A 54,858-nucleotide genomic window follows, 5' to 3' on the forward strand; every position below is an offset into this window, starting at 1 on the left:
CGTGGGCACGTTCTGGCCCCGGGCGGCCCACCCGCTGGCGCCGCCCTCCTACGCGGAGCGGGCCGTGCCCCAGCTGTGCGCCCGGGTGGCCCTGTTGTGCCGGGAGGACACGGACGTGGTGCTCTCGGGGCACTCCCAGGGCTCGGTGCTGGCGGCGGCCACCGTCTGGCAGCTGCCCACCGACTGCCTGGGCCGGATCGCGCTCATCACGCACGGCTCACCGCTGGACCGCCTGTACGCCCGCTACTTCCCGGCCTACTTCGGGCCGGGGCCGTTCGCGGACCTGCGGGAGCGGGTGACGGACTGGCGCAACCTGTGGCGGGTCACCGACGCGATCGCCGGACCGGTGCGCACGCTCGACTCCTCGGGCGGCCTCCAGACCGGACGCGTCGTGGAGCGGGCCGAGCCGCTGCCGGACCCGCGCTCCTACGACGCCCTGCCCGGCGAGGCCAGACGCCCGGAGATCCTGGGCCACTCCTACTACACGGGCGACCCCGCCTACTCCGCGGAGCTGCGGCGGGTGCTGGACGCCATGGAGGCGCAGGCGCGGCGTGAGGCCTCCGCCGGGAGCGCGGGGTGAGACTGAGGGAGGCCTACCAGGGGCCGTAGGGGCCGTTGTTGCTGTTGCCGCCCACGCCCTTGACGGCCGGACGCACGTCCAGCAGGAAGACGAGGGTGGCGACCAGGCCGAGGATGACGAACATCCCGCTGCCGGAGAACACGGCCAGCAGGGAGAGACCCGAGGCGACACCGGTGAGGATGACCCACAGCTTCTTGGTCTGCTTGTCCATCAGCTCGAAGGCCGCGGCCGGCGTGCGGATCGCCTCGATCAGCGCGTACAGACTCGCGACGAAGGTGACCAGGTAGATGACCTGCCAGATCAGTCCGAACAAAACGCACACTCCCGACGACGTTCCGAGCGGGGAGTCCGCCCGCTCTCCACCGTAAACGGATGGGACGCGTTGATCGTGCCCGCGGAGGCCCGTGTCACACACGCGCCGGGGCGGCGGTCGGCGGCGGCCCCGGACCGCGAGGACGCGCGACCGGCGGCCGCGCGGGTCACAGCGGGATGTGCCAGAGGCAGGTGACAGCGGCCAGCAGGAAGGCGGAACCGCCCATGATGAAGGCGCCCGCGTGGTAGGGCAGCTCGTTGTCGGGGTGCAGGAGGCGGTTGACCCGCCGCATCACGCCGGGCTCGGCGTCGGGCACGGCCGCCATCGCCCCGGCGGGCACCGGGGCCGGTCCGGCGGCGCCGAAGCGCAGCAGCGCCATGGCCAGCTCGCGCGAGGAGCTCTTGCGCCTGGCCTGGTCGTCGGCGCACATCTCGATGAGCAGCGCGACGCTCTCGTAGTAGGTGCGGACCAGGCGGAACCGCGGGAAGGCGCGCTTGAGCGAGGAGAACGGCAGCAGCACGAGGTCGTGGCGCTGGCGCAGGTGGGCGTGCTCGTGGGCCAGGACGGCGGCCAGCTCGCGGTTGTCGAGGACCGCCAGGGCTCCGGCGCTGATGACCACCTGCGAGCGCAGCACGCCCGGAAGGCAGTACGCGGCGGCCGCCGGGTGGTCGAGCACGCGCGCGCCGGGCACGTCGGGGTGCTCGCTGGCGATGAGTTCGAGGAGGTCGTGGTGGCGGCGGCGGACGCGGACCACGTGCACGAAGGAGGAGACCAGGCCGTAGAAGAGCACCAGGGTCAACACGACGGCCAGGACCACGGCCGCGATGTGACTGACGCCCTCAAGCCCCTGGGAGAGCTCGGCGAGCAGCAGTTCGCCGGTCACGATGTCCCTGGCCAGGGCCATGGAGCCCCCGGCCGCGCCGAGCTGGTAGGAGGAGAGCCCGAAGGCCAACAGCGCGCCGATGGTGGACACGCCCCAGGCGAGACCGAGCGCCTGCCACGTGATCACGGCCGTGTAGGGCCCCCGCGAGGGCCACTTGGCCCGGTGGAGGCCTTCCATCGCGATGAGACAGCAGACCGCGACGAGGGTGAGAAGTGCGGCACTGACCATACGGACTAGTTCCTTGGCTGCTCGGTTTCCGCGAGTGCGCGCCGAAGCGCTTCAGCCTGCTCGCCGTCCATGGACTGGACGAAGGCGGCCAGGGCGGCGTCGCGGTCCCCGGTCTGTCCGAGCGCGTCGAACATCAACTCGGAGACGTATGCCTCGCGGCTGGCTGCCGGGCGGTAACGCCACGCGCGACCCTCACGTGCCCGGGTGACGACCTTCTTCTTGGCGAGCCTGTCGAGCACGGTCATGACGGTCGTGTGCGCCAGGTCGCGCTCGGCCAGAGCCTTGCCGACCTCACGGACCGTCATTGGTTCGTTCCGTGACCACAGTACATCCATCACCGCGCGCTCAAGTTCGCCAAGCCGATTCATACCCGTGATTCTACTTGGGGTCGTACTACCCGTTGTCGTACCCCCAGGTTAAATCCTCATCACCTACGGGACAAGGGATAACGGCCCCGGGACGAGGTGGGATCGGCCTCCCCCCGCGCCCGGTCCGGGCCTCCTCCGGCGACGACCGCGGAGGGCGCTCCCCGGGCCCCGCCCTCGCTCTGCCCCGAACCGGGGAACCCGAGCACCCGTCCCACAACGCGACCCCCGTCACCGCGGTGCGGCGACCGCCGCACACCCACGGCACAGAAAGGGAAGGGCCATGGCCTCTCCGAACCACTCCCGGATCCACGTCGTCCGGGGCGACATCACCGAGCAGAGCGTGGACGCCGTCGTCAACGCCGCCAACAGCTCGCTCCTGGGCGGCGGCGGAGTGGACGGCGCCATCCACCGCAAGGGCGGGAAGTCCATCCTGGAGGAGTGCCGTCGGCTGCGCGCGGGCCACTACGGGGGCGGCCTGCCCGTCGGCGACGCGGTGGCCACCACGGCCGGACGGCTGCCCGCCCGGTGGGTGGTCCACACCGTCGGCCCGGTGTACAGCGCCGCCGAGGACCGCAGCGCCCTTCTGGCCTCCTGCTACGGCGAGTCCCTGCGGGTCGCGCACGAGCTGGGCGCGGAGTCGATCGCCTTTCCCGCGATCTCCACCGGCACCTACCGGTGGCCGGTCGAGGACGCGGCGCGCATCGCCGCCTGGGCCCTGCACTCCGCGCAGCTGCGCGTGCCGGAGATCCGCCTGGTGCTGTTCGACGACGTCGCGCACCAGGCCTTCCTCAGGGCCTTCGGCCCCAGCTGACCCGCGGCACACGGACGGTGGTGCGGCGGCGGGCGTGTCCGCGCGGGCACTCCAGAACCTCCGGGGAAAAGCCGGTGCTCAGGCCGCTGACCGGGTAGGAAGGGCGCATGACCACACGGCTTCCTCCTGTGCCCGACGCGCGGGTCCGACCCAGGATCGGGGTGTCCAGCTGTCTGCTCGGCGCTCCGGTCCGCTACAACGGCGGGCACTCCCGTTCGCGCTTCCTCACCGACGAGCTCGACCGCCACGTGGACTGGCTGCCGGTCTGCCCGGAGGCGGAGATCGGCCTGGGCGTCCCGCGCCCCACCCTGCGCCTGCAACGCCGGGAGGGGCTGGACCGGGTGGTCTCCAGTGCGGACGGCGCCGACCGCACCGAGGAACTGGCCGAGGTCGCCGACCACCACCTGGACCAGCTGCGCCGCCTGGACGGGTACGTGCTCAAGAACAAGTCGCCCAGCTGCGGCCTGTTCGCCCTGCCCGTGTTCGACCAGAGCGGCGGCCGGGTGGACGGCAGGGGCCGGGGCGCCTTCGCCCAGCGGCTCACCGATCTGCTCCCCTCCCTTCCCGTGGAGGAGCAGGGCCGCCTGATGGACCCCGTGCTGCGCGAGCTGTTCGCCCAGCGCGTCTTCGCGCACGCGCGGCTGCGTCACCTGTGGGAGTCCGACTGGTGTCCGCGCGACCTGGTGGCGTTCCACACCCGCCAGAAGCTCCAGCTGATGTCGCACTCGCCGGAGGGCTACCGGGAGACGGGCAGGATCGTGGCGCGCGCCGGCACCGACGCCCCCGAGGAGATCCGGGCGGTCTACACCGAGGCCTTCCACCGGGCGATGGCCGTGCGACCGAGCCGGGGCAAGCACGTCAACGCCCTCCAGCACGCCTTCGGGATGCTGAGCCCGCTGCTGGACGACGCCCGCAGGCACGACCTGCTGGGGGCGATCGAGGACTACCGGCACGAACAGGTGCCGCTGAGCGTCCCGGTGGCGCTGCTGCGCCACCACTGCGCGGCGGAGGAGGTCGGGTGGGCCCGCGACCAGACCTACCTGCGCCCCTACCCGGACGACCTGCGACTGCGGCACGCGGTCACGGTCTGACCACGAAGAGGGGAGATTTCCCCCTGTTCCGCGACCGAAGACACATGGTCCATTACACTCAGTGACGTTTCTCCGGTCCCCCGACAGGGTGCCGCTGACCCGACCCTGAGGTTTCGGTGTGTTCGCGTCCTTCTCCAGGCGGGCCTTCGTGCTCGCCTCCTCCTGCGTGGTCGCCGCGGCAGCCGCGACGCTGGCCACGGTCCCGCCCGAGGACCTGACGGAGCGGCTCGAATCCGGCCTGGGCCCCGAGCCCCGGCTGGCCGACAGCCAGACGCGCTTCTCCCCGCTCCAGGAGTCCTCCACCTCCGCGCTCCTGCCCCGCCCCGGACAGGTCGCGGCCTGCGCCGCACCCGGCAGGGACGAGGTCGTCACCCTTCCCGATACCGGCGCACCCGAGGGCGGTCGCCCCCTGTGGATCCGGCGCCCCTCGGGCCCCGACAGCGCGGACCTGCCCGTGCTCTACCTGCTGCACGGGTCGGCCTCCACCCACGAGACGCTCATGGACGAGGACATCGGTGCGCTCCTGGACCGGCAGATGTGCCGTTCGGGGGTCGAGTTCGTCATCGCCGCCCCCTACGGCCAGGAGAGCGGTGGCTCCACCACCGAGTGGGGCGACGCCGCCGACGGGGGGTTCGCGCTGGAGAGCTTCGTCACCGGCGCGGCCGTGGAGGCCGTCGAGGGCGAGCACACGCGCCCCCGCGAGCTGCGCGCCGTCGGCGGGTTCTCCATGGGCGGCTACGGGGCGGCGGCGCTGGCGCTGCGCAACCCCGACCTCTACACCCAGGTGGTGTCCTGGGCCGGGTACTTCCGGGTGGACGACCCGAACGGCGTCTTCGGCGGCGACACCGAGCCGCACTCCCCCGACCGGCTGCTCGGTTCCGAGGAGGTGCGCGACCTCAGGTTCATGCTGGTGGAGGGCACCGAGGACCACACCCCGCTCCAGGAGGGCAGCATCCACGGTGAGGCCGAGCGCTTCTGCGGCCTGCTCACCGAACGCGGTATGACGGTCGCCACGCTCCACCCGCACGGAGGCCACGACTTCACGACCTGGAAGCGCTCCTTCGCCGACGCCGTCGACTTCCTGGTCTCGGGGTGGTCCTCCGCACGGTAGGTCACGCGGTGCGCACACCCGGCCCCCTCGCACGGACCAGCGGGGAACAGTGTGTACCTTCGTCGCTGTTGACGACAGCGGCTGCGCACACGACCTGAAGGGACCTCCGGTGTCTGGAATCGTTCCCGCGGGAGAGCAGACGGCGGTCCCGTCCCGGGTCGCGACCGTCAGTCTGCACACCTCCCCGCTCGACCAGCCCGGCACCGGCGACGCCGGAGGCCTGAACGTGTACGTGGTCGAGGTGGCCCGGCGCATGGCCGAACGCGGCGTGGCCGTGGACGTGTTCACCCGCGCGACCCGAGCCGACCTTCCCCCGGTGGTGGAGCTCGCCCCGGGTGTGAACGTGCGACATGTGCCCGCCGGACCCTACGGCCGCCTGGACAAGAACGCCCTCGCCGAGCACCTGTGTCCGTTCATCTTCGGGATGCTGCGGGTCGAGGCGCAGAACGAACCCGACCACTACGACCTCGTGCACGGGCACTACTGGCTCTCCGGCCAGGCCGGTGTGGTGGCCGCCCGCCGCTGGGGCGTGCCCCTGGTGCAGTCCATGCACACCATGGCCCGGGTGAAGAACGCCTCCCTGGCCGACGGTGACGCCCCCGAGCCCGAGGCGCGGTTGCGCGGGGAGGACCAGCTGGTCCGCCAGGCCGACCGGCTCATCGCCAACACCGACGACGAGGCCCGCCAGCTCCGGGAGCACTACGGCGCCCGTGACGGCCAGATCAGCGTCATCCCCCCGGGCGTGGACCTGGAGGTGTTCAGCCCCGGTTCGCGCCGGGACGCGCTGGCGCGGATCGGGCTGCCCGCGGGCACCGAACTCCTGCTGTTCGTGGGGCGCGTGCAGCGGTTGAAGGCCCCCGACGTGCTCATCCGGGCCGCCGCCGCGCTGCTGGAGCGCGACCCCTCACTGCGTTCGCGCCTGGTGGTGGGCGTGGTCGGCGGCCTGTCGGGCGGTGGGATGCGCGAGCCCGGTCTGCTCACCGACCTGGCCCGCTCCCTGGGCGTGGCGGACGTGGTGCGGATCGAGCCGCCGCAGAGCCGCGAGCGGCTGGCCGACTACTACCGCGCGGCCGCGGTGACCGTGGTGCCGTCCTACTCGGAGTCGTTCGGCCTGGTGGCGGTGGAGTCGCAGGCGTGCGGCACCCCGGTCCTGGCCGCGCGCGTGGGCGGCCTGACCACGGCCGTGGCGGACGGGACCTCCGGGGTCCTGGTGCGGGGGCACAACCCGGACGACTACGCGGCCGAGCTGCACCGGATGATCGCCGAACCGGCGTGGCGTGCCAAGCTGGCGATCGCGGCACCCGCGCACGCCGCCACCCTGGGCTGGTCGCGGACCGTCGACGAACTGCTGGACGTGTACCGGGCGAGCACCGCCCCCCGCGAGCTGCCCCTGGCGGCGTGCCGGTGACCGAGGAGGAGGGGACGTACGAGGTGGACAGGAACGTGGGCAGGGAGGCCGCCCGCGACGCCGCGGCCAGGGCGATCTCCTCGGCCGTGGCGGAGGCCGAGCTGGAGGTGGAGCGCCCCCGCGAGGGGTCGTTCCTGGTCACGCTGCCGGGGAAGGCCAAGCTCAAGACCCTGGTGTGGCTGGAGGTGGGTCCGCACAGCCTCACCCTGACGTCGTTCTTCTGCCGTCAGCCCGACGAGAACCGCGCCGACTTCTACCTGTGGCTGATGCGCCGCAGCGCCGACATGTACGGGATGGCCTTCGTCGCGGACGAGGTCGGCGACGTCTACGTCCGCGGCCGCCTGCCGCTGGAGGGCGTCACCCCGGAGGAGGTCGACCGGCTGCTGGGGTGCGTGCTCACCTACTCGGACGAGAACTTCAACGGCGCGCTGGAGCGCGGGTTCGCCTCGGCCATCCGCAAGGAGTGGCGCTGGCGCGCCGAGCGCGGCCACGACATGCGCAACCTTCGGGCGTTCGCGCACCTGGTCGAGCCCGGGGACGAGGGGTAGGCCGCCACGGCCGCGTCCGCGCCCCCGCAAGAGGGCGGGCGGACGCCCGAGCGCGGCGCCCGGGTGGCTAGGCTTGCCCCCATGGGAACTCTGGTACTGCTGCGACACGGTGAGAGCGTCTGGAACGCGAAGGGCCTGTTCACCGGATGGGTGGACGTGGACCTCTCCGCGACGGGTGAGGAGGAGGCCCGCAGGGGCGGCGAGCTGCTCAAGGAGGCCGGCGTACGGCCGGACGTGGTCTACACCTCCCTGCTCAAGCGCGCGATCCGCACCGCGAACCTCGCCCTGGAGACCGCCGACCTGCACTGGCTGCCGGTCGAGCGCACCTGGCGCCTCAACGAGCGCCACTACGGCGCCCTACAGGGCAAGGACAAGGCGCAGACGCGCGAGGAGTACGGCGAAGAGCAGTTCATGATCTGGCGCCGCTCCTACGACACCCCGCCGCCGCCCATCGCGGACGGCGACACCTACTCGCAGGCCGGTGACGCCCGCTACGGCGAGCTGCCGCCGGAGCTGCTGCCGCGCACCGAGTGCCTCAAGGACGTGCTGGAGCGCGCCCTGCCGTACTGGTACGACTCGATCGTGCCGGACCTGGCCGCGGGCAAGACGGTGCTGGTCGCCGCGCACGGCAACTCGCTGCGCGCGCTGGTCAAGCACCTGGACGGCGTCAGCGACGCCGACATCGCCGGGCTGAACATCCCGACGGGCATCCCGCTGCGCTACGACCTGGACGACCAGTTCAAGCCGACCAACCCCGGGGGCACCTACCTCGACCCGGAGGCGGCCAAGTCCGCCATCGAGGCCGTCGCCAACCAGGGCAAGAAGTAGGACGCTGACGGTCCCCTTCCGCTCCCGTGCCCGCGCCACCGCCGGTGGCGCGGGCACACCGCTGTCCGGGGCCGGTCCTGCGCCGCGTCAGACGGTGTCCGCCCTGGCGGGACCGCGGGGAGGTGGAGCCCGTCGTGGTACGTTCGGCGCCGCCGAGTACCGCCGCGAACCGGGGAGGTGAGACCGATCAACGCTGTGACAGGTCGGGGCTCCCTCCCCTGCATCGGCTGGGGAGCGCCCCGCAATGCCTCCCGAAAGGCTGGGAACGCGGATGCGCCTCACCTCCCAGACGTCGTCTGACGGCGTCACCGAACACCTCTTCACCCTCTCCTTCTCCTCCGGTGAGATCCCCGGCGTGCTGTGGACTCCGGACGGCGCCACCGGGCCCCGCCCCCTGATCCTGATGGGGCATGGCGGCGGCCAGCACAAGAAGGCGCCCGGCATCGTGGCCCGTGCCCGCCGCTTCGCGGCCGAGCGCGGTTTCGCGGTGGCGGCCGTCGACGCGCCCGCCCACGGCGACCGGCCACGAACCGAGGAGCACGACCGAGTCATCACCGAGATGCGGACCCGCTCGCGGACCGGAGGGGACGTGGCTCCGGTGCTCGCCGAGTTCCACGCGCTCCTCATCGGCCAGAGCACCCCGGAGTGGCGGGCGGTCCTGGACGCGGTCCAGGAACTCGACCACGTCGGGGCCGGTCCGGTGGGCTACTGGGGGATGTCGTTGGGCTGCGGCCTCGGCGTTCCGTTCATCGCCGCCGAACCCCGCGTCCGCGCGGCGGTTCTGGGTCTGAACGGAGCGGAGTCCTCTGCCGGGGCCGCAGCGCGGATCACCGTCCCGCTGGAGTTCCTCGTGCAGTGGGACGACGAGAGGGTGCCGCGGGCGGCGAGTCTGGCACTGTTCGACCTCTTCGCCTCAACCGAGAAGACGCTGCACGCCAACCCCGGGAAACACGCTGAGGTCCCGCTGTTCGAGGTGGACAGCTCGCTGCGGTTCTTCGACCGGCACCTGAGCTGACGCCCCTGGCATCCGCGACGGGCTGACCGGGGGCGGCGCCAGAGCCGGCCGCGGCCTGTGGACAACTCCGGACGCCTCAGTAGACGAGGGCCTGCGCACCGTCCTGGACGGCCTCCTCGACGAAGGACGGCGCCCCGGCGATGCGTACGCCCCCGATCAGGTCGTCCCCGGTCAGGTCGCGTCGGGCGGCGCACTGGGTGCACACCGTCACCCGGCCCGCGGCGAGCACCGCGTCGAGCAGGTCCTTGAGGGGGGCGGCGTGCGGAAGGGAGAACCGCTCGGCACGGCCGGGGACCGCGAACCACGCCGACTCACCGGTCAGCCAGAGGGAGACCCCGACGCCGCTGGCCAGGGCGGCGGCGGCCACCGTGAACGCCTGGTTGCACCGCTCGGGATCGTCCTCCCCGGCGGTGACCTTGATCACCAAGGAACGAGACATGCCCGCCAGCCTACTCAGAGCGCGGCGGCGGTCAGCACGGCGCCCGCGATCGAGCAGACCGCGAGGGTGACGGTGAGCACCAGGGCCTCGGTGCGGCGCGGGGAGATCCGCACCGGCTGGTCGTCCACACCGTGCTCGATGCTGAGCGCCCCGTCCTCGGTGGCGGCCAGGACCACGCGCCCCTCGCGCACCTGGACCCGGCCCGTGACGCGGATGCGGGCGCCCGGCCGGATCACCCACTCGCGGTACTCGAACTCGATGGTCTCGCCCCGGAAGACGCCCGAGATGCGGCCGCGAACGCGGGGCAGCAGGTCGTCCGCGGGTGAGGCCACACCCGGCTGAGGGCGGCCCACCACGCGCTTGAGGCACAGCTCGGCGCCCCGCGGCTCGGTGTCGCCCGGGTCGACGAAGATGCGGTTGCCGTCGGCGGGGCGGCCCTCGGCGACGATGCCGAACAGGTCCTCGGAGCCGTAGTCGGCGATGGAGTCGCAGGCCCGCTCGCGGACCGCGCCCTCGGCCGGCTCGCGGTTGAGCGGCCAGTAGTGGCGCAGCACCTCGTGGCCGTGCCAGACGCACTCGGCACCGGCCAGGCCGGAGGAGATGGGACCGTCGGGACCGGGAGCGGCGACACCGGTGAGCGTGACGCGCTGCCCCTCGTTGGCCGCCAGCACACCAGGGCGCAGCTGGGCCAGCCCCCGCTGGCGCAACCAGCGCCGCAGGGCGATCACGGTCAGGGGGAGGAGGACCACCGCGGCCACGAGCAGCGCCGAACCGATCACCAGTAACACAGGCCGCCCCTTTGGAAAACGCGTCGGAGGTCTAGGCGCGGTCGGCAGAACACGCCCCGTGGCCGCACCGCGCTGCTGACAATCTTTACCAGTTCTCCGGGAAAGCGGGGCCAATTGGGCATGTCCAGACCGGGGCTGGGGAGTGGCGGTCGCCACGGCGCGCCGTCGGCGGTCACCGCCACCTCCAGCCGCCGCTACGCTCTGGGGATATGGACGCTGAGGTACACCCCGATCTGGCGAAACTGTCCTTCCTGCTCGGCCGTTGGGAGGGCGTGGGCGTCGCCGGCTACGCCGACGTGGAGGAGTTCCAGTTCGGCCAGGAGATCGAGTTCGCGCACAACGCGGGCCTGCCCTACCTGACCTTCACGAGCAGGGCCTGGCGGATGACTCCGGAGGGCACCCGCAGTGAGCTGGTCACCGAGGAGTCGGGGTACTGGCGTGTGCGGCCCGAGACGGGCGCGGAGCCCAAGGAGGGTGAGCCCGTCGTGCACCTGGAGGTGCTGATCGCGCACCCCGAGGGCTTCAACGAAGTGTACCTGGGCAACGTGTTCGCGAACCGGGTGGAGATGTCCACCGACGCGGTGGTGCACACCGAGACCGGGATCGACGCGACCGCCTCGCACCGGCTGTACGGCCTGTTCGGCGACAACCGGGAGACGCTGGGATACGCCTGGGACCTGGCCGCGCGCGGCCACGGTCTGCGCTCGTACATGTCGGCGCAGCTCAAGAGGGTCGGCACGAAGTAGTCGAGCCGGGGCCGGGCATGGGCAGACCCCGGGCTGCTCCCGCCGCTGGGGCGGGGCCGGTCGGACGAGTTCCGGCAGCCCGGGGTCCGGGTGTCCGTCTGGGATTCGCTGCGAACGACGTCGCGCGAACGCGAGCGTCGTCCTAGCGGACGGCCACCTCGCCAGTCCTAAGATCAACCATCTCTTGGACCACCTCCTTTCTTGCGTGCCCCCGACACTACGTCCCGCGCCGAAGGTGGGGCAAATGTTTTTTCTGTGCGCGAAACCGCAGGTGGGGGCGGCGTTTCCGTCCTCTTGGCAGGCCGACTAGTCTCGGCGGTATGACTTCGCCGCTGCTGAGCACACCGGGCGCCGTGAGCGCCGAGTCCCCCGACTCCGGAGTCGCCGCGCACTACGGCGACCCCGCGCACGAGGGACGCGCCGTCGAACGTTCGAGCGCGTGGGTCGACCGGAGCAACCGGGGTGTGGTGCGGGTGACCGGGCCCGACCGCCTGGGCTGGCTCAACGACCTCACCAGCCAGCTGACCCGGGGCCTGGCCCCGGGAACCGCCACCGAGGCGCTGGTCCTGGACACCAAGGGGCACCTGCGGCACCACCTGTCGCTGGTGGACGACGGCGAGGCCACCTGGATCCACACCGAGCCGGAGGGCGGCGCGGAGCTGGCGGGCTTCCTCGACTCGATGCGGTTCATGCTGCGTGTCGAGGTGGAGGACCTGAGCGGTTCCCACGCGGTGCTGAGCGTGCTCGGCCCAGGCCGCGCCGAGGCCGTGGAGGCCGCGTCGCTCGGTGACGTGCCCGTGCGCGCGACCGGGGACGAGACCGACCTGTTCCTGCCCGCCGAACGGCTCGTCGGGGCCGCGGAGGCGCTCACGGCGGCCGGTGCGCGCCCGGCGGGCATGTGGGCCTACGAGGCGAACCGGATCGCGGAGCACCGTGTGCGCGCGGGGCTGGACACCGACGAGCGCACCATCCCGCACGAGGTGGACTGGGTGGGCCGCGCGGTGCACCTGGAGAAGGGCTGCTACCCGGGCCAGGAGACGGTGGCGCGGGTGCACAACCTGGGCCGTCCGCCGCGCCGACTGGTCATGCTGCACCTGGACGGCACCGCCGAGCGCCTGCCGCAGGTGGGTGCCTCCGTCGAGCTGGACGGGCGCTCCGTGGGCAGGGTCGGCACGTCGGCCCGCCACCACGAACTGGGGCCGATCGCCCTGGGCGTGGTCAAGCGCGCGGCTCCCACCGACGCCGACCTGGTGGTGGACGGCATCGCCGCCGGTCAGGAGGTCGTGGTCGACCCCGACACGGGCGCCAACGCCAAGATCGAGCTGCGCCGCCGTCCGCGTTAGGCGGGTTCGAGGAGGCCGCGGCCGCCGATGTGGACCTCGGCGAACTCGGTCCCGGTCGGCGCCAGGAACAGGATGTGGGTGGTGACGCTCTCCCCGGGGTTGATCTCGTCCCAGAAGTAGTCCCACGCCACGACGATCTCGGCGTCGACGTCGTTGGCGTACTCCAGGCCCTCGGTGGTCACGCCGATGGTCCCGTAGCTGTCGAAGACCGCGGGTTCGGAGCCCTGGTTGGTGACGTCGAGCCGGTAGACGTGGTACTCGGAGTCCGGGGGCGCGACGGCGGACGCCCCCATCCCGTCGGTGACGGTGGTGTCGGTGTAGGCCGCCTCCACCTCCACCAGGAAGGTGTCGAAGACGGCGGAGGCCCCGTTGTAGGACTCCGGCGGTACCGGCTGCGGGTCGGGCTCCGCCTCACCCGCGGACGGTTCCTCCTGCTCGGGCCCGGGGTCCGGAGCTGTGGGGTCGGGTGCGGAAGGGTCCGGTGGGGCCGGGTCCGGCGCCGAAGGGGCCGGTGTGGCGGGCTCCTGGTCGCTGCCGGGCCCCGGTTCCGGATGCTCCACGACCAGCCGGGCCTCGGGGAGCGGGGCGCTCTCCAGCGAGACCACGGTGGCGACGCACCCGGCTCCGGCCAGGAGGACGGCGACGGGTACGGCCAGGGCCCGTACGACGGAGCCGGGCCCTCTGGGCGGTGGTGGATGACGGCCGCTGGTACTCATGCTGGTGTGACGCACGGCACGCGCGGTTCATTCCGCTCCGGGACGCCTCCTGCCTGGCGGGCCACTGAGAGTTCACACTCAGCCAGCGCTTCTTCCGTTCCGCTCCACAGGACACAAGAACATCGTTACGTTCTCCTGTAGGTGGGAGATCTTCATGCTGGAGCCCGTCGAGGGGTGGTTCTTCGAGGTCACCCAGGACGATCCGGTCACGGCAAGGCTCGTTCTGAACGCCTTGGAGCACCTACGGACCAGGGGTCCCGGAGGGCCGCCCTCTCGTGGACAGGATCAGGGGAAGCCGGATACACGACCCCAAGGAGCTCCGTCCTGGGTCCTCAGGAAAGAGTGAGATCCGCGTACCTTTCGTGCTTGGCCCAGAGCGGCAGGCAGTGCTCCCGGTGGCCGGTGACAGGTCCGGGCAGTGGAACGAGTGGTACCAGAAGAACATCCCGGTGGCAGAGCAGCGCTGTCCAGAACGTCTGAGGCGGCGGGAGGATGGGCAGGCATGAAGGCGCGTGGTCGGCGAGAGATCCGAGCGGAGTCCGAAAAGCAGGATCCTTGGTTCGTCTCTGAGGAAGCCCAGGCAGTCTTCGACGCGGAAACCGCCCGGGTGGAGGCCGAACGCCAGGATTACGCGCTCTCCTCCCTGCGCGAGGAGAGCGGGAGGACCCAGAAGGAGGTCGCCCGGGTCATGGGGGTGAGCCAGGCTCGGATCTCCCAGATCGAGCACGGGCGGATCGACAGCCTGGAACTCCTGCGGTCCTACATCAGCGCCATCGGCGGCGAACTGCACCTGAGGGTCGACCAGGGGCCGCTGAGCGTCACCCTCGACATCCCCGGAAGCGACGCCGCCGCGGCCGGGACCGCGGAGGAGGCCGCCGCCTCCACGGATGAGTGCGACGCCGCGTAAGGACGGCGGGCCCGGCCGGTCCGGCCGGGCCCGCCGAATGGGTCGGGGGCTGATCAGACGGTGAGGACGATCTTTCCCCGGGTGCGTCCGGCCTGGCTCAGGCGCCAGGCCTCGGCCGCCTCGGACAGCGGGAACTCGCGGTCCACGTGCACGGTGAGCCTGCCCGCGTCGGCCAGGCGGGCCAGCTCGGCGAGGCCCTCGGAGTCCGGGCGCACCCACAGCCAGTGCCCGCCCAGCTCCTGGACGTTCGGGTCGGCGATGGACACGATCCGCGCGGGGCCGCCCGCCAGCGGCAGCGACTCCTGGGCCACTCCCCCGCCGACGAAGTCGAGCACCGCGTCGACGCCCTCCGGGGCCAGAGCACGGACGCGGTCGACGAGACCGTCCCCGTAGACCACGGGCTCGGCGCCCAGGGAGCGCAGGAAGTCGTGGTTGCGCTCGCTGGCGGTACCGATGACGCGTGCGCCGCGGGCGACGGCGATCTGGACGCCGAACGCTCCGACACCGCCAGCCGCGGCGTGGACGAGCACCGTGTCACCGGAGCTGACCCCCGCCCGTTCGAGGGACTGGAGGGCGGTGAGGCCCGCCAGCGGGACGCCGGCGGTCTCCTGCCAGCTCAGCGACTCCGGCTTGGGCGCGAGCATGCGCACGCTGGCCGACACCAGCTCGGCGTAGGTGCCGTTCTTGGCCCAGTCCTTGCGGGCGTAGCCGTAGACCTCGTCACCGACCTCGTACTCGTGCGCGTCGGGTCCGACCGCCTCGACGACACCGGCGACGTCCCAGCCGGGGACGAGCGGGAAGTCCGCCTCGAAGAGGGCGTCCAGGCCGCCCGCCGCGAGCTTCCAGTCCACGGGGTTGACCCCCGCGGCCCGTACCCGGATGAGGACCTCGCTCGGGGCGACCTTCGGATCGGGAAGGTCCACCAGGGCGAGGTCGTCGGCCGATCCGTACTGCTGTAGTGCGATTGCCTTCATACACACAACAGCGGTCACGGCCTGGAGTTCATTCCATACGGGAGGACACGAGGGGTCCGGCGGGACGTACCCGTCGGGCCCTTCGGGACGCGGTGTCAGCGCATGGCGGCGGCGAGGCGCTCGTCGTGCAGGCGCTCGCCCCAGGAGGGGGCGAGCGGGGCCACCTGGCCCACGCGCCAGCGCAGCAGGAGGTCGGCCAGCTGCGGGTTGCGCGGCAGGGCGGGGCCGTGCAGGTAGGTGCCCAGCACCTGGCCCTGGTAGGCGCCCTCGGTGCGGTCGTCGTTGCCGATACCGCGCACCGTGGTGGACAGCGGCCGGGCCGAGGGGCCGATGGCCGTGCGGCCCTGGTGGTTCTCGAAGCCGGTGATCCGGCCCACGCCCAGGGCCGGGTCCACGTCCGCGACGATCTCGCCGACCGCGCGGGTCTGGCCGCGGCCGCTGCGGATGTCGATGATGCCCACGCCGGGGAGCGGGTTGGACTCGTCGTCGCCGTAGGTCTCGCCGATGATCTGGTACCCGGCGCACACCGCGAAGACGCAGGCGCCGCGGGCGGCGGCGCGGGCCAGGCCGCCGTCGGCGCGCAGGCGCTCGGCGGCCAGGATCTGCGGCCGGTCCTCGCCGCCGCCGAGCAGGTAGATGTCGCCCTGCTCGGGGACGGAGTCGCTGGAGTGGACGTGCACGATCTCGGTGGGGATGCCGCGCAGCTCGGCGCGGCGCTTGAGGATCAGGACGTTGCCCTGGTCCCCGTAGGTGCTCAGCAGGTCGGGGTAGATCCACACGATCCGCAGGGCGCTGGTGTTCGTCATGGGTGGTCTCCCTACTGGACGCGGCCGTACGCCGTGCGGATCTGCTGGAAGGCGGTGTAGTTGGCGATGAGGTCGACCTTGGTGATGTCGGGCTGGTCGGCCTTGATGCGGCCCAGGACCTCGTCGACCCGGTCGGCCACCTCGAACTGCACGCCGTCGGTCTCCAGGCGCAGTGCGAGGTCGGTGCGGCGCTCGCCCATGACGAACACGCGGCGGCCGCGCAGGACGGTGTAGTCCACGTCCCACAGCCAGGAGGTGTCCTTGCCGTCGGGGACCTGCGCGTTGACCGAGAGGATCACCGGTGTGCGGGGCGGGTCCAGGACGGCGAAGGACTCCAGCCATCCGGCGGGGTTCTTGGAGAGCAGCAGCCGCACCTCGACGCCCATGGTCACCACGGAGGTGTAGCGGCCCGCGACGGAGGTGATCTCGCGCAGCCGCTCCACGGTGCGCTCGGGGTGGATGCCGTACCCGGCGGCGGTGGCGGCGGCGATCGCGGCGTTGGAGCGGTTGGCGTCACCGGGCAGGTTCAGCCGCAGCTTGATGCTCTGTCCCTCCGGGGTGACGAGGGAGTCGGAGGCGTTGTCCACCGCCCAGGTGGTGGAGGGGCGGGCCAGTCCGCACTCGGGGCAGGCCCAGTACGGGTCCACGTCGCGCTTGAGGTGGCCGCCGCACTCGGGGCAGCACCAGGAGTCCTCCTTCCAGCGCTGTCCCGCGGACACCCAGGTGGCGTTGGGCGCGCCCAGGCCCGCCCAGGCCACGAGCGGGTCGTCGGCGTTGGCGATGACGTGGGCGTTGCTCTTGCCCAGAGCGAGGCGCCACTTCTTGGCGAGCAGGTTGATCTCGGAGGCGCGGTCCATCTGGTCACGGCTGAGGTTCATCAGCACCACGAACGCGGGCTGCGTGGCGAGCAGCACCTGCGGGAGGTACTTCTCGTCCACCTCCAGCACGCCGTTGACGGCGGACTGGTTGTCCGACAGCGCCGTGATGTGCCCGGTGGGCATGTTCGCGCCGTGCTCGTTGGTGGCCACGTCGCCGAACTCGCGCAGGGCGTGTGAGATGAGCCTGGTGGTGGTGGTCTTGCCGTTGGTGGCGCTGACCAGGGTGAGCCTGCGGCCCCGGGCGAGCTTGGCGAGCAGGTCGGGTTCGACCTTGAGCGCCACCCGGCCGCCGATGACGGAGCCGTCTCCGCGTCCGGTGGCACGGGACAGGCTGGCCGCGCTCCTTCCCAGAACCGATGCCAGTTGGGCGCGCAGGGGAAGCTCGCTCATCTACTCTCCAGTAAGTGCTGGACCGCCCGCGCCGTTCGCTCCTGGGAGGCGGCGGGCGGTGTGTCGGGCCAAGCCTAGTGTCCACCCGGGGTCAGACCCGCCAGTCCAACCTCTCGGGCGGCGGCCCCAGGTTGGGCGGCACCCCCTCGTCGACGGCCCCCGGCGGCGCGGGAGACCTGTCCGCGGCGGCGGTGCCGTCGGGTGTGTCGGTCAGGGCGGTGGGATCCGCGGTCGGGACGCGGGGGCGGCCGCCTGCGGTACCGCGTCCCCTCGCGGCTCCGGCCGCGGCGCCACCGTCTCCAACGCCCGGTGTGTTACCGGTGTTCCGGGAGTCGTCCACCGTGGCGAGTGTGGCTGTGGACAGGGTGAGGATACCCGGGTTGGTGTCGGCCAGCACGGGACCGTCGGCGGTCAGGACCACGGCGGCCGTGGCGGGGAGCCCGCGCAGCGACTCGGCGTCCAGACCGAGGGGGCGGCCGGGGGCCGTGCCGTCGTCCCCGGCGGCGGACCCACCGGTGCCGGCCTCCTGGACGGTGACCCGCCCCCAGGCGGTGGCGGATCTCACATGGCGGACGAGGTCGAGGGGCGCGATCGCCGCCGCGGCGTTGCGGATCACCGCGCCGGACTCGGTGTGCGGGGAGGGGAAGAACCGGTCGTCGGCCTCCACCTCGACGTCGGGGTCCTCCGGCTCACCCGTGGCCGCAGCGCCCACGGCCTCGCCGACCGCCTCGGTGAGGCGGTGCACCCACAGCCCGCCGGGACCGTGTCCGGCGACACCGGGCGCGGCGGCCACGGCGCGTCCGACGGCCTCCGCCGAATCCCCGTCCTGGCGCATCACCACCGGCAGGCAGGCGGGGTCGGAGAACCGGGCGAGCGCCGCGGGGGCGGCGGTGCGGAACATCAGGACGACCTCAACCCCTCCGTCGGCGGCCGCGGAGAGGACCTGGTCGATCTCCCCCTCGGGGAGGGACTCGGCGCCGCACACCACGACGGTGCGGGTCCGGTCCGGGCGCACGCGGGGACGCACGCCGTCCGCGTTCCTGGGCTCGGGCGCCTCCAGCAGCTCGCTGAGCGCGGACACGGCGTAGGTGCCGTAGACGCGCGCGGCGGTCCCGCCGGAGGCCCGGTCGGTGGAGATGATCTTGACCTGCGCGTAGTCGTTGTCGTCCGCCCGGGTGCCGACGGCCTCGAAGGGGCTGAGGCGGCGCTCCAGCTCCCAGGCCCGCTCCCCGACCTGCGGTCCGTAGGCGCAGCGCTCGCGCACCCGGGTCCGCTGCCCCGGCGTGAGCAGGGCGAGCGCGGGGTCGTCCTCGGCCGCGTCATCCTCGGGGGTGAGCAGGGCGCGCAGGCCGCCGATGAGTTCGGCGATCCCCGCGTGCGGCCCCAGGACCTCCAGGAGGCGCAGCAGGAGCGTCTCGTCGGCGTCGGCCTCCGCGGTGCCGCCGGAGGCGGACGCGACCGCGGAGAGGACGCGTGCGCGCTGGCCCGCGTCCAGGTTGGTGCCCAGGGTCATCCGGGGCAGGTCGGCGGGGAGCACCCACCGGCGCGGGGCGACGGCGCAGCGGCGGGCCAGCCGGACGAGTTCGCGGGCCACGGAGCGCCCGGTGAGGTCGACCACGGTGAGGTCGCCGCCCTCGCGCAGCCGGGAGGCGCCGACGGTGGCGAGCAGCGCCGACCATCCTGCGTCGTCCCCGCCGGCCACGACGACGGCGCTCCTGTCGGCGGGGACGGTCACCCCGTACCAGAGCGGCTGCGCCTCGTAGGCCCGGGAGGCCGCCTGCCACTCGGTGTACCTGCGGGCGTGCTCGTGCTGTTGCTCGCGCAGGACCCGCTCGCGTTCCTCGCGTTCGGCGGCCAGGCGTTCCCTGGCCCTTTCCAGCCGGTCGGCGACGACCTGTCGGCTCTGGACGAGGGCGAAGGCGATGGGCGCGGCGATGGCGGCGCAGGCGAACACGCCGCCGAGGGCGAAGCTGCCGGGAAGGATGCGCAGGGTCCACAGCAGCGGCAGCAGCAGGGTGAGGAGGGCGAGCCCGGCCAGGGCGAAGTAGAGGGGCCGGTTGGTCCGGGCCTCGCTGTCGCGCTGGGCGGCGATCCACTCCTCGCTGACGGTCTCGGCGTCGGCCGGGGTCGGCCGCCGCGGGGCCGGTCCGGGAGGCGGCAGGAGCACGGCGTGCCGCCAGCCGACGTAGGTACGTCCGGCCTCTCCTCGGGACGCTCCTCCCGAACGGGGGTTGTGCACCGTCCGAACACCTCCTGACCAGCCGTCGCGGGGGCGGCCGGGGACTCGTTCACGCGGGGCTCCGGCCCGGGCCGGAGCGTGGGCGAGATGCTGTCACCCGCCCGCCGCGCTGGTCACGGCCCCGCCGGAACCGGTCACGGGCACGGAGGGTACCGGTGAGCGCGGGCGGAGTGGCCGTCGATCTCAGTCAAGCAGCAGCGCGCACCGCTTTCCAGCCCCGCCCCGGACCTGTGGAAAACCCGTCGCGAAACCCACGGAGGCGGAGGGGGCCGCGCTCCGACCTCCGCTCCCAGGGGGCAACGCGCCCCGCGGTCCGCACGGGCAGCACGCGCCCGTTCCCGGCGCCGGTGGCGGGGGGCCGCCGTGTCAGCGCCTCCCCAGGGGGCAGGGGAAGGGGACAGAAGAAGAGAGGACGCCCCCTTCCGAGGAGTGACCCCCCATTCCTGAACCGCTGCTGTCCACCCTCCTACTCGTCGCAGTCCTGATCTTCCTGGTCTGCATGTGTACCTGTGTGTATCTGGGGACCAGATGGAACCGCCGCCGCGGTCGCCCCCGCTGGCCCGGACTCACCGTCGACGAGGAGGCCGAGCGGATGCGGTCGCTGCCTCGGGAGGTCCGCCGCGCTGCGGACCGCGCCATACGCCGGAGCGAGGCAGCGGACGATCCGGAGTTCGCCGCGATCGTGTGCCAGCGTGCCCGCGTCCGCCGTCGGGCGGAGGAGAACCCCTGGATTGCGGCGTCCCAGTTCTTCAACATCCTGGTGCTGGTCTGTGTCATGTGCGGACAGGTCGTGCTCGGAACGCTCTCCCACCGCTTCCTCTGGGTTCCCGCCGCGTTCCTGGCGATGGCCGTCCTGCTCCAGCTCTGCCGCTGGTGGATGCTGCGGCGCACCGCCATCGCCGTCGAGCTCAACCTTCCCCTGGCGAAGCGGGACGAGGAGGAGGCCCCGGGATGAGGCCGCCGCGCAGGAGGGCCCTGGTCACGGCGCCACGCGTGTCTTCGGTGCTCCGGTCCCGGACACCGTGCGGCAACGTCCTTCGCCGTTCCCCCGCCCCGGCCTTCCAGGCCCCTTCCCCCGGGTCGGGGTCCGAAGGCTGGATTCCGGGGACGGGCGGGGTCCGGGACGGCGCGGGGCGCCGGTGCCGGACGGTCTCCCGTCGGCACCGGCGCCCCGTACGCCTGAGGTCGCTCGGCCGTCTAGGCCTGCACCTGGAGGTCGATGACCTTGCCCACCTCGGCCTGCACCGTGTACTCGCCGGTGAAACCCTTCGAGGCGAGCACGCGCACCTTCCAGGAGCCGTCGGCGGCGAAGAAGCGGAACGTGCCCTCCTCGCCGGTGGCCACCTCTCCGACGAAGTCGTCGGAGTCGTTCAGCAGGCGGGCGTAGGCCCCGCTCAGCGGCTGTCCGTCACGGGTGACCGTGCCCTGGATGACCGCCTGGTTCCCGGCGTCGACGTCGGCGAGGGCGACCCCGCCGACCGGCGCTCCGCAGCTGTCGCTCACTTGGCCTCGGCCTCCCCCAGCTCGACCGGGACGCCCACGAGGGAGCCGTACTCGGTCCACGAGCCGTCGTAGTTCTTGACGTTCTCCAGGCCCAGGATCTCGTGCAGGGCGAACCAGGTGTGCGAGGAGCGCTCGCCGATCCGGCAGTAGGCGATGATGTCCTTGTCCAGGTCCACGCCCGCGTCGGTGTAGAGCTCGCGCAGCTCGTCGGCGGTCTTGAAGGTGCCGTCCTCGTTGGCCGTCTTGGCCCACGGGATGTTGCGCGCGGTCGGGATGTGGCCCGGGCGCTGCGAGGTCTCCTGCGGCAGGTGCGCGGGAGCGAGCAGCTTGCCGGTGAACTCGTCGGGCGAGCGCACGTCGACCAGGTCCTTGGCGCCGATGGCCTGCACGACCTCGTCGCGGAAGGCGCGGATGGAGGCGTCCTGCTCCTGGGCGGTGTACTGGGTGGCGGCCCGCTCGGGGACCTCCTTGACGAGCTCGCGGGAGTCGAGCTCCCACTTCTTGCGGCCGCCGTCCAGCAGGCGGACGTTGGTGTGGCCGTAGAGCTTGAAGTACCAGTACGCGTAGGCGGCGAACCAGTTGTTGTTGCCGCCGTACAGGATGACCTGGTCGTCGTTGCCGATGCCCTTGGCGGACAGCAGCTTCTCGAAACCGGTGCGGTCCACGAAGTCGCGGCGGACCGGGTCCTGGAGGTCCGTCTTCCAGTCGATCTTGACGGCGCCGGGGATGTGGCCCTTGTCGTAGGCGGACGTGTCCTCGTCGACCTCGACCAGGACCACGTCGGCGTCGTCCAGGTGAGCCTCCACCCAGTCGGCGTCCACGAGGACGTCGGAGCGGCTCATGGGGAACCTCCTGTGTTTCTTGTGCGGTGTCGTGTGTGCCGGTCGGTGCTCCCGGGGGCTGCCGTCCCGGAAGCGGGGGATGTCGAAGGTCTGCGGGGCGGTGCGGGGCTCCCGGTTCCGGCGCGGGCCGGGGTCGCCGGACGTGCTCCGAGGGGTCGGGGCACGCCGGGTCCCGGGCGTACGGGGACAGCGGACAGCGGGCCGCGGAGCGGGCGTCGGACCGTCCGGACCACCGTGTCAGCGCAGCGCGGAGAACGGCGGCCGTGGACGCGCAGGTCAGCGGCTGCCGGGGCTCCGGCTGGCACGGAAGTGGTCAGGGCAGGCGCGAGGCACTGCCCGTGAGGGTCGACCCGCATGTGTGCTGTCCCCAGATGCGTACACGGAAAACGAGAACCAGTCGCACGGAGGGGGCGTGGGCTCCGGGGCCCGTCCGCCCTAGGGACACAGACAGAGCGCGGCGGCGACGCGGCAGAAGTCCACTGCCCGTCGCTTCGTCAGATACGCGCTCGTCAAGGAGGTCACACCGAAGACGCTACAGGCCCCGTTACGTGTTTGTCACTGGTGGGCTGGATCACAAAGAAGTTGTCCGCGCCGGTGGGGCGCCCCCGCGGGGAGGCGGTTCAGGAGACCGCCGCGCCGAGCGCGGCGATCACGTCCGCCTTGCGCGGCTGGCCCGCCGCCCGGCGCACCACGCGGCCGGAGGCGTCCAGGACCAGGACGGTGGGGGTGGCCGTGACGTCCAGGCGCCGGACGAGGTCGAGGCGGGACTCGGCGTCCACCTCCACGTGCGCGACGCCGCCGACCATGGCCGCGACCTCGTCGAGGACGCGCCGGGTGGCCCGGCAGGGCTGGCAGAAGGCGGTGGAGAACTGCACGAGGGTGGCCCGTTCCCCCAGCGGGGCACCGACCTCCTCCGCGGTGAGCACGTCGCCCGCCGCGTCCGCGTCCTGTCGCGCCATGGCGCTTCCCCTCCTCTGCGTGGCCTCTTCTCCGGTTCCCCGGCTGTTGCTCCCGGTGCGCCGACCGCCGCCGACCGGCACAGGCCGGAACGGCACCGCCGCTGGACGGCCGGGGCGGGTGTCAGACCGCGTCGGCGCCCATCAGCGGAACGTCCGAGCCGGTACCGGTGACCCGCAGGCCGCTGGGGGTGGTCTCCATCTCGGTGACGGTCAGGCCGAACGGCAGCTGCGGGGCCTGGGCGCTGAAGGTGAGCATGGTCGCGGCCATGCCGCCGAGGTCGACGGGGGCGTCGCCCACCTGGACGTCGACGGGGGTGACGGTCACGGTGTCGCCCTCGACGGTGAACTCCCCGCCCGCGTTGACGGAGGTGCTGATGCCGAACTCGGGGAACGCCAGCTCACCGGTGATGCGGGGCTCGCCGCCCTCGGTCGTGATGGTGATGCCCTCGGGGAGGTAGGCGTTGAAGAAGGAGTAGGGGACGGTGAAGGAGCCGTCCAGCTGCCCCGCCACCACGGTCGGCTGGTTGAGCAGGTCGGCGGGGGGCGCGTCGACCTCGGTGGCGGTGACGTCGATCTGCTCGACGGTGATGCTGTCCATGGTGGCCGAGGCCGCGGTGATGTTGACCTCGGAGTAGGTGCCGCCGAGGGCCTGGGGCAGGAAGGCCCAGCCCTCGATGGACACCTCCGGCTCCTCGGCCATCTGGAGCCGCTGGGCCAGCTGGCTCGCGACCATGTTCTGCGCGAAGCTGCGTGCCCCGATGTCGGCCGCAACCACGGCGACCGCCAGGAGGATCAGGAGAACGACGAGAAACTTACGCATCGGAGATCCCAGCACACTTTCTTTCGTTCCGGCGCGCTCTCGGCTGGGTCGTCCCGCCGGTCGTGGTCACACGCCATCGGCGCCCGACGGGCGCCGGTCATGGAAACCTGTCGGAAGGTTACTTCACCACAGGTTGGACGCCCGGGGCCTTCCACCGGTTTGTCCCACGTGGACAAATAAACCGGTTCGAGACATCTCGCGGGGCGTAACGGGGCTCGACAGCCCCGTCAGCGGGCCTTCCAGGCCCTGCTCAGTGGGGCATCAGCATGGCTGCGAGGCCGTCGCTGGCCGCCGCGCCCGCGAGGGAGAGTTCAATCACGTTGGTGGCGACCACGTGCTGGGGGCTGAGACGGGCGAACTCCAGGACGTGCGGCTGCTGCTCGTGCTCCTCCTGTGCCAGTTCGTCGCGGTACATCGCGTAGACGATGCGCTGGAGCGGCGCGCTGGGCACCGTGTGGCAGGCGAACAGCAGGGTGTCCGGCTCGCTGTGGGAGACCTGGGCGACGAGGGCGTCGGCGATGCGGTCGAAGCCCGGGCCCTGGCGGTCGGCGAGCGTGTAGATGGTGATGACGCCGCGGAGCTTGCTGGGCGGCGCCTGGCGGACCGGCGGACCGTCGTAGTAGTCGTCGTAGGGGTCGGCTTGGCGACGCTTGCGGCGCACGGGCTCCTCCGGGAGTTCGTCGTCGGGGTCCGCGCCCCCGTCGTCGTAGTCGTCGTAGTAGTCGTCATCGTCGTCGTAGGGGTCGCGGCGCGGGCGCGCGGCCATGGCGACGGCTCCCCACAGCGCGGCGACGGCGCCGAGCATCAGCAGCGGTCCCCCGAAGCCGAGGCCGAAGCGGCCGACCACGACGGAGAGCAGCGCGGCCAGGCTGACCAGCCCCAGCACCGACAGGTCGGTGCGTCGGTGGTCGGAGGTGCGCCTGGCGACCGCGACGAGCGCCGTGACGAGGAAGACCGCGACGAGGACCTGCGCGATGTTGACGAGCGAGCGCGGGATGAGGTCGTAGTGGTCGCCCATGGCGGGGTAGGAGGCGTCGAAACGGGTGCTCACCCGGTCGACGGACAGCACCACCAGGGGGACGATGGTGAACGCGCTGAGGAACAGCCGTGAGGTGAACCGGCCGCGGGGCGAGCGGACGCCGTACTCCAGTGCGCCCCAGGCCATGTAGAGCGGGCCCAGGAGGCTGATGCCGATATGCAGCAGCCGGAAGGTGAGCCCGCCGAAGTCGAACATCGCGCCGATCACGGCCGCGCTGAGGCCGACCGTCGTACCCAGTGCGGCGACGAGCCATCCGACCGTGGCCACACTGGGACGGCGCTGGGCGTACGCGGCGAGCGCGGCGGTGGCGCTCCAGCCCACCAACGCGCTTATGAATGCCAGTCCTACCGTCACCATCCCGACAATGATGCTGCACGTTAGCGGGTGGATGTGCACTCGGTGCAGATTTGGGTGGGCAGTGCGGGCGACGATCCCGCAGAGTGGAGGCCACAACGGGGATTTACACTGTGACCTTCATCACCAGGTTTGCCGCCGCATCCCAGGGGCCCCACCCTGCCCGCGGGTGGCCGTAGGCTCGCACTACGCGGGGAGCGCCGCCCCGACACCCGGAAGGGCCGTTTCCCCCACCCAAGCCAGGAGAGAACCGTGTCACACGACGCCGTGTCCCCGAACGCGCGCGGGGCCGCCTTCTTCGACGTGGACAACACCCTGATGCGGGGTGCGTCGATCTACCACTTCGCCCGGGGCCTGGCCTCCCGGGACCTGTTCACCACCCGCGACCTGATGCGGTTCGCGTGGGGGCAGACGGTGTTCCGGGTGACCGGCAGCGAGCAGCCCGAGCACATCAACGCCGCGCGCGAGGCCGCGCTGGCGTTCGTGGCCGGACACGACGTGAACGACCTGGTCGCGCTCTGCGAGGAGATCTACGACGACACCATGGCCGACCGGATCTGGGAGGGCACCCGGGCGCTCGTCCAGGGGCACCTGGACGCGGGGCGGCCGGTGTGGCTGGTGACCGCGACGCCGGTGGAGCTGGCCCAGATCATCCGGCGGCGGCTGGGGCTGACCGGCGCGCTGGGCACCGAGGCCGAGTGCGTCGACGGGGTGTACACGGGGCGGTTGAACGGGGACCTGCTGCACGGCCCGGCCAAGGCCGTGGCGGTGCGCGCCCTCGCCCACAGGGAGGGGTGGGACCTGGCGTCCTGCTCCGCCTACAGCGACTCCTCCAACGACCTGCCGCTGCTGTCCCTGGTGGGGCGCCCGCACGCGGTCAACCCGGACACCGACCTGCGCAGGTACGCCCGCACGCACGGGTGGCCGGTGCACGACTTCCGGCGGCACCGGAACGCGCTGCGCGTGGCCGTCCCGGCGGCCGTGGGCGCCGTCGCCGGTGCCGTGGCGCTGCACGCGGTCAGACAGAGACGGACCGGCTGAGCCGGGCGGGAAGAGCTGGACTCCGGGCACGAGCGGCCTGCGCCGGGTGGACTGGACCGGGCGGACCGGCTGGACCGGACCCCGGTTGTCCCGGTCACGGGAAGCGGACCGGCCGGGCCGGAAGAGCCAGGGACCGGGGCCGACCAGGCTGAGCCGCTCGGCCCGGAACCCGGAGGCGGGCGGGCCCGTACGGGCGGGGCCGGCCACCGCAAGGACCGCCGCACGGCGGCGGGCGCGAGGCCGGAGTCGTCCACAGGTCACACGGGGGCGTGGCGCTGACGGGCGGCCGCCTGGTGGAATGGATCAAGGGGGCCCAGGGGCCCGAAACACTTCATGATGCCCACAACGCCCTCAGACGCACTTTCCGGGCGTTTCGGGCCGTCGGCCGCACAGGGGCCGACCGGAGGGCCCTCAGCGCCCCAGCGTGGCCCTGGCGAGGGCGAGCACGTGGACGGGCCGAAGACCGCCTCCGCGCGAGGACGTACCACGGCGGCTGCCCGCGTAGGTCTCGAAGGCCTCCGCCGAACTGTAGGCGGGCGACCAGCCCAGCACCCGCTCCAGGGAGTCGGTGTGCATGCCCGAGGTGGTGAGGCCAGCGCTCACGGCGCGAGCGGTGCTGGAGCTCGCGTAGTCGATCCGGCCGTGCCTGGCCAGGCCGCGCAGTACCCGCAGGCCGCGCGCCGGGACGGGGAGCCGCTGGCCGCCGACGCGGCGCAGGCAGTGCGAGAGGCGGACCGAGTCCTCGCCCGCCACGTCGAAGAACCCGGTGCCGTCGCTGAGCGCCATGCGCACCAGCGCCTCGGCGCCGTCGTCCTCGTGCAGGAACTGCACGTCGGGGTCGCTGCCGAGCACGGTGGGCACGAACCGCGAGTCCAGGTAGCGCGTGAGCGGAGTGCTCACGGAGGGGCCGATGAGGTTGGCGAACCGCAGGACGGCCACCGACAGGTCGGGGCGGCGGCGCTGGAGGCCGCGGGTGTGCTGCTCGACCTCGGCCGCGTCGTCGGCGTCCAGGGTGGCGCTGGACCGCACCACCAGGCGCCGGACGGTGGTGGAGCGCTGGGCCGCGCCGAGCACCCGCATGGTGCCCAGGACGTTGTCCTCGCGGTTGGGACGGCCCACGGTGTCCAGGCCCAGGTGCAGGACGAGCTCGGCGCCGGAGTCGGCGACGATCCTGTCCAGGCTTCCGTCGTGCAGGTCGACATGGGCGTACTCGACCCCCGGCGCGTCCGCGGGCGGCGAGGAGTCCGCACCGATCACCCGGCGGACACCGGGCTCCTCGCTCAGGGTCTGCGCGACCCTGGCGGCCAGGGGTGTGGAAACCCCGGTGACGAGTACGACACGAACCATGGCGACACGTTCCTTGGGAGGAGACGGGAGCTGTTCCGGCAGGCCCGCGGACCGTTCACCTCAAGGGTGAACCGGCGACCGCGACCCGTGAGGCACAACAGCGCCTCACCCAGAAAATTCCATTGCCGCGGCAAAGGCCGAGCAAGGACGGCGGCGTCTCCGCGTCCGGGCGTGCCTGGAGCGCGCCCGCGCCCGCGGAGAGACGACGTTCGCCGCTACCGGTCCTACTTCTTGTTGCGACGCGCGACACGCGTGCGCTTGAGCAGCTTGCGGTGCTTCTTCTTCGCCATCCGCTTGCGGCGCTTCTTGATGACGGAACCCATGGGATCACCTTCTCGCTGACGGAGGTTACGGACATGCCGCACCGCTGGGCGGTGGAAACCGGCAAGGGGTTCGGATGCGGTCACCGGAGCCGTTCGGACACCGGCGTGCCCGGGGCCCGGAGCGGCCGGCGCGACCGGGGTGGTGTCCCCCGGGTCCGGCGCTGAGAGCGCGCACCTACCGCACCCGAAGGCCCAGCTTACCGTTACGGGTGCGCGCTCCGGGTCACGCCCCGGGAAGTGCGGGCTCGTCCTTGTACAGGACGGCGGCGGGCTCCGCGTAGCTGACGCTGGTCAGCCGCTGGTCGCTGAAGGTCAGCGACGTCACGCTCGCCAGGTTGCACTCGCGCAGGTCGGGACGGTGCCAGAGGCGTTTGCCCTCGGCCGCGCGGCGGGTCATCCAGATCGGCAGCTGGTGGCTGACGCACACGGCCTCGCGGCCCCACGCCGCCCGGCGGGCGATCTTGACGACCTCCACCATGCGGGCGACGATCTCGGAGTAGGGCTCGCCCCAGGACGGCAGGAACGGGTTGTACACCCGGCTGAACACGCGGGGGTCGCGCACCGACCGCCGCGAAAGGCTCATGCCCTCGAACTTGTTGGCCGCCTCGACGAGCCGGTCGTCCAGGGTGACGGACAGGTCCGTCGCCTTCTGGAGGGGCACGGCGGTCTCCTGGGTGCGGTCCAGCGGCGAGGAGAACAGCGCCGCGATGTCGTGGCCCTCGAACCACTCCGCGGCCATCTCCGCCATCTGCTGGCCCCGGTCGCTGAGGTGGAAGCCGGGGAGCCTTCCGTAGAGCACCTTGCCTGGGTTGTACACCTCTCCGTGTCGCAGCAGGTGCACGACGGTGGTCGTCGTCATCGTGTGTGTCTTTCGTTCGGGGTCGTGGGCGTCGGGGCTGTACCGGCCCTGGGCGTCAGCCCTGGGCCTCGGCCGCGGCGCGGGCCGCCCTGGGCAGCGCCGAGACCACCCGGTCCACGGCGGCGGCGTCGTGCGCGGCGGAGAAGAACCAGGCCTCGAAGGCCGCGGGCGGCAGGTACACGCCCTGGTCGAGCATGGCGTGGAAGAACGCGGAGAAGACCGCGGTGTCGGTGGTGCGCGCGGTGTCGAAGTCGACCGCCTCCTGGTCGGTGAAGAACACCGTGAAGAGGTTGCCGCCGTTCTGGATCCGGTGGACGACCCCGGCCTCGCCGAGCGCGTTGGAGACCTCGGCCGAGACCTGGGCGGAGACCTCGTCGATGCGGGCGTAGACCTCGGGGGTGGCGCCCCGCAGCGTGGCCAGTCCGGCGGCGGTGGCCAGCGGGTTCCCGGACAGGGTGCCCGCCTGGTAGACGGGGCCGTCGGGAGCGAGGCGGTCCATGATCTCGGCACGGCCGCCGAACGCGGCGGCGGGCAGGCCGCCGCCCATGACCTTGCCGAAGGTCATGAGGTCGGGGGCGACCCCCTCCAGGCCGAACCAGCCAGAGGCGCTGACGCGGAAGCCGGTGAGGACCTCGTCGAGGATGAGGAGGGCGCCGTTGGCGTGCGCGATCTCCTTGATCCGGGCATTGAACCCGTCCCGGGGCGCGACGACGCCCATGTTGGCGGGGCAGGCCTCGGCGATCACGCAGGCGATCTCGTCGCCGTGCTCGGCGAAGGCGCGCTCGACCGCCCCGGGGTCGTTGTAGGGCAGCACGAGGGTGTCGGCGGCGCTGGCCCCGGTCACTCCCGGGGAGTCGGGCAGGGCGAAGGTGGCCAGGCCCGAACCGGCGGAGGCCAGGAGGGCGTCGACGTGGCCGTGGTAGTTGCCCGCGAACTTGACGACCTTGCTGCGTCCGGTGAAGCCGCGCGCGAGGCGGATCGCGGACATGGTGGCCTCGGTGCCGGAGTTGACGAGGCGGACCTTCTCCACGGGGGTGCGTCCGACGATCAGCTCGGCCAGCTCGACCTCGCCGGGGGTCGGCGCGCCGTAGGAGGTCCCGGCGTCGACCGCGCCGTGGAGGGCCTCGACGACGGCGGGGGCCGCGTGGCCGAGGACCAGCGGTCCCCACGAGCAGACCAGGTCGACGTACTGGCGGCCGTCGGCGTCGGTGAGGTAGGGGCCCTCACCCTTGACGAAGAAGGGCGGGGTTCCGCCGACGGCGCCGAAGGCGCGGACGGGGGAGTTCACGCCGCCGGGCACGACCGCGGAGGCACGCTGGAAAAGCTCTGCTGAAGTCTGTTGAGTACCCACCTCACCAGTGTGTCAGCTGTGTCCGGTACCGGGACCATGACCCGCCCCGCGTCGGCCGGGGTCCCGGCGTCGGGCACGTACACGTGCGTCTCGCGGCGGTCGGGATTCCCGGCTGGTCGGGCACGCGTGTGTCCCGTCCTTATGCCCGACCAGCGGCAGGAGGAGGCCGAGGCCCACGCACGCGTGTGCCCCGACCTCGGAGAACGGGGGCGGGGCACACGGGTCCGCTCAGTTCCGGGTGGCGTAGCCGTCCCGGGCTGAGGCGCTGGCGTCGGGCAGGGGCGGCGCGGTCGTGTCGGGGGTGTCCGGAGCGTCCGGGCCGTCCGGCCGCCCGGCGCGTACCAGCGGGCGCAGGCGGTCGTTGCGGGCGAGCAGCTCCACGAGGGCGGTCATCGGGCGGGACGCGGCGAGGGAGACCAGGGCCGCGACGGTGGCGCCGACGAGGAGTCCGACGGTGACGTCGTGGGGGTAGTGGGCTCCGACGAAGACCCGGGAGAAGGCCTCCAGGACCGCGAACAGCACAGCGATGACGGCGATGCGGCGCCAGGCCAGGATGAGCGCCGCGGCGGCGGCGCCCGCGATCGCGGCGTGGTTGCTCGGGAAGGACCAGTCGCCGAGCGGGTCGCAGGTGGCGATCGTGGTCAGGTCGGTCATCGCCTGGCAGGGGCGCATCTGCTCGAAGAACGACTTCACCGTGCGGCTGACCGCGTAGGCGACGACGGTGGCGACGGGAGCGAACAGGGCCAGGCCGACCAGGCGGGAGTCCAGGGAGCGGGCGCGCCACCATGCGGCGAGGAAGAGGACGGCGAACACGCCGAGGAAGAGGTCGGTGCCCACGTAGGCGGCGCTCCGCACCCAGGGGTCCAGGTCCGCCGTGAACCCGATCAGGGCCCGGGACCAGGCGGCGCTGACGGCGAGGATCTCAGAGACCATCTCTCTCCATTGGGTCGGTCAGGGGGAAGGGTCGCGCGCAGGGGGGAAGGATCTGGGCGACATTCCGTCCAAAGGTGACGGGAATCCCACGCTTCGGTGACAGGAAAGGCTTCATCCTGTCATCAACCGGGACTTCTCGGACCCGCGAAACAGCCGTATCGACGAAAGAGACGGACGGCACCGACTAAGGAGTCGCCGTGCCGCCCGAAAGACCCGGTGTACCCGCGAGTAGCTTGGGGGCGACCACCCTCCCGGCGGCGCCCGTTCGCCTTTCCGAGAAGGAGCCCTGATGACCTCGAACTTCTCCACGGCCGACCTCGTCGACGACCACGGCGACACCCTGCGCAGCTGCTCCACGCAGTTCCGTCAGTTCGGGGGGCGCGCGGTGTTCTCCGGCCGGATCCGCACGGTCCGGTGCCATGAGGACAACGGCCTGGTCAAGCAGGTCCTCAACACCCCGGGCGACGGTGCGGTCCTGGTGGTGGACGGCGGCGGCTCGCTGCGTTCGGCCCTGATGGGCGACATGATCGCCGAGGCTGCCGTGGCCAACGGCTGGGCCGGAACCGTGATCTTCGGCGCGGTCCGCGACACCCGCGCCCTGGGCGGGCTGGACCTGGGCGTGAAGGCTCTGGGCTCCAACCCCCGCAAGTCCCTCAAGGACGCCGCCGGCCGGCTGGACGTGCCCGTGACCTTCGGCGACGTCACGTTCGTGCCGGGCGAGTGGCTGTACAGCGACGAGGACGGCGTGGTGGTGAACGCTGAGGAGATCCGGCTCTGACACCGGGGAGACACGGAGGCGAACGGAGGAGGTCGCGGGGGTGACCTCGTCCCGCCCCCGGCACCTCCTCCTGGCGGGTCCCAGGTTCTGCCCGGCGGTTTCCGAGCCCTTCCTCCCGCGCCGCCCCTCGGGGCACGAGGAGGCGCCCCGGCTGTCGGAACGCGAGGAGGAGGTGGCGCGTCTCGTCGGCACGGGCGCCACCAACCGGGAGGTCGCACGGGCCCTGTTCATCACCGAGGGCACCGCCAAGAACCACGTCACGAGCATCCTGCGCAAGCTCGGGCTGCGCGACCGCACCCGGCTCGCCCTGTGGGTACGGGAGCGCCGGGACGGCTGAGGGACCTCCTCGAACGCCGGACGGACCCGGTCCTGCGGAGGGTCCTCCGACGCGCGCGTCGGGCGCGGCCCCCAGCGTTGGGCGCCCCTCGCGAGCGCGGCAGGGCGCCGGAGCGCTGTCCGCGCTCGCCCTCCGGTGAAGCGATCGGCGGTCCGGCCATGACCCCGCCCCCAGAACCGGTATAGTATGGCCGGTATAGTTATTGGTTGCGTGAGAGGCCGCCGCATGATCGAGATCCTGAAACCCGCCGAACTGGCCCGAGCCAAGGACGCGGGCGCCCTGGTCGCCCGCATCCTCCGGACGGCACGGAACCGCACCACGGTCGGCACCAACCTCCTGGACATCGACCGGTGGGCCCGGGAGATGATCGCCGAGGCCGGAGCGCAGTCCTGCTACGTCGACTACGCGCCGTCCTTCGGGCGCGGGCCGTTCGGCCACTACATCTGCACGGCCGTCAACGACGCCGTGCTCCACGGACTGCCCCACGACTACGCACTCGCCGACGGCGACCTGCTCACACTCGACCTCGCCGTCTCCCTGGACGGGGTCGCCGCGGACTCCGCCATCAGCTTCGTCGTGGGCGGGTCGAGGCCCGCGGAGAGCGTCGCGATGATCCGCGCGACCGAACGCGCGCTGGACGCGGGGATCGCCGCCGCCCGGCCCGGCGCCCGCGTCGGCGACATCTCCCACGCCATCGGCTCGGTCCTCAGCGCGGCGGGGTACCCGATCAACACCGAGTTCGGCGGTCACGGCATCGGGTCGACGATGCACCAGGACCCGCACGTGGCCAACACCGGGCAGCCCGGCCGCGGCTACAAGCTGCGCCCCGGACTGCTGCTCGCCCTGGAGCCGTGGGTCATGGCGGACACCGACGAGCTGGTCACCGACGCCGACGGGTGGACGCTGCGCAGCGCGACGGGCTGCCGGACGGCGCACAGCGAGCACACGATCGCCATCACCGACGAGGGAGCCGAGATCCTCACCCTGCCCAGGTGACCGTCCGGCCGCCGCCCGCGCGCCTGACCGGTACCGCCCCCGGTACGCCCCGGGGGTCGGTCAGGCGGAGAACTCCTCGCTCGCGTCGGCGAGGATGTCGAGCACCACGATCGGGTCGGGCAGCACCACGGCCCCGTCCGCCGCGCGCGGCGGACGGATCCAGGTGACGCGGTCGCCGGAGGGCAGCAGCGAGGGGGCGCCGAGCACGAAGCTGTCCCGGCAGTGCCAGCGCAGCCCCGGCATCTCCTCCACGGCCTCGGGTACGCAGTCCAGGTGGCAGGACCACCACTCGTCCTCGTCCACCGGCGAGCGGGTGGCCACGAAGAACAGGTAGCGCGAGGACTCCACCGCCGCGACCGGGCCCGCGGGGACGCCCGAGCGGCCCATGCGCGCCAGCGCCATCACACCCGCCTCGCGGGGGACGTCGAACACGTCGAAGACCCGGCCGGTGGGCAGGATGATGTTCGCGTCGGGGGCGGCCGTCCACCACCGCCGGATGGTGGCGGTGTCGGTGCTGGCCTCCACGCCCCAGGCCATCGTCTCCGGGTGCGCCGCAGGGTCCGGACAGCCCATCCGGTCGCAGCTGCACGCGCGGTCCTGCCCGGGCGAGGTGCCGCGCGCCACCGGCCAGCCCAGCTCGGCGTAGCCCAGAGCGGCGTCCAGCATGCTGTCCGCCGCATGGCGGCGCTTACGTCGGTACAGAACCTCGGCCATGGAGCCTCCCCGGTGTTCGCTCGTGTTCCAGGCGCGGCCTCGCCGTGGGAGGCCCGGCGCCCGGAGACCGCGACCGGGGCGAGGGGCCTGGTCGCGCTACCGGAGCAGGCGGGCGGCCTCGGTCGCCCAGTAGGTGAGGATCTGCTCGGCCCCCGCCCTCCGGTAGGAGGTCAGTGTCTCCGTGATGGCCCGCTCGCGGTCGATCCAACCCCGCTCCGCGGCCGCCTCGACCATCGCGTACTCGCCGCTGACCTGGTAGGCCGACACGGGGACCGGGGAGGCCTCGGCCACCTTGGCCACGATGTCGAGGTAGGCCAGGCCGGGTTTGACCATCACCATGTCCGCGCCCTCGGCGACGTCCAGGGCCACCTCGCGCAGCGCCTCGCGCGCGTTGGCGGGGTCCTGCTGGTAGCCGGAGCGGTCGCCGAACTGCGGCGCGCCCTCCGCGGCCTCGCGGAAGGGGCCGTAGAACGCCGACGCGTACTTGGCGGCGTAGGCCAGGATCGGCACCTGGCCGTGCCCGGTGCGGTCCAGCCCGGCGCGGATCGCCGCGACCTGGCCGTCCATCATGCCGCTGGGCGCCACCACGGCGGCGCCCGCCTCGGCCTGGGCGGCGGCGACGGACGCGTACCGCTCCAGGGTGAGGTCGTTGTCGACGTGCCCGTCGACCTCCAGCGGGCCGCAGTGGCCGTGGTCGGTGTACTCGCACAGGCACAGGTCGGCCATCACCACGAGGGCGTCGCCGACCTCGGCGGACAGGTCGCGCAGGGCGGCCTGGACGATCCCCTCGGGGTCGTCGGCGGCCGAGCCGTGCGCGTCCTTGTGCGCGGGGATGCCGAACAGCATCACCCCGCCGACCCCGGCGGCGGCCGCCTCGTGGGCCGCCTTGCGCAGGCTGTCACGCGTGTGCTGCACCTGGCCGGGCATCGAGGAGATGGCCACCGGCTCGGTGATGCCCTCCTTGACGAACATCGGCAGGACGAGGTTCTCGGGGCGGACCCGGGTCTCGGCGACCAGACGGCGCAGCGCCGGTCCGCGGCGCAGGCGGCGCGGCCGGACCACGGGGAAGGCGGCGTCGTTGCTGGAGGCGTTCATCACGGGGCTCCCGGGGAAGGTTCGTGCGTCGGTGGCGGTGTGGTCTCTCAGAGCTTGCGGCGGCGACCGCGCCTCTTCTGGCTGGGCTTGAGGACGGGCTTGCCCGCCTCGACCGCCTCGCGCCTCTTTTCGGCACCGTACTCCGAAAGGGCCTGCGCGAGGGCGGAAACCGAGGCTTTGGGCGCCACGACGTCGACACGCAGGCCGAACTCGATCGCGGTCCTCTCCGTCTCGGGGCCGATGACGGCGATGGCGGTGGTGTTGTGCGGCTTGCCCGCGATCCCCACCAGGTTGCGCACCGTGGAGGAGGACGTGAACAGCACCGCGTCGAAGCCGCCGCCCTTGATCGCCTCCCGGACGGGCGCGGGCGGGGGCGCGGCGCGCACGGTGCGGTAGGCGGTGACGTCGTCGACCTCCCAGCCGAGCTTGTCCAGCCCGGCGGAGAGGGTCTCGGTGGCGATGTCGGCGCGCGGCAGCAGGACCCGCTCGATCGGGTCGATCTCGGCGTCGTAGGGCGGCCACACCGAGACCAGGCCCGAGCTGGACTGCTCGTCCTCGGGCGGGGCCAGGTCGGGCTGGATGCCGAACTCGCGCACGGCGCGTGCGGTGGCGTCGCCGACGACGGCGACCTTGACCCCGGCGAACGCGCGCGCGTCCAGGCCGTAGGACTCCAGGCGCTCGCGGATGGCCCGGACCGCGTTGACGGAGGTGAAGGCCACCCACTGGTAGCGGCCGGTGACCAGGCCGCGGACGGCGCGCTCCATCTGCTGCGGGGTGCGCGGCGGCTCCACGGAGATGGTGGGCACCTCCTCGGGCACCGCGCCGTAACCGCGCAGCTGGTCGGACAGGGCGGCGGCCTGTTCCTTGGTGCGGGGCACCAGGACGCGCCAGCCGAACAGCGGACGGCTCTCGTACCAGGACAGCTCGGCCTGGCGGCCGGCGGCGGGGCCGACGACCATCAGCGCGGGCGCGGTGACGTGGTGGCCCTTGGCGTCCTTGGCCTTGAGCTCGGCGACGAGCCGCCCCAGGGTGGAGGAGACCGTGGTCTGGCGGGTGGTGCCGCCCGCGCGCACGACCGCGACGGGGGTCGTGGCGGGCCGTCCTCCGGCGATGAGGGTCTTGCACAGCACGTCGAAGCCGGGCCCCTGGTGCTCGACCGGCTCCCCCGCGGGCGCGTCGCCGCCCATGACGACCAGGGTGGCGCCGCTGGCGGCGGCCTCGTGCCAGTCGACCCCTCCCCCTCCGTGCGCGCGGGCGTTGAGCACGCGCACCTCGGGGCTGTCCGCGTCCAGCAGCGGCACGCCCGCGAAGGTCGGCACGGAGGTGATCGCGGAGACGCCGGGGGCGACCTCGACCTCGACCCCGGCCTCGTGGCAGGCGGAGACCAGTTCGGCGCCGCGGCAGCCGAAGAACGGGTCGCCGGAGTAGAGGCGGACCACCCGCTGCCCGTCGCGGGCGCGGGCCACCGCCAGGGCGTTGACGTCGCCGCCGCACTCACCCGCCTCGATCACGGAGACGTCCTCGGAGCAGTGGGAGAGGAGTTCGGCGCGAAAGCCCGAGAGCTCCTCGGCGGCGGGCTCGCGCAGGGTGATGACCACGTCGGCGTGGCTCAGCAGCTCGGCGCCGCGCAGGGTGAGCAGGTCGGCGCCGCCCGGACCGGAACCGACCAGGGCGACGTGCCCGGCCCGCGCTGCGGCGCGCGGCTCCTCCGGCTGGGGGTTGGCGTTGGCGTTCACGTACTGGCTCCTCTGTGTGGGTCGCCGCGCCCCGGTGTGCGGCGCCGGGGGCGGCGGTACGGCGGGCCCAGGCCGAGGAGGCCCGCCGACTGCTCCTGCTTTAGGGCGTGTCCCTCTCCGCGAAGGCCTCGGCCACGATGCGGTCGGCTCCCTCGGCGATCATCTGGCGGGCCAGGTCCCGGCCGAGCGCGGTGGCGGCGGTCAGGTCCCCGGGCGAGGCGAGGTCGGCGGCGCGCTCGCGGCGCACGGCCTCGGCCCCGTCGGTGGAGACCACGGCGGCGCGCAGGCGCAGGCGGCCCGCCTCGGCGTCGTACTGGGCGTAGGCGCCGACCGGGGCGGCGCAACCGGCCTCCAGCTCGGCGAGCACGGTGCGCTCGGCGACGACCTCGGCGCGGGTGGCGGGGTGGTCGACCGATGCCAGGTAGGCGAGGTCGCCGTCGAGGCGCTCGGCCGAGCACTCGACGGCGAGGGCGCCCTGGCCGGGCGCGGGCAGCATCTGCTCGGGCTCGAAGACGTCGGTGACGTCGTCGGTCCGGCCGACGCGGCCGAGTCCGGCGTAGGCCAGGACGACGGCGTCGAGCTCTCCGGAGGCGACCTTGCCCAGGCGGGTCTCGGCGTTGCCGCGGATCGGCACGTAGACCAGGTCCGGGCGCAGCGCGGCGAGCTGGGCGACCCGACGCGGGGAGCCGGTGCCGATCCTGGCCCCCGCGGGCAGGTCGGCGAACTTCAGCCCGTCGCGCGCGCACAGGGCGTCGCGCGGGTCGTCGCGCTCGGGGACGGCGGCCAGCACGAGTCCCTCGGCGGGCGTGGTGGGCAGGTCCTTGAGCGAGTGGACGGCGAAGTCGACGCCGCCCGCGTGGAGCTCGTCGCGCAGCGCGTTGACGAACACGCCGGTACCGCCGAGCTGGGTCAGGTGCGCCTTGGTGACGTCGCCGAAGCTGGTGATCAGCTCCAGTTCGATCACCCTGCCGGTGCGTTCGGTGATGGCGTCGGCGACCATCCGCGACTGGCTGGTGGCCATGGTGCTGCGGCGGGTGCCGAGCCGGGCCGGGGCGCCGTCGACGGGCGTGCCGTGCTCGGATGCGCCGTGGGAGGGCGTGCCGGTCATGACTTCTCCTGTGCGGTCCGTGCCGCGGTGGCGGTGCCCTCGGGGGCGGTGAGCGCCTCGGGGCTTGCGGGGTCGAGTGCGAAGAGTTCTCTCAGCGCCGCCTCGTAGGACTCCCCGTCCGGTGCGGCGGCCAGTTCCTTGACCCGCACGGTCGGTCTGTGCAGGAGCTTGTCGGCGACGCGGCGCATGGCGCGGCTGATCTCCTCGCGCGTGCGGTCGTCGAGGTCGGCGGGCAGGCGGCCGTGCAGGCGCGACAGCTCGGCGTCCACCACGTCCCTGGCCTGGGCGCGCAGGGCGACGACGGTGGGGGTCACCTGGTGGGCGCGGCGGACCGCGCGGAACTCGCCGACCTCCTCGTCGACGATGCCGCGCACGAGGGTGAGCGCGCTGTCGCGGCCGGTGTCGGCGCCGGGCGCGGTGGCGGCGGCCTGGCGCAGGTCCTCGATGTCGACCAGGCGCACTCCGGGCAGTTCGCGCACGGCCGGGTCGATGTCGCGGGGCAGCGCGAGGTCGAGGAAGACCAGGGGCCGCGTGCGCCCGGCGGTGGCGGCGGCCACGGCGCCGGCGTCCAGGACCAGGCCCTGGGCTCCGGTGCAGGAGATGACGAGGTCGACCTCGGCCAGGACGCCGACGGCGTCGGCGAAGGGGACGGCGCGTGCGTCGACGGTGTCGTAGGCCTCGGTGAGGCACTCGGCCAGGCGCGCGGCCCGGTCGAAGGTGCGGTTGGCCACGACGACCGCCTCCGCGCCCTGGCGGGAGACGGTGTTGGCGGACAGGGCGCTCATGGACCCGGCGCCGAGGACGAGGACGCGCACGCCCGTGAGGGGGCCGTGCGCGGGCCGGGCGAGTCCGGGCGCGTCGGCGGTGTCGCCCGGGGCCGCGGACATGGGGCAGCCCGCGGGGGGCAGCGAGCCCACGGTCTGGGCGGTCTGGACGGCGGTGGTCTGCGGCGCGCCGGTCGGGCCGAGCCCGAGGCCGCCGGAGGCGACGGTGAGGCCGAAGCTGACCATGTCGGCGCCCGCGTGGTCGAGGTGGGTCTCGGTGTGGGCGCGCTTGCCCACGCGCAGGGCGCGCTGGCCGAGGTCGTTGAGGACGCGGCCGACGGAACCCGTCTCCTGGCCCTCCTTGAGGGCGTCGCGCACCTGGCCGAGGATCTGGCCCTCGCCGAGGACCATGGAGTCGAGCCCGCAGGTGACGGAGAACAGGTGCTGGACCGCGCGGTCCCCGTAGTGGACGTAGAGGTGTTCGGAGAGCTCGCCGAGGGGGACCCCCGTGTGCCAGGAGAGCAGCTCGGTGATGGCCGAGACGCCGCCGTGGAAGGCGGAGACGTCGGCGTAGACCTCGGTGCGGTTGCAGGTGGAGACCACCATGACCTCGTTGACGGGCTCGGAGCCGACCATCTCCGCGACCGCGTTGCCGCGGGTCTCCCCGTTCAGCGCGACGCGTTCGAGGAGCGCCACCGGCGAACTCCGATGGCTCAACCCCACGGCCAGGACACTCATCCGCACTACTCCTATGCAGGCACCACACAGCGTCTTCGTATGCCCCGGCGGCGGCCAGGCCGCCGGAGGCGCGGCGCACGCTCGCTCATCGCCCACCGCTCACGCGGGCCTCACGGCCCGGATCGTCCATCCCTCACGTCACGTCAGCTCCAGTCCCGCGCGTTCCGCGCCGCGGCCGTCGCCATCGGCCCTGCGCTGCGCGTGGAAGGCGAGGATCTGGAGTTCGATGGACAAGTCGACCTTACGCACATCGACCCCGTCCGGCACATTGAGTACGACCGGCGCGAAGTTGAGGATGCTGGCCACCCCCGCCTCGACGAAGCGCGTCGCCACGCCCTGTGCGGAGACCGCCGGTGTCGTGATGACACCTATGGAAACTCTCTCGGAACGGACAACCTCCTCCAGGTTGTCAATATGCCTCACGTCCAGGGACGCGACACTCTGCCCCACCATCGCCGGGTCCGCGTCGAGCAGCGCCGCGATACGGAACCCGCGGGTCCCGAACCCCCCGTAGTTGGCCAGTGCGCGGCCCAGGTTGCCGATCCCGACGATGGCCACGGCCCAGTCCTGGGTGAGACCAAGCTCACGCGAGATCTGGTAGACGAGGTACTCCACCTCGTAACCCACGCCACGCGTCCCGTAGGACCCGAGGTGGGACAGGTCCTTGCGCAGCTTGGCGGAGTTCACACCGGCCGCGGAGGCGAGGTCCTCGGAGGAGACGGTGAGGGTGCCGCGGTCCTGGAGGGTCTGGAGGGCGCGCAGGTAGACGGGGAGCCGGGCCACGGTGGCCTCCGGAATGCCCCTCTCCCGGGGCCGTGGTGGACGACTGGTCACAGGCGGGCGCTCCTGGGCAGCGGTCGGCGGGCGGGCGCGGAGGCGGTCCGGGCGGGAGGCGGGCCGCCAGGACCGGCACGGGGAGCGGACGGGCTGCTGCCGCCGTACTCCCCCGGCATGTCTTGGGGTACCTAGATTACGCGCTTGTGAAAGCACGCACAAAGTGGGGTCCGCTGTGACGGCGGGCTCATAACTTCCCACCGCCAAGGGTCCTGGCACCCCCGCGCAAACCTCCGGTGCGCACGTCGGCAATTCGGGACAACCAAAGAACGTCAAATGTGCATATTTGTGGGCACAGTCGCATTTTTCGGGCTCGCTCGACTCTCCGGTGGAGCCATCCCCTGAGTCCCACAGCACACGTCCGCTGGTTCGGTGACCGAAAAAGTCCACCAGTCCGGCACTGCCCAGCGTGATCTTGTACTTATAGCGCGCCTCGACCGTCCAACCTCACTACAAGTACAAGATCATCACGGAGGAAACCCCTGGCTCACCCCCGCAACGCTTCCGGACAGACCGCTACCCCAGGGCGGAGCGCAGGCGGTCCTCGCTCACCCGCCAGAAGTCGTGGCGGCGCCCGTCCACGAACGTCACCGGGACCTTGTCCCAGTACTCCTCGCGCTCGTCCGCACCGACCTCGTCGAGCTGGCGCACCGCCCGGCTGGCGCCGAGCTCGTCCGTGACCCGCTCGATGACCGCCCAGGCGTCCTCGCACAGGTGGCACCCCGGCTTGCCGAGCATCACCACGCGGGCCTGGCCCGCCCACTGGGGTGTTTCCGCCATGTTCCCCTCCTGTTTCCGGAGCCGTACGGCCCCTCAGCCGCCCGCGAAGGGCGGTAGGACCTCGATCACAGTGCCGTCCGCGACCGGCACGTCACCGTGCGCTCTGCGCCCGACGGGGCGCTCGTCGACCAGCAGTGAGGAGGATCCGAGTACGCGCTGGAAGCGGTCGTCCGGGTGCAGCCGACACGCCGCCTCCAGGGCCTCCGCGAGCGTGGCGGCCCCGACCGTTTCCTCGGCGGTTCCGGCGGCCTCCTTGGCCGCTGCCCAGTACCTGATAGTGCACTTCGCCATCCGTTGATTATCCTTGGTGTTGCTCGGAGGCGACGAATTGGACATCTTCACCGGGGGCAATGGCGCCTTCGATCGCCCGCACAGAGCGGGGTGACGAGAAGAGACGCATGAGCCATCTGCTGCTGTTGACGAACTCGAACGAACCGTCCGACCACGTACTTCCCGCCCTCGGTCTCCTTCTGCACTCGGTGCGGGTGGCACCGGCGGAGGCGGGGGCCCTGCTGGCGTCGAACGCGGGCGGCGGCTCCGGCGCCCCTGTCGACGCCATCCTGGTCGACGCGCGGACCGACCTCGCCGCGGCCCGCAACTTCTGCCGCCTGCTCGACACCACGGGCCTGGACTGCCCCCTGATGGTGATCCTGACCGAGGGCGGCGTCGCTGCGCTGACCCCCGACTGGCAGGTGAACGACTTCATCCTGTCCACCGCCGGTCCCGCGGAGGTCGAGGCGCGCCTGCGGCTGGCCGTGGGATCGGCCGAGGCCGGGACGGACGACCCCGACGAGATCCGCAGGGGCGATCTCGTCATCGACGAGGCCACCTACATCGCGCGGCTGCGCGGCCGCATCCTCGACCTCACCTTCAAGGAGTTCGAACTGCTCAAGTTCCTGGCGCAGCACCCCGGCCGGGTGTTCACCCGGGCGCAGCTGCTCCAGGAGGTGTGGGGCTACGACTACTTCGGCGGCACCCGCACCATCGACGTCCACGTGCGGCGCCTGCGCGCCAAGCTGGGCTCGGAGTACGAGTCGCTGATCGGCACCGTGCGCAACGTGGGCTACCGCTTCGTGCCCGACCCGGTCGCCAAGGCGCCCGCGGCCGTGCCGGAGGGGGTCGACGCCCCGCCCGCCGCGCGCTCCGCCGAACCCAGCGCGACGTAGCGGCCGGACCGACCAACCCCGCGGGGAGCCGCCTCCTCCCGCCCGCGGACGACTCCGGGGCGCCCGTGCGGGCGCCCCGGAGTCGTTTCCGGCCGCCCTGGGATCCGGCGCTCGCGCGTCCACCGCTCCGCGCCCCACCGACGGCGGAGGCCGGCGACCGCCGGGCCGACGGGGCCGCGGGGGCCGCCGCCCCTCCCGGGTTCACCGACCGCGCTCCCGGGCCCGTCCGGCCCGCGGGCGAACGGCGTGAGAACGGACATCCGAACACTCGTGTTCGACGGCCCCAGGTCCTAAGATCGTGTGGGCACCCCCACGCCGGGACGTCAGGCGCGGCGAAACTCCCCGCGGCCGGGTGCGCAGAAGCTGCCTTGGCGCGCCATCCGCGAGGAGGAGAACGCCCCGATGCCCACGAACGCCGCGAGACCCCCGCTCACCCCCGGACGCCGCCGCACGGCCGCCGCCCTGGGTGCCGTCTTCGTCGGTTCCAGCCTGGTCGCCGTCATGTCCCCGGCCTACGCGGAGCCGAGCCCCTCAGCGTCCGCCTCCCCGTCGGTCCCGCCCTCGACGCCGCCGTCCGCCTCCCCGGAGCCCGTCGCATCGGCCGTCGTCTCCTTCGGGCGGGACTCCGACGAGGTGGATCTGGGCACTGCCGTCCCGGCCAACCCCCTCACCGCGACCAACACCGGAGACGCCGGCGTCTGCCTGCTCGCGATGAGCGTGAACACCGACGGATTCCGCGTCGACGGGTTCACGCCCCAGGAGGTCGCCCCGGGCGACGCGGCGCCCGCCGGAGAGGTCACCGGCGCGACCCGCGTGTCCGCCGAGGTCGTGGCCACCCTCACCTACGCGCTCGCCCGGGAGGGCGTCGAGTGCGCGGCCCTGGACCCGGCGAACGAGCACACCGTCTCCACCGGCACGTGGGCGGTCTCGATCGCCAGGCCGGAGCCCACCACTCCCCCGGATCCGACCGAGGAGCCCACGGAGGAGCCCACCGAGGAGCCGGACGAGACCGAGGACCCCTCCGACACGCCCTCCCCGTCCGCGTCGGACGACGACAGCGATGAGAGCTCCGGCGGCGGCTCGGGCGGTTCTGGCGGCTCGGGCAACGGCGGCCGGTCCGGCGGCTCCGGCGGCACGCCCCGCTCCTCCGGAGGCGTGGAGGACGTGCCCACCAGCGACGTGCCCACCACCCGCGACAGCTTCCCGGACCTGCCGAGCGACGAGGCCGCCCTGCCCGGGGTCGTGCCCGGCGCGGAGAACCTCGCCGAGCTGCCGACGGTGACCCCCGGCGCGCAGGACGACGACCTCGACGGCACCGAGGTGGCCGCCGATCACAGTGACCTGGGGCCGAACATGGCCCCGGCGGTGCTGCTCGCCGCCTTCCTCCTCGCTCTGCTGCTCGCGGCCCCGCTCGCACCGGTGCGGCGGGTCCGTGTCGGCGGCGGCTACCAGGGCAGGCGCCGCAGGAAGTAGAACGTCCCGGAGCCGCTCCGGCGACGCGGCCGCCGGGGAGCGGCTCCGGGGACGGCGCTCCGGCGACGCGCGGGGCGGGGCGGCTACCAGGACAAACACCCCGCCAGCCGTGGCTGACGGAAGTCCTGCGGTCGCCCCGTCGTAGGCTTTCGGTCCATGGACACCCCGCTGGTCACCGATGACCTGGACCGGACCCTGGCCGAACAGGTGCTGACGCTCGCCGAGGCCGCACGCGCGGCCGACGGGGTCGCACCGCTGTCGGAGCACACCCTGCTCCGCGTCAGACACGGCGCCCCCTCGGGGAGCAGCCGCTTCCACCTGACCCTGGAGGACGGACGCGCGGTCGGCTTCGCGTTCGTGGAGCGCGTCGCGGGCGAGCCCGACTCCGGAGAGGTCGTCGTCCACCCCGACCACCGCGGCCGCGGGCACGGCACCGCCCTGCTGCACTCGGTGGACCGGGACGCCGGACCGGACGGGGTCCGCGTGTGGGCGCACGGGCGCACCCCGCAGGCGGTGTCGGTGGCGCGTGAGGACGGGTGGACCGCCGTCCGCGAGCTCCACAAGATGCGGATGCCGCTGCGCGACATCGCCGAGGACGAGGCGGGCGGCCCCTGGGAGGCGCCCGAGCTGCCCGAGCCCGAACTGCGGCCCGAGGTGGCCGAGCGGGTCCGGCTGCGCGCCTTCGTCGTCGGCCAGGACGAGCAGGCGTGGCTGGCGGCCAACGCCCGGGCGTTCGCCGACCACCCCGAGCAGGGCCAGCTCACCCTGGACGACCTGCTCCAGCGCGAGGTGGAGGACTGGTTCGACCCGCACGGCTTCTTCCTGGCCACCGCCAAGGACGGCGGGGTGGCCGCGTTCCACTGGACCAAGACCCACGCCGACGGTGCCGGGCTCACCGACGGCGATCCGGTGGGCGAGGTCTACGCGGTGGGCGTGGACCCCGAATGGCAGGGCAGCGGCCTCGGCCGGGCCCTGACCCTGGCGGGTCTGCGGTACCTGCGCGACGCCGGTCTGCCGTGGGTCCACCTGTACGTGGACGGCGACAACGAGGCCGCGGTGCGGCTGTACGAGTCGCTCGGATTCGCCATGTGGGACACCGACGTGATGTACGCGCCGCCGAGGGACGTCGCCCCCCACACGAACGTGTGACCTGTCACATTAACCGGGCAATCCCCGGGCCGCCACGGGAGTGCGACGCCTCGTTCATTTTCCGTTCATCTTGTTTGGGACAACTCGTCACCTCCTGCACCTACCTTCACATTCGGTGCGGCACGGCCACCCTCCACCACGGACCGTGGCTCGGTGACCGGCGATCGCCCCAGCACGGGACGCGGAGGGGCCCCCGGCGGGGAGACATCCCCCGGCCGGTGGGAGAACCGCGCGTCGCAGGGAACAGACCAGGCACGCAGAAGGTGCACGGAACGCACCGCACCATCCGGGCGACCCGCCCCGAAACCTTCCGAACCGGAGCCAATCCATGACGACCACGGACGCCCCCGAGGCGGCACCGCCGCCCACGGGCAAGCGCCGGATCGGCGACGTCGCCTTCGCCGGGCTCGCCCGAGGCTCGGGCACCCTGATCCTGCTGATCCTCGCCGGTGTCGCCGCCTTCCTGCTCGTGCAGGCCTGGCCGTCCCTGACCGCGAACACGGCGAACTTCCTCACCAGCACGGAGTGGGAACCCAACGTCCGCGAGGACCCCGCGTTCGGCGTCGCCGCCCTGGCGTTCGGTACCGTCCTGGCCGCGGCCATCGCGCTGCTGCTGGCCACGCCGGTGGCGATCGGGATCGCGCTGTTCATCGTCTTCTACGCGCCGCGCAGACTCGCCTCGGTACTCGGCTACCTGGTGGACCTGCTGGCCGCCATCCCCAGCGTCGTCTACGGCCTGTGGGGCATCGGCTTCCTCGCGCCGGAACTGGTCCCCGTGTACCAGGCGCTGACGCGCTACCTGGGCTGGATCCCGCTGTTCGAGGGCCCCGCCTCCACCTCGGCCCGCACCACCCTGACCGCGGGCGTGGTGCTGGCCGTCATGATCCTGCCGATCATCACCGCGATGGCGCGCGACGTGTTCCGCCAGACCCCGCAGGGGCACCGCGAGGCCGCCCTGGCCATGGGCGCCACCCGTTGGGAGATGATCCGCCTGGCCGTGCTGCCCTTCGGCAAGTCCGGCGTGGTGGGCGGCGCCATGCTCGGCCTGGGCCGCGCCCTGGGCGAGACCATGGCCGTCGCGATGATCCTGTCCCCCTCCCTCATCGTCTCCTGGAACCTGTTGCAGAGCGGTAACCAGACCATCGCCGCGCACATCGCCCTCCAGTACCCCGAGGCCACCGGGTACGGCGTCTCCGCGCTGATCGCCGCCGGGCTGGTCCTGTTCGCGATCACCCTCGTCGTCAACATGGGCGCGCGCTACGTCGTGACCCGGGGGAGCAAGGAGTCTTGATGGACACGACGACCACCCCGCCTCCCGGCCCCGAGACGGGCTCCACCGTGACCGACCTGCGCCGCGGCTCCCTGCCCCGCCAGTTCCCCGCCGCCCTGCTGGCCTCCTCCGCCGCCGTGGTGGCCGGGGTCCTGCTGGCCTTCTCGTCCTTCGGGTTCCTGCTGTGGGGCCTGCTCACCGCCGCCGCGTACGTGGTGATCGTCGTGACGGCCTCCGCCCGCGTCGAGGGCGGCCGCAAGGCCAAGGACCGCCTGGTCACCTCGCTGGTCTACCTGTGCTTCCTGCTGGCGATGCTGCCGCTGGTGTCGGTGCTGTGGACGGTGCTGCGCAACGGCATCGTCCGGTTCGACGGCTACTTCCTCACGGTGTCCATGAACGGCGTCCTGCCGAGCATGGACGCGGGCGGCGTCTACCACGCGATCGTGGGCACCCTGGCGATCACCGGCATGGCCACGCTCATCTCGGTGCCCATCGGCGTGATGACCGCCGTGTACCTCGTGGAGTACGCCGAGGGCCGCATGAAGCGGACCATCGTGTTCTTCGTCGACGTCATGACGGGCATCCCGTCGATCGTCGCCGGACTGTTCGTGGTGGCGCTGTGGATGATCCTGTTCGGCCCGGGCCGGACCAACGGCGCGTCGGGCGCGATCGCGCTGGCGGTGCTGATGATCCCGGTCGTGGTGCGCTCCAGCGAGGAGATGCTGCGGTTGGTGCCGCAGGACCTGCGTGAGGCCTCCTACGCCCTGGGGGTGCCCAAGTGGCGGACGATCACCAAGGTGGTGCTGCCCACCTCCGCGGCCGGTCTGACCACAGGAATCATGCTCGCCATCGCCCGCGTTATCGGGGAGACGGCTCCGCTGATCCTCACCACGGGGTCGTCCGCGGTGTCGATCAACTGGAACCTGTTCGACGGACAGATGATGAACCTGCCGGTGTTCATCTACTCGCAGGTCCGCATGGGCGGCGCCGTCAACTACGAGAGGGCCTGGGCGGCGGCGCTGACCCTGATCCTGGTGGTGATGCTGCTGTTCTTCCTGGCCCGCATGATCGGCCGCCTGTTCGCGCCGAAGGCCCGTTGACCCCTACACCCACCGCCCACGCCCCGCGCGCGGAGCAGATTCACGAGGAACTTCCAGTGGCGAAACGTATCGACGTCTCCGGTCTCCACGTCTACTACGGCGACTTCAAGGCCGTGGAGGACGTGTCGATGACCATCGAGCCGCGGTCGGTGACGGCGTTCATCGGATCGTCGGGCTGCGGCAAGTCCACCTTCCTGCGGACCCTCAACCGGATGCACGAGGTGACCCAGGGAGCCCGCGTCCAGGGCAAGGTTCTCCTGGACGACCTGGACATCTACGGGCCCGACGTGGACCCGGTCATGGTGCGCAGCGAGGTCGGGATGGTCTTCCAGAAGGCCAACCCGTTCCCGACGATGTCGATCTACGACAACGTCATCGCCGGCGCCCGGCTCAACAACCGGCGGATGAGCAAGTCCGAGGCGGACGAGCTGGTGGAGGGTTCGCTGCGCGGCGCCAACCTGTGGGAGGAGGTCAAGGACCGGCTGAACAAGCCCGGTTCGGGCCTCTCGGGCGGCCAGCAGCAGCGGCTGTGCATCGCCCGCGCCACGGCGGTCAAGCCGTCGGTGCTGCTGATGGACGAGCCGTGCTCGGCGCTGGACCCGATCTCGACCCTGGCGATCGAGGACCTCATCCACCAGCTCAAGGAGAACTACACGATCGTCATCGTGACGCACAACATGCAGCAGGCCGCGCGTGTGTCCGACCGGACGGCGTTCTTCAACCTGTCGGCTCCGGGCAAGCCGGGCAAGCTCATCGAGATGGGCGAGACGAACCAGATGTTCACCCGGCCGGAGAAGAAGGAGACCGAGAACTATATCACCGGTCGGTTCGGCTGAGCCGCTGTTGTCGTCCCTCTGACCGGGGACGACCGGTGATCCGGTGGTCGGTTCGGCTGAGCCGCTGTTGTCGTCCCTCTGACCGGGGACGACCGGTGATCCGGTGGTCGGTTCGGCTGAGCCGCTGTTGTCGTCCCTCTGACCGGGGACGACCGGTGATCCGGTGGCCGGTTCGACCAAACGGCCCCCCTCACCCCTCCGACCAGAGACGACCAACGGCCGGGTGAGCGCAGGAGACCCGCGCGGACGAGAGAACACGAGGACAGGCGTGACCACACCCCTGGTGATCGACACCGACACCGCGCAGGACGACTGCGTGGCCCTCCTCATCGGGCTGCTGGACCCCGAGGCGGACCTGCGGGCCATCACCATGGTCGCGGGGAACGTCGGCTTCGACCAGCAGGTGCGCAACGCCTTCCTCACCCTCAGCGTGGCCGGTCGCCTGGGCGGGGTACCCGTGCACCTGGGCTGCCGCCGTCCGCTCGTGCGCCCGTGGGTGAGCGCGGAGAACGTGCACGGCGACGGGTCGGGGGGCCTGTCCATGGACGTCTCGGGGCTGGAGACCGAGCGCGAGCACGCGGTGGACGCCCTGGTCCGGCTGGCCGCGGAGAACCCCGGCGAGCTGTCGGTCGTCGCGATCGGGCCGCTGACCAACATCGCGATGGCGGCCGCCAAGGACCCCGACTTCGCCCGCAACGTCGGCGCCCTCTACGTCATGGGCGGGTCCAACAACGGCCGCGGCAACATCACCGCCGCCGCGGAGTTCAACTTCTACGTGGACCCGGAGTCGGCCAAGGCCGTGTTCGCGGCGGGCTTCGAGATCACCGTGGTCCCCTGGGACCCGCTGACGCTGCGCCAGGCGGTGTTCGGCCAGGAGCGGCTGGACGCCCTCGCCGCCCTCGGCACCCCGCTGTCGGACTTCTTCGGGCGCGTGTGCGCGGCGACGCTGGAGTTCGACCGCAGGGTGGGCATCGACGGCACCACCCACCCCGACTCCCTGACCGCCGCGGTGCTGCTCCACCCGGAGCTGGTGCGCCGCTCCGCGCGGTACCACGTGGACGTGGAGACCGCCGGGGAGCTCACCCGCGGCTACTCGGCCATGTCCTGGGGCGTGCACGGCCTGGAGGCGAACGCGACGGTGGTCGAGGAGATCGACGCCGACGGGTTCTTCGACCTCCTCGCCGGTGTGCTGTCCCGGCGCACCGTCCCGAACCGGGAGATCACCGGCCTGTAGACCCCGCTCTCCCGGCTTCCGGACACCTTCTGCGATGACCGGAGAGGGTCATCGACCCGTTCCGTCCGCCGTGATCTTGTACCTATAGCGGGGTTCGAGCGCCGGCATCGGCTACAAGTACAAGATCAACGCAGGTCACAACCCTTGTGTCACACCGGCAACGGTTCCGGCCAGCCCACCGGGGAACGACGCACCATCGTGCTGACCGTGTTCCGCAAGACCCGAGCTCGCGACTCAGCCGAGGCCAGGCGGGCGGCGGGGGCCGGGGGACACCCGGCTGAGGAGGGCGGCGGGACGCCCCAGGGGGCTCCGGAGTTCCTCGGCGGGCGGGAGGCGTACGCCTCCGCCCGCCGTTGGTCCCCACCGGGCGGGTCCAGGGGGCGGGGCGGCCTCAGCCGTTCTTGACGACGATGGTCTCCACCGTGTTCGCGACGTGCTCGAACGCGTCCGCGGCGGTCTCCAGCTCCTCGATGACGTCCTTGAGCTTGAGGACGGTCAGGGCGTCGTACTCCCCGCTGAACAGGCGGGCGAGGAGCTTGCGGTAGATGCGGTCGGCCTGGTTCTCCAGCTGGTTGATCTCGATCCAGTACCGGGTCAGGTCCTCCAGCGTGCGCAGGCGGGGCATCGCCTCGGCGGTCAGCTCGGCGGCGCGCTCCAGCACCTCGATCTGGTCGATGATCCCCTTGGGGAGGCGATCCAGACCGTACAGGCCGATGAGGTCGACGGCGGCCTCCATGGAATCCATCACATCGTCCAGGTTCGAGGCCAGGCGGTAGATGTCCTCCCGGTGGATGGGTGTCCCCGAGCTCTTGTTGAGGCGTCGCATGATCGCGTGGGTGGCGTCGTCACCCGCGTGCTCACAGGCACGCATCTTCTCGGTGATGGCCTCGCGGTCGGCTCCGTCACTCATCAGCTCCACCAGCAGGCGGGCCGCGATGACCAGGTTGTTCGCCGAGTCGGTGAACATCTCGTAGTAACTGTCATCACGCGGGCGCAAGCGCAGGCGCACGTCGTTCTCCCGATGGTGCGGTGGTGTTCCTCGGTGGATGTTAAGCGCGTCGGCCAGTTGGTCCGGCGCGGCCGGGCTGGGCGGCGCCGGACCGGCGCCGAGGGGTTGGGCTGGCACGGACTTAGTCACCGCTTATTCATCTGACGGTGCCACCGCGTGGAACACCCTGGGGGTGCGGGGTCCATCGCAATCCTCCCAATCTCGACAACACCGGGACGGTTCGGGACGCTACCGTGTCCTGCTCCCACTGGCCAGCGTCACGCTGAGACAGGAATCACCCAATCGAGCGGAGACCGGTGGACAGTTCCGCCGGCATTCTTCGATGTCCACCTTCGGTCTATTTGCCCGCAATAACAAGTACCCCCTCCGTTCATCCACCCGATCACCCGGCCGTGCCCCAGGTCGGGGCCCGTAGGCTCACCTCCATGCCTTCCGCCCTGAACGCGAGCGCCGTGCGGCGCCTCCGCGCGTCCCTGGACGAACAGCTCTCCGAACTGGGAGAGGCCCCCTTCGAGGGGGACGACGAGGCCGCCGTCGCCGCCTGCGCCGAGGCCGTGCTGCGCGCCGAGGAGCCCGTGCGCGCGGCCCTCAAGGCCGCCGTGCGGGGCTCCCTGGCGGTACTCGCGGACCGTGCTCCCGGTCACAGCCTGGAGGTGCGCGTACCGCCGTACGGCGCCGTACAGGCCGTCGAGGGCCCCCGCCACACCCGCGGCACCCCGCCGGGTGTCGTCGAGACCGACCCTCTCACCTGGCTGCGCGTGGCCACCGGCCGCACCCCCTGGGAACGGGCGGTGTCCGAGCACCTGGTGCGGGCCAGCGGCGTGCGCTCCGACCTGTCCGGGCACCTGCCCCTGTGGCCGGTACCTCCCCCGGGTGGTGCCCGGCCGGCAGCCAGGCACTAAGCTGTGGGTGTGTCGTACTCCGACGGCCGGCTCACCATGGATCTCGATCCGCTCGAACGCGGCCCGCAGGACGCCTGCGGTGTCTTCGGGGTCTGGGCGCCCGGCGAAGAAGTCAGCAAGCTCACCTACTTCGGCCTCTACGCTCTGCAACACCGCGGACAGGAGTCCGCGGGCATCGCGTTGAGCGACGGGGAACGGATCGTCGTCTACAAGGACATGGGACTCGTCTCCCAGGTCTTCAACGAGGCGACCCTGGACTCCCTGCGCGGTCACCTCGCGATCGGTCACTGCCGTTACTCCACCACCGGGTCGCCGGTGTGGGAGAACGCACAACCGACCTTCTACACGGCGCGCGAGGGGGGTCTGGCGCTCGGCCACAACGGCAACCTGATCAACACCCCGGAACTGGCGGCGATGCTGCCCGACACGCGCCGGGGGGCCACCACCGACACCGAGGTCCTCACCAACCTGCTGGCCGAGCGGGCCAGGAGCGGCAGCTCCGTGGAGGACGCCGCCCTCGAACTGCTCCCGCAGGTCAGGGGAGCCTTCTCGCTGGTGTTCATGGACGAGGACACCCTGTACGCGGCGCGCGACCCCCAGGGAATCCGCCCGTTCGTGCTGGGTCGCCTGGGAGAGACCTCCGGCGCGGGCGGCTGGGTCGTCGCCAGCGAGACCGCCGCCCTGGACATCGTGGGCGCCAAGGTCGTGCGCGAGATCGAGCCCGGTGAGCTCCTCACCATCGACGAGCGCGGGGTCCGCTCCCGGCGCTTCGCGCCCGCCCGGCCCAAGGGCTGCCTGTTCGAGTACGTCTACCTGGCCCGCCCCGACACCACCATCGCGGGCCGCAACGTCAACTCCACCCGCGTGGAGGTGGGCCGCCGCCTGGCCCGGGAGCACCCGGTGGACGCCGACCTGGTCATCCCGGTGCCCGAGTCCGGCACGCCCGCCGCAGTCGGCTACGCCGAGGCCAGCGGCATCCCCTTCGCCCAGGGCCTGGTGAAGAACTCCTACGTGGGGCGCACCTTCATCCAGCCGAGCCAGACCCTGCGCCAGCTGGGCATCCGGCTCAAGCTCAACCCGCTGCGCGACGTCATCGAGGGCCGCCGCCTGGTGGTCGTGGACGACTCCATCGTGCGCGGCAACACCCAGCGGGCCCTGGTGCGGATGCTGCGCGACGCGGGCGCCGCCGAGGTGCACGTGCGCATCTCCAGCCCGCCCGTGCTGTGGCCCTGCTACTACGGCATCGACTTCGCCACGCGCGCCGAGCTCATCGCGGCGAACATGTCCGTGGACGAGATCGCCGCCTCGGTCAACGCCGACTCCCTGGCCTACGTGGACCTCGACGAGCTCATCGCCGCGTCGGAGGTGCCCAAGGACAACCTGTGCCGGGCCTGTTTCGACGGCGTGTACCCGATCGAGGTGCGCGACGACGCCCGGGGCAAGTACCTGCTGGAGAAGTCCTGCGGCACGCCCGAGGGATCGACGCTGGCCACCAGCGACAAGTAACCCGCCGCCGGGTCCGCACGGGCCCGTGCGGCGGCTCCGCCGTGCCCTGGGAGGGGAGGCGGGGACCGCACCACCACAGCGACACAGCACGAGGAGAACTGGCGTGGCAGCCGAAAGCACGGGGACGTCGGGCGCGTACGCGGCCGCCGGGGTGGACATCGCCGCCGGCGAGCGCGCCGTCGACCTGATGAAGCGCCACGTGGCGCGCACCCGCAGGCCCGAGCAGGTGACCGATGCCAGCGGCTTCGCGGGCCTGTTCCGGCTCGACACGAACAAGTACAGGGACCCGGTCCTGGCGACCTCCACCGACGGTGTGGGCACCAAGGTGATGCTCGCCCAGCAGATGGACCGGCACGACACGATCGGCATCGACCTGGTGGCGATGGTCGTCGACGACCTCGTGGTCAGCGGGGCCGAGCCCCTGTTCATGACCGACTACGTCGCCTGCGGCGCGGTGGTGCCCGAGCGCATCGCGGAGATCGTCGGCGGCATCGCCGAGGGCTGCCACCAGGCGGGCTGCGCGCTGGTCGGCGGGGAGACCGCCGAGCACCCGGGCGCCATGGAACCGGACGAGTACGACCTGGCCGGTGCGGGCACCGGCGTGGTGGAGGGCGACGCGATCCTCGGCCAGGACCGGGTCCGCGAGGGCGACGCCGTCATCGCGATGGGCTCGTCGGGTCCGCACTCCAACGGCTACTCGCTCATCCGCAGCGTCGTGGACCGGGCGGACCTGGACCTGTTCGCGCACGTCCCGGAGCTGGGCGGGGTACTGGGCGAGGTGCTGCTCACCCCGACCCGGGTGTACGCCAAGGACTGCGTGGCGCTGACCGGGGCCGTGGAGGTGCACGCCTACGCGCACATCACCGGCGGCGGACTGGCGGCCAACCTGTCGCGCTCCCTGCCCGGCCACCTGGACGCGGAGCTGGACCGCTCCACCTGGGCGCCCGCCCCCGTGTTCGGCTACCTGGCCGACAAGGGAGGCGTGGGCCGGGAGGACATGGAGGCCACGTTCAACATGGGCGTGGGCATGGCGGCGATCGTCGCGGCGGAGGACGCCGAACGCGCCCTGCGGGTACTGTCCGACCGCGGCGTCCCGGCCTGGCGGCTGGGCACGGTGACGGCCGGTTCAGGACGGGCCGTCCTGACCGGGGAGTACCGCGGCGCGTGAGGAACGGACGCGAACATAGCCGGTGCGAACCACCACAGTGGTTCGCACCGGCTATATCCACCTGTCCGCTACGGCTCCCGGGTGCGGGAGCCGCGACCGCCACAGGTCAGCGGTTGTTGTCCGAGCGACCTGAAAGCCCCGGTCTGCCGGGTACCGGTCCTACCGGGAACCAGTCCTACCGGGAACTACTTGTCCGAGTCCGAGTACTTGTCGGCAAGATCCGCGTAACGGTCGACCAGGTCGTCGTGAGAATCCGCGTAGGAATCATCCGGACCCGACGGCCCGGAGGGAGACCCCTCGTCCTCAGCGACACCCAGCTCTGACCGCAGCCGCTCAAGGTCGGTCCCGCCGGAGCTGTACTTGAGCTTCCGGGCGACCTTCTGCTGCTTGGCCTTGGCTCGGCCGCGCCCCATTGGCTCGACCCCCTCAACGATTGGGTTCCGACGAACCCCAGATCACTTACAAACCCGCACTATCGGGCTGACGGCCGTCAAACGCGACTGACGACAGGCGCCAGCTTACGTACACATACAACCGTACCTGGTCGGCCCCCGTCGTGCCTACGCCACCCGGGTGTGACGGATGTGGTGAGCGCACGTAACGGCGGCCGCAGAGGCTACCCGTGGTGAGTGCCACAGGCAACGATATGTGCCACGATGCGTTCGTGCTGCCCTACACCGCCTATCTCCGCGTCTACCAGCCGATCGACTCCTTCTCTCCGTACGACCGCGGTTACTGGGAGGAGTACGCGGCCTCGCCCGACCGGCCCCGGCGGATCAACGCGCTGGCGGCGGAGCACGCCGAGAGCCTGGGCCGCCTGGTGGCCACACCCCCGGTGGTGGCGCCGACGGAGGAGAGCCGCAACGCCTACCTGCGGCGGGTGAACGAGCGGCTGTACGTCTGCCCCTGGCAGACCCGGCTGCGCTCGTGGCGGGCCTTCACCGAGTTCACGGGCACGATGCCGGTGGGGCTGAGCACGGCGTTCGTGCCCCTGACCGAGGCGGAGCGGGCCGAGGAGGGCTACCGCGCGTGGCGGGACTCGGGCGCGCTGGTGCGGCCGGGCATCCTGTCGAGCAACTGGACCGTGCCGATCCCGTGGTTCGTGCCCTTCGAGGCCCAGGAGCGGTGCCTGGTGCTGTCGGCGAACTCCACCCGGACCCTGCTGTACCTGACGCGGACCTCGCTGGCACTGAGGCGGCTGGAGCAGACGGCGGCGGTGCTGCGGGAGCACATCGGCGAGCACGCGGTGTCGGCCGCCACCGAGCAGCTGACGGACTGGCTGTCGCTGACCGCGCACCCCGACTCGCTGCTGGAGCTGGACTACGGCGGGCTGCCGCACCTCCTCAGCGACGACCACCTCGGCGAGGACCACTCGGTGGCGGAG

Annotated in this window: 58 protein-coding genes and 1 pseudogene (2 of these 59 cut by a window edge); 28 read left to right on the plus strand and 31 right to left on the minus strand. The window is 72.4% G+C overall.

What is annotated here, in order from left to right; all coding sequences use genetic code 11:
* On the plus strand, positions 1-580 hold the end of the coding sequence (locus FYW99_RS22430) for a hypothetical protein (RefSeq protein WP_150254003.1). Its footprint begins 1,892 nt before the window's first position; only the last 580 of its 2,472 coding nucleotides appear in the window; its start codon lies off the left edge, out of view; the stop codon is at positions 578-580.
* Between the two features lie 13 nt (positions 581-593).
* Here the strand turns inward: FYW99_RS22430 and FYW99_RS22435 are convergent, their stop codons facing one another.
* From FYW99_RS22435 to FYW99_RS22445, 3 genes are all read right to left on the minus strand, one after another.
* The gene (locus FYW99_RS22435) at positions 594-893 is read right to left on the minus strand and encodes a DUF2516 family protein (protein ID WP_150254004.1); all 300 of its coding nucleotides are present in this window, start codon (positions 891-893) and stop codon (positions 594-596) included.
* Positions 894-1,059: 166 nt separating this feature from the next.
* On the minus strand, positions 1,060-2,004 hold the full coding sequence (locus FYW99_RS22440) for a M56 family metallopeptidase (RefSeq protein ID WP_150254005.1): 945 nt from the start codon (positions 2,002-2,004) through the stop codon (positions 1,060-1,062).
* Between the two features lie 5 nt (positions 2,005-2,009).
* Positions 2,010-2,372 (minus strand): BlaI/MecI/CopY family transcriptional regulator, encoded by a 363-nt coding sequence (locus FYW99_RS22445; RefSeq protein WP_013155328.1) that lies wholly within the window; start codon positions 2,370-2,372, stop codon positions 2,010-2,012.
* 280 nt (positions 2,373-2,652) lie between these two features.
* Here FYW99_RS22445 and FYW99_RS22450 point away from each other — a divergent pair, with 280 nt between their 5' ends.
* The 7 genes from FYW99_RS22450 to FYW99_RS22480 all read left to right on the plus strand — a co-directional run bounded on the left by FYW99_RS22450 (position 2,653) and on the right by FYW99_RS22480 (position 9,184).
* Positions 2,653-3,183: an O-acetyl-ADP-ribose deacetylase gene (locus FYW99_RS22450; protein ID WP_150254006.1), complete on the plus strand. Its 531-nt coding sequence runs from the start codon at positions 2,653-2,655 to the stop codon at positions 3,181-3,183.
* 107 nt (positions 3,184-3,290) lie between these two features.
* On the plus strand, positions 3,291-4,274 hold the full coding sequence (locus FYW99_RS22455) for a YbgA family protein (RefSeq protein ID WP_150254007.1): 984 nt from the start codon (positions 3,291-3,293) through the stop codon (positions 4,272-4,274).
* Between the two features lie 118 nt (positions 4,275-4,392).
* The gene (locus tag FYW99_RS22460) at positions 4,393-5,385 is read left to right on the plus strand and encodes an alpha/beta hydrolase (protein WP_150254008.1); all 993 of its coding nucleotides are present in this window, start codon (positions 4,393-4,395) and stop codon (positions 5,383-5,385) included.
* 109 nt (positions 5,386-5,494) lie between these two features.
* Positions 5,495-6,793: a D-inositol-3-phosphate glycosyltransferase gene (gene mshA, locus FYW99_RS22465; protein ID WP_150254009.1), complete on the plus strand. Its 1,299-nt coding sequence runs from the start codon at positions 5,495-5,497 to the stop codon at positions 6,791-6,793.
* Positions 6,784-7,341 (plus strand): type III secretion system chaperone family protein, encoded by a 558-nt coding sequence (locus tag FYW99_RS22470; RefSeq protein WP_394350371.1) that lies wholly within the window; start codon positions 6,784-6,786, stop codon positions 7,339-7,341. The genes mshA and FYW99_RS22470 overlap by 10 nt, the downstream gene beginning before the upstream one ends.
* Before the next feature lie 81 nt (positions 7,342-7,422).
* On the plus strand, positions 7,423-8,169 hold the full coding sequence (locus tag FYW99_RS22475; RefSeq protein ID WP_150254010.1) for a phosphoglyceromutase: 747 nt from the start codon (positions 7,423-7,425) through the stop codon (positions 8,167-8,169).
* A gap of 244 nt (positions 8,170-8,413) precedes the next feature.
* Positions 8,414-9,184: a dienelactone hydrolase family protein gene (locus FYW99_RS22480; RefSeq protein ID WP_223839396.1), complete on the plus strand. Its 771-nt coding sequence runs from the start codon at positions 8,414-8,416 to the stop codon at positions 9,182-9,184.
* 76 nt (positions 9,185-9,260) lie between these two features.
* Here FYW99_RS22480 and FYW99_RS22485 read toward each other — a convergent pair whose 3' ends face one another.
* On the minus strand, positions 9,261-9,623 hold the full coding sequence (locus tag FYW99_RS22485; protein ID WP_150254011.1) for a DsrE family protein: 363 nt from the start codon (positions 9,621-9,623) through the stop codon (positions 9,261-9,263).
* 14 nt (positions 9,624-9,637) lie between these two features.
* On the minus strand, positions 9,638-10,411 hold the full coding sequence (locus tag FYW99_RS22490; protein WP_150254012.1) for a GIDE domain-containing protein: 774 nt from the start codon (positions 10,409-10,411) through the stop codon (positions 9,638-9,640).
* A gap of 209 nt (positions 10,412-10,620) precedes the next feature.
* Here FYW99_RS22490 and FYW99_RS22495 point away from each other — a divergent pair, with 209 nt between their 5' ends.
* Entirely contained in the window at positions 10,621-11,157 is a 537-nt protein-coding gene (locus FYW99_RS22495) for a nitrobindin family protein (RefSeq protein WP_150254013.1), read from the plus strand.
* A 320-nt stretch (positions 11,158-11,477) separates the two neighbouring features.
* Positions 11,478-12,500, plus strand: coding sequence for a CAF17-like 4Fe-4S cluster assembly/insertion protein YgfZ (gene ygfZ, locus FYW99_RS22500; RefSeq protein WP_150254014.1), 1,023 nt, complete (start codon positions 11,478-11,480; stop codon positions 12,498-12,500).
* Here the strand turns inward: ygfZ and FYW99_RS22505 are convergent.
* Entirely contained in the window at positions 12,497-13,216 is a 720-nt protein-coding gene (locus tag FYW99_RS22505; RefSeq protein ID WP_150254080.1) for a DUF4352 domain-containing protein, read from the minus strand. The genes ygfZ and FYW99_RS22505 overlap by 4 nt on opposite strands.
* Positions 13,217-13,491: 275 nt before the next feature.
* Between FYW99_RS22505 and FYW99_RS22510 the strand changes: the two genes are divergently transcribed.
* Complete coding sequence (locus FYW99_RS22510; RefSeq protein ID WP_223839398.1) at positions 13,492-13,722, plus strand: type II toxin-antitoxin system RelE/ParE family toxin; 231 nt, start codon at positions 13,492-13,494, stop codon at positions 13,720-13,722.
* Complete coding sequence (locus FYW99_RS22515; protein WP_150254015.1) at positions 13,719-14,123, plus strand: helix-turn-helix domain-containing protein; 405 nt, start codon at positions 13,719-13,721, stop codon at positions 14,121-14,123. Before FYW99_RS22510 ends, FYW99_RS22515 begins: the two co-directional genes overlap by 4 nt.
* A 53-nt stretch (positions 14,124-14,176) precedes the next feature.
* Here the strand turns inward: FYW99_RS22515 and FYW99_RS22520 are convergent, their stop codons facing one another.
* The 4 genes from FYW99_RS22520 to FYW99_RS22535 all read right to left on the minus strand — a co-directional run bounded on the left by FYW99_RS22520 (position 14,177) and on the right by FYW99_RS22535 (position 19,410).
* The gene (locus FYW99_RS22520) at positions 14,177-15,097 is read right to left on the minus strand and encodes an NADP-dependent oxidoreductase (protein ID WP_150254016.1); all 921 of its coding nucleotides are present in this window, start codon (positions 15,095-15,097) and stop codon (positions 14,177-14,179) included.
* Between the two features lie 95 nt (positions 15,098-15,192).
* Complete coding sequence (locus FYW99_RS22525) at positions 15,193-15,903, minus strand: type 1 glutamine amidotransferase (protein WP_150254017.1); 711 nt, start codon at positions 15,901-15,903, stop codon at positions 15,193-15,195.
* Positions 15,904-15,914: 11 nt separating this feature from the next.
* Positions 15,915-17,171 (minus strand): MurT ligase domain-containing protein, encoded by a 1,257-nt coding sequence (locus FYW99_RS22530; protein ID WP_150254018.1) that lies wholly within the window; start codon positions 17,169-17,171, stop codon positions 15,915-15,917.
* Between the two features lie 91 nt (positions 17,172-17,262).
* Positions 17,263-19,410: a hypothetical protein gene (locus FYW99_RS22535; RefSeq protein ID WP_394350372.1), complete on the minus strand. Its 2,148-nt coding sequence runs from the start codon at positions 19,408-19,410 to the stop codon at positions 17,263-17,265.
* Positions 19,411-20,002: 592 nt separating this feature from the next.
* On the opposite strand from FYW99_RS22535, the gene FYW99_RS22540 reads away from it, so the two are divergent.
* The gene (locus FYW99_RS22540; protein WP_150254019.1) at positions 20,003-20,365 is read left to right on the plus strand and encodes a hypothetical protein; all 363 of its coding nucleotides are present in this window, start codon (positions 20,003-20,005) and stop codon (positions 20,363-20,365) included.
* 242 nt (positions 20,366-20,607) lie between these two features.
* On the opposite strand, the gene FYW99_RS22545 is transcribed toward FYW99_RS22540, so the two are convergent.
* The 6 genes from FYW99_RS22545 to FYW99_RS22565 all read right to left on the minus strand — a co-directional run bounded on the left by FYW99_RS22545 (position 20,608) and on the right by FYW99_RS22565 (position 24,930).
* Complete coding sequence (locus tag FYW99_RS22545) at positions 20,608-20,913, minus strand: DUF1416 domain-containing protein (protein ID WP_017563751.1); 306 nt, start codon at positions 20,911-20,913, stop codon at positions 20,608-20,610.
* Entirely contained in the window at positions 20,910-21,755 is an 846-nt protein-coding gene (locus tag FYW99_RS22550) for a sulfurtransferase (protein ID WP_061081129.1), read from the minus strand. The genes FYW99_RS22545 and FYW99_RS22550 overlap by 4 nt, the downstream gene beginning before the upstream one ends.
* 435 nt (positions 21,756-22,190) lie before the next feature.
* On the minus strand, positions 22,191-22,277 hold the full coding sequence (locus FYW99_RS33100; RefSeq protein ID WP_352983320.1) for a putative leader peptide: 87 nt from the start codon (positions 22,275-22,277) through the stop codon (positions 22,191-22,193).
* A 98-nt stretch (positions 22,278-22,375) separates the two neighbouring features.
* Positions 22,376-22,714, minus strand: a complete 339-nt coding sequence (locus tag FYW99_RS22555; protein ID WP_150254020.1) for a TlpA family protein disulfide reductase — start codon at positions 22,712-22,714, stop codon at positions 22,376-22,378.
* Positions 22,715-22,835: 121 nt separating this feature from the next.
* The gene (locus tag FYW99_RS22560; RefSeq protein WP_150254021.1) at positions 22,836-23,534 is read right to left on the minus strand and encodes an LmeA family phospholipid-binding protein; all 699 of its coding nucleotides are present in this window, start codon (positions 23,532-23,534) and stop codon (positions 22,836-22,838) included.
* Between the two features lie 250 nt (positions 23,535-23,784).
* Positions 23,785-24,930, minus strand: coding sequence for a putative quinol monooxygenase (locus FYW99_RS22565; protein WP_150254022.1), 1,146 nt, complete (start codon positions 24,928-24,930; stop codon positions 23,785-23,787).
* Positions 24,931-25,179: 249 nt separating this feature from the next.
* Between FYW99_RS22565 and FYW99_RS22570 the strand changes: the two genes are divergently transcribed.
* Positions 25,180-25,968 carry an HAD family hydrolase gene (locus FYW99_RS22570; protein ID WP_150254023.1) on the plus strand — a complete coding sequence of 263 codons (789 nt, stop codon included), beginning with the start codon at positions 25,180-25,182 and terminating at the stop codon, positions 25,966-25,968.
* A 411-nt stretch (positions 25,969-26,379) separates the two neighbouring features.
* On the opposite strand, the gene FYW99_RS22575 is transcribed toward FYW99_RS22570, so the two are convergent.
* The 5 genes from FYW99_RS22575 to FYW99_RS22595 form a co-directional block, all read right to left on the minus strand.
* Positions 26,380-27,315: an NAD-dependent epimerase/dehydratase family protein gene (locus FYW99_RS22575; RefSeq protein WP_150254024.1), complete on the minus strand. Its 936-nt coding sequence runs from the start codon at positions 27,313-27,315 to the stop codon at positions 26,380-26,382.
* A 224-nt stretch (positions 27,316-27,539) separates the two neighbouring features.
* Positions 27,540-27,638, minus strand: coding sequence for a 30S ribosomal protein bS22 (locus tag FYW99_RS22580; RefSeq protein ID WP_013155353.1), 99 nt, complete (start codon positions 27,636-27,638; stop codon positions 27,540-27,542).
* Positions 27,639-27,861: 223 nt separating this feature from the next.
* Entirely contained in the window at positions 27,862-28,497 is a 636-nt protein-coding gene (locus tag FYW99_RS22585) for a histidine phosphatase family protein (protein ID WP_150254025.1), read from the minus strand.
* A 55-nt stretch (positions 28,498-28,552) separates the two neighbouring features.
* Positions 28,553-29,848: a glutamate-1-semialdehyde 2,1-aminomutase gene (hemL, locus tag FYW99_RS22590; protein WP_150254026.1), complete on the minus strand. Its 1,296-nt coding sequence runs from the start codon at positions 29,846-29,848 to the stop codon at positions 28,553-28,555.
* Positions 29,849-30,076: 228 nt separating this feature from the next.
* Positions 30,077-30,781 (minus strand): phosphatase PAP2 family protein, encoded by a 705-nt coding sequence (locus FYW99_RS22595; RefSeq protein ID WP_150254027.1) that lies wholly within the window; start codon positions 30,779-30,781, stop codon positions 30,077-30,079.
* Positions 30,782-31,070: 289 nt separating this feature from the next.
* On the opposite strand from FYW99_RS22595, the gene rraA reads away from it, so the two are divergent.
* The 3 genes and pseudogenes from rraA to map all read left to right on the plus strand — a co-directional run bounded on the left by rraA (position 31,071) and on the right by map (position 32,892).
* The gene (rraA, locus tag FYW99_RS22600) at positions 31,071-31,559 is read left to right on the plus strand and encodes a ribonuclease E activity regulator RraA (RefSeq protein ID WP_150254028.1); all 489 of its coding nucleotides are present in this window, start codon (positions 31,071-31,073) and stop codon (positions 31,557-31,559) included.
* 133 nt (positions 31,560-31,692) lie between these two features.
* A pseudogene (locus tag FYW99_RS22605) lies at positions 31,693-31,896 on the plus strand (response regulator transcription factor); the annotation flags it as partial.
* A 225-nt stretch (positions 31,897-32,121) separates the two neighbouring features.
* The gene (gene map, locus FYW99_RS22610; protein WP_150254029.1) at positions 32,122-32,892 is read left to right on the plus strand and encodes a type I methionyl aminopeptidase; all 771 of its coding nucleotides are present in this window, start codon (positions 32,122-32,124) and stop codon (positions 32,890-32,892) included.
* A gap of 60 nt (positions 32,893-32,952) precedes the next feature.
* On the opposite strand, the gene FYW99_RS22615 is transcribed toward map, so the two are convergent.
* The 8 genes from FYW99_RS22615 to FYW99_RS22650 form a co-directional block, all read right to left on the minus strand.
* Entirely contained in the window at positions 32,953-33,606 is a 654-nt protein-coding gene (locus tag FYW99_RS22615) for a bifunctional DNA primase/polymerase (RefSeq protein ID WP_150254030.1), read from the minus strand.
* A gap of 96 nt (positions 33,607-33,702) precedes the next feature.
* A complete protein-coding gene (gene hemB / locus FYW99_RS22620; protein WP_150254031.1) occupies positions 33,703-34,701 on the minus strand; it encodes a porphobilinogen synthase in 999 nt (332 codons plus the stop codon).
* Positions 34,702-34,748: 47 nt separating this feature from the next.
* Entirely contained in the window at positions 34,749-36,437 is a 1,689-nt protein-coding gene (locus FYW99_RS22625; RefSeq protein WP_150254032.1) for a bifunctional uroporphyrinogen-III C-methyltransferase/uroporphyrinogen-III synthase, read from the minus strand.
* 100 nt (positions 36,438-36,537) lie between these two features.
* The gene (gene hemC, locus FYW99_RS22630) at positions 36,538-37,545 is read right to left on the minus strand and encodes a hydroxymethylbilane synthase (RefSeq protein ID WP_150254033.1); all 1,008 of its coding nucleotides are present in this window, start codon (positions 37,543-37,545) and stop codon (positions 36,538-36,540) included.
* On the minus strand, positions 37,542-39,047 hold the full coding sequence (locus tag FYW99_RS22635) for a glutamyl-tRNA reductase (protein ID WP_150254034.1): 1,506 nt from the start codon (positions 39,045-39,047) through the stop codon (positions 37,542-37,544). Before FYW99_RS22635 ends, hemC begins: the two co-directional genes overlap by 4 nt.
* A 138-nt stretch (positions 39,048-39,185) precedes the next feature.
* Positions 39,186-39,881 (minus strand): redox-sensing transcriptional repressor Rex, encoded by a 696-nt coding sequence (locus tag FYW99_RS22640; protein WP_061081162.1) that lies wholly within the window; start codon positions 39,879-39,881, stop codon positions 39,186-39,188.
* A gap of 516 nt (positions 39,882-40,397) precedes the next feature.
* Positions 40,398-40,661: a glutaredoxin family protein gene (locus FYW99_RS22645; RefSeq protein ID WP_150254035.1), complete on the minus strand. Its 264-nt coding sequence runs from the start codon at positions 40,659-40,661 to the stop codon at positions 40,398-40,400.
* Between the two features lie 33 nt (positions 40,662-40,694).
* Complete coding sequence (locus FYW99_RS22650) at positions 40,695-40,952, minus strand: MoaD/ThiS family protein (protein WP_013155371.1); 258 nt, start codon at positions 40,950-40,952, stop codon at positions 40,695-40,697.
* Positions 40,953-41,059: 107 nt separating this feature from the next.
* Here FYW99_RS22650 and FYW99_RS22655 point away from each other — a divergent pair, with 107 nt between their 5' ends.
* From FYW99_RS22655 to FYW99_RS22685, 7 genes are all read left to right on the plus strand, one after another.
* Positions 41,060-41,827 (plus strand): winged helix-turn-helix transcriptional regulator, encoded by a 768-nt coding sequence (locus tag FYW99_RS22655; protein WP_150254036.1) that lies wholly within the window; start codon positions 41,060-41,062, stop codon positions 41,825-41,827.
* Positions 41,828-42,229: 402 nt separating this feature from the next.
* Positions 42,230-43,300, plus strand: coding sequence for a hypothetical protein (locus FYW99_RS22660; RefSeq protein ID WP_150254037.1), 1,071 nt, complete (start codon positions 42,230-42,232; stop codon positions 43,298-43,300).
* A gap of 156 nt (positions 43,301-43,456) precedes the next feature.
* Positions 43,457-44,449, plus strand: coding sequence for a mycothiol synthase (mshD, locus tag FYW99_RS22665; RefSeq protein WP_150254038.1), 993 nt, complete (start codon positions 43,457-43,459; stop codon positions 44,447-44,449).
* Positions 44,450-44,777: 328 nt separating this feature from the next.
* Positions 44,778-45,740 carry a phosphate ABC transporter permease subunit PstC gene (gene pstC, locus FYW99_RS22670; RefSeq protein ID WP_150254039.1) on the plus strand — a complete coding sequence of 321 codons (963 nt, stop codon included), beginning with the start codon at positions 44,778-44,780 and terminating at the stop codon, positions 45,738-45,740.
* Positions 45,740-46,819, plus strand: coding sequence for a phosphate ABC transporter permease PstA (gene pstA, locus FYW99_RS22675; RefSeq protein ID WP_150254040.1), 1,080 nt, complete (start codon positions 45,740-45,742; stop codon positions 46,817-46,819). Before pstC ends, pstA begins: the two co-directional genes overlap by 1 nt.
* A gap of 56 nt (positions 46,820-46,875) precedes the next feature.
* Positions 46,876-47,655 carry a phosphate ABC transporter ATP-binding protein PstB gene (pstB, locus tag FYW99_RS22680; RefSeq protein WP_017563780.1) on the plus strand — a complete coding sequence of 260 codons (780 nt, stop codon included), beginning with the start codon at positions 46,876-46,878 and terminating at the stop codon, positions 47,653-47,655.
* A gap of 268 nt (positions 47,656-47,923) precedes the next feature.
* Complete coding sequence (locus FYW99_RS22685; RefSeq protein WP_150254041.1) at positions 47,924-48,889, plus strand: nucleoside hydrolase; 966 nt, start codon at positions 47,924-47,926, stop codon at positions 48,887-48,889.
* Positions 48,890-49,280: 391 nt separating this feature from the next.
* Here the strand turns inward: FYW99_RS22685 and FYW99_RS22695 are convergent, their stop codons facing one another.
* On the minus strand, positions 49,281-49,898 hold the full coding sequence (locus FYW99_RS22695; RefSeq protein ID WP_150254082.1) for a DUF47 domain-containing protein: 618 nt from the start codon (positions 49,896-49,898) through the stop codon (positions 49,281-49,283).
* 425 nt (positions 49,899-50,323) lie between these two features.
* On the opposite strand from FYW99_RS22695, the gene FYW99_RS22700 reads away from it, so the two are divergent.
* From FYW99_RS22700 to purM, 3 genes are all read left to right on the plus strand, one after another.
* Complete coding sequence (locus tag FYW99_RS22700) at positions 50,324-50,800, plus strand: sterol carrier family protein (RefSeq protein WP_150254042.1); 477 nt, start codon at positions 50,324-50,326, stop codon at positions 50,798-50,800.
* Between the two features lie 9 nt (positions 50,801-50,809).
* Positions 50,810-52,306, plus strand: coding sequence for an amidophosphoribosyltransferase (purF, locus tag FYW99_RS22705; RefSeq protein WP_017563785.1), 1,497 nt, complete (start codon positions 50,810-50,812; stop codon positions 52,304-52,306).
* A gap of 103 nt (positions 52,307-52,409) precedes the next feature.
* The gene (gene purM, locus FYW99_RS22710) at positions 52,410-53,474 is read left to right on the plus strand and encodes a phosphoribosylformylglycinamidine cyclo-ligase (protein ID WP_150254043.1); all 1,065 of its coding nucleotides are present in this window, start codon (positions 52,410-52,412) and stop codon (positions 53,472-53,474) included.
* Positions 53,475-53,659: 185 nt separating this feature from the next.
* Here the strand turns inward: purM and FYW99_RS22715 are convergent, their stop codons facing one another.
* Positions 53,660-53,887 carry a DUF3073 domain-containing protein gene (locus FYW99_RS22715; protein ID WP_013155385.1) on the minus strand — a complete coding sequence of 76 codons (228 nt, stop codon included), beginning with the start codon at positions 53,885-53,887 and terminating at the stop codon, positions 53,660-53,662.
* Between the two features lie 233 nt (positions 53,888-54,120).
* Here FYW99_RS22715 and FYW99_RS22720 point away from each other — a divergent pair, with 233 nt between their 5' ends.
* Positions 54,121-54,858 carry the 5' portion of a hypothetical protein gene (locus tag FYW99_RS22720; RefSeq protein WP_150254083.1) on the plus strand. It continues 114 nt past the right edge of the window, so 738 of the gene's 852 nt are visible here — the first part of the coding sequence; the start codon lies at positions 54,121-54,123; its stop codon lies off the right edge, out of view.

Source organism: Nocardiopsis deserti, from assembly GCF_008638355.1.
GTDB classification, from domain to species: Bacteria; Actinomycetota; Actinomycetes; order Streptosporangiales; family Streptosporangiaceae; genus Nocardiopsis; species Nocardiopsis alborubida.

What these genes read in the sequence shown, in the direction of transcription:
- pstC (WP_150254039.1), top strand. Translation starts at nt 44,778, where the DNA reads ATGACGACCACGGACGCCCCCGAGGCGGCACCGCCGCCCACGGGCAAG.
- rraA (WP_150254028.1), top strand. Translation starts at nt 31,071, where the DNA reads ATGACCTCGAACTTCTCCACGGCCGACCTCGTCGACGACCACGGCGAC.
- FYW99_RS22595 (WP_150254027.1), bottom strand. Translation starts at nt 30,781, where the DNA reads ATGGTCTCTGAGATCCTCGCCGTCAGCGCCGCCTGGTCCCGGGCCCTG.
- FYW99_RS22495 (WP_150254013.1), top strand. Translation starts at nt 10,621, where the DNA reads ATGGACGCTGAGGTACACCCCGATCTGGCGAAACTGTCCTTCCTGCTC.
- FYW99_RS22445 (WP_013155328.1), bottom strand. Translation starts at nt 2,372, where the DNA reads ATGAATCGGCTTGGCGAACTTGAGCGCGCGGTGATGGATGTACTGTGG.
- FYW99_RS22520 (WP_150254016.1), bottom strand. Translation starts at nt 15,097, where the DNA reads ATGAAGGCAATCGCACTACAGCAGTACGGATCGGCCGACGACCTCGCC.
- FYW99_RS22585 (WP_150254025.1), bottom strand. Translation starts at nt 28,497, where the DNA reads ATGACGACGACCACCGTCGTGCACCTGCTGCGACACGGAGAGGTGTAC.
- FYW99_RS22540 (WP_150254019.1), top strand. Translation starts at nt 20,003, where the DNA reads ATGCGGTCGCTGCCTCGGGAGGTCCGCCGCGCTGCGGACCGCGCCATA.
- pstA (WP_150254040.1), top strand. Translation starts at nt 45,740, where the DNA reads ATGGACACGACGACCACCCCGCCTCCCGGCCCCGAGACGGGCTCCACC.
- FYW99_RS22515 (WP_150254015.1), top strand. Translation starts at nt 13,719, where the DNA reads ATGAAGGCGCGTGGTCGGCGAGAGATCCGAGCGGAGTCCGAAAAGCAG.
- FYW99_RS22660 (WP_150254037.1), top strand. Translation starts at nt 42,230, where the DNA reads ATGCCCACGAACGCCGCGAGACCCCCGCTCACCCCCGGACGCCGCCGC.
- FYW99_RS22650 (WP_013155371.1), bottom strand. Translation starts at nt 40,952, where the DNA reads ATGGCGAAGTGCACTATCAGGTACTGGGCAGCGGCCAAGGAGGCCGCC.
- FYW99_RS22700 (WP_150254042.1), top strand. Translation starts at nt 50,324, where the DNA reads ATGCCTTCCGCCCTGAACGCGAGCGCCGTGCGGCGCCTCCGCGCGTCC.
- FYW99_RS22450 (WP_150254006.1), top strand. Translation starts at nt 2,653, where the DNA reads ATGGCCTCTCCGAACCACTCCCGGATCCACGTCGTCCGGGGCGACATC.
- FYW99_RS22565 (WP_150254022.1), bottom strand. Translation starts at nt 24,930, where the DNA reads ATGGTGACGGTAGGACTGGCATTCATAAGCGCGTTGGTGGGCTGGAGC.
- hemB (WP_150254031.1), bottom strand. Translation starts at nt 34,701, where the DNA reads ATGAACGCCTCCAGCAACGACGCCGCCTTCCCCGTGGTCCGGCCGCGC.
- FYW99_RS22530 (WP_150254018.1), bottom strand. Translation starts at nt 17,171, where the DNA reads ATGAGCGAGCTTCCCCTGCGCGCCCAACTGGCATCGGTTCTGGGAAGG.
- FYW99_RS22475 (WP_150254010.1), top strand. Translation starts at nt 7,423, where the DNA reads ATGGGAACTCTGGTACTGCTGCGACACGGTGAGAGCGTCTGGAACGCG.
- FYW99_RS22560 (WP_150254021.1), bottom strand. Translation starts at nt 23,534, where the DNA reads ATGCGTAAGTTTCTCGTCGTTCTCCTGATCCTCCTGGCGGTCGCCGTG.
- FYW99_RS22575 (WP_150254024.1), bottom strand. Translation starts at nt 27,315, where the DNA reads ATGGTTCGTGTCGTACTCGTCACCGGGGTTTCCACACCCCTGGCCGCC.
- FYW99_RS22645 (WP_150254035.1), bottom strand. Translation starts at nt 40,661, where the DNA reads ATGGCGGAAACACCCCAGTGGGCGGGCCAGGCCCGCGTGGTGATGCTC.
- FYW99_RS22615 (WP_150254030.1), bottom strand. Translation starts at nt 33,606, where the DNA reads ATGGCCGAGGTTCTGTACCGACGTAAGCGCCGCCATGCGGCGGACAGC.
- ygfZ (WP_150254014.1), top strand. Translation starts at nt 11,478, where the DNA reads ATGACTTCGCCGCTGCTGAGCACACCGGGCGCCGTGAGCGCCGAGTCC.
- map (WP_150254029.1), top strand. Translation starts at nt 32,122, where the DNA reads ATGATCGAGATCCTGAAACCCGCCGAACTGGCCCGAGCCAAGGACGCG.
- FYW99_RS22505 (WP_150254080.1), bottom strand. Translation starts at nt 13,216, where the DNA reads ATGAGTACCAGCGGCCGTCATCCACCACCGCCCAGAGGGCCCGGCTCC.
- FYW99_RS22635 (WP_150254034.1), bottom strand. Translation starts at nt 39,047, where the DNA reads ATGAGTGTCCTGGCCGTGGGGTTGAGCCATCGGAGTTCGCCGGTGGCG.
- FYW99_RS22485 (WP_150254011.1), bottom strand. Translation starts at nt 9,623, where the DNA reads ATGTCTCGTTCCTTGGTGATCAAGGTCACCGCCGGGGAGGACGATCCC.
- hemC (WP_150254033.1), bottom strand. Translation starts at nt 37,545, where the DNA reads ATGACCGGCACGCCCTCCCACGGCGCATCCGAGCACGGCACGCCCGTC.
- FYW99_RS22715 (WP_013155385.1), bottom strand. Translation starts at nt 53,887, where the DNA reads ATGGGGCGCGGCCGAGCCAAGGCCAAGCAGCAGAAGGTCGCCCGGAAG.
- FYW99_RS22580 (WP_013155353.1), bottom strand. Translation starts at nt 27,638, where the DNA reads ATGGGTTCCGTCATCAAGAAGCGCCGCAAGCGGATGGCGAAGAAGAAG.
- FYW99_RS22455 (WP_150254007.1), top strand. Translation starts at nt 3,291, where the DNA reads ATGACCACACGGCTTCCTCCTGTGCCCGACGCGCGGGTCCGACCCAGG.
- FYW99_RS22440 (WP_150254005.1), bottom strand. Translation starts at nt 2,004, where the DNA reads ATGGTCAGTGCCGCACTTCTCACCCTCGTCGCGGTCTGCTGTCTCATC.
- FYW99_RS22480 (WP_223839396.1), top strand. Translation starts at nt 8,414, where the DNA reads ATGCCTCCCGAAAGGCTGGGAACGCGGATGCGCCTCACCTCCCAGACG.
- mshD (WP_150254038.1), top strand. Translation starts at nt 43,457, where the DNA reads ATGGACACCCCGCTGGTCACCGATGACCTGGACCGGACCCTGGCCGAA.
- FYW99_RS22655 (WP_150254036.1), top strand. Translation starts at nt 41,060, where the DNA reads ATGAGCCATCTGCTGCTGTTGACGAACTCGAACGAACCGTCCGACCAC.
- FYW99_RS22555 (WP_150254020.1), bottom strand. Translation starts at nt 22,714, where the DNA reads ATGGCGCGACAGGACGCGGACGCGGCGGGCGACGTGCTCACCGCGGAG.
- FYW99_RS22550 (WP_061081129.1), bottom strand. Translation starts at nt 21,755, where the DNA reads ATGAGCCGCTCCGACGTCCTCGTGGACGCCGACTGGGTGGAGGCTCAC.
- FYW99_RS22525 (WP_150254017.1), bottom strand. Translation starts at nt 15,903, where the DNA reads ATGACGAACACCAGCGCCCTGCGGATCGTGTGGATCTACCCCGACCTG.